Origin of the sequence: Mordavella massiliensis (genome assembly GCF_016902415.1) — a bacterium.
GTDB lineage: Bacteria > Bacillota > Clostridia > Lachnospirales > Lachnospiraceae > Merdimonas > Merdimonas faecigallinarum.
This window is the reverse complement of the sequence record NZ_JACJLV010000005.1, coordinates 1-57,219: the sequence shown is the minus strand read 5'-3', so window position 1 is coordinate 57,219 and position 57,219 is coordinate 1. Positions and strand designations below refer to the sequence as shown.

Sequence of the window (57,219 nt, the reverse complement as noted above, 5' to 3'; positions counted from 1 at the left end):
ATTTGGGGAGGAAAGAGAATATGAATACCAGAAGACTTCATCATCAGAGAAAAAGAATGAGACAGGTTTATTTAAAGAAAATGGCTTTCTGTTTTGCAACACTTGTATTTGTTTTGTGCTTCAGCATTCTGGCGGGAAGTCGTATGGCAGACGCACACGATGATTCTCAGAATACCTTAAATAAATACTATAAGAGCATTGAGGTGGAGTCTGGCGATACCTTATGGGACATTGCCTCTGAATATGCAGAAACAGATAACCAGGAGACTATCCGTAGTTATGTTGGAGAGATCATGAAAATCAATGGCATGGCTGCAGATTCCATACAGGCAGGAGAATACCTGACAGTTGTCTATTATGCAGATTAATGAAAGCAGATAGCATATCAATGTGGATGACATTTGATTTGATATTGGCTTGCTATTTGTTGCCGCCTGCATCAGTATTTTGAAAAACAGATGTTTATTCCGCATTTGATATATATATTATACTCACCCACGTAAGATCCGGAGCGAAGAGCTTCGGATCTTATATTATGAACGGTGAAAGATACAAGATACACTTGCTTTCCAGAATTTCATCCTGCCTCATGTATGCAAGCATACAGATGCTGTATGAAATTCTAAGCAGTGCGAACTGTATCAATCTATACGTCAAATCTCGATTTTTCCAAAAGATATGGACAGTTTTTCCTGCATGTGATATAATATACCAGATTTCAGGGGATTTTTCTATTTTTGTACAGGGGGTTTTATGTTATGGCTGAGACCAGAACTTATCATGAACAGGCCCGGATTGACCAGACGCTTCGGCTCAGGGAGGTTTTGAAGACGCTTCCGGACTTTGCTAAGGATTTTTTCCGTGCCATTGAACCGCGTTCTTCTGCCAAGACGCGCATGAATTATGCCTATGATATCCGTGTGTTTTTTCATTTTTTAATGGAAAATAATCCGGTTTATAAGAATTATACGATTGATCAGTTTACGGCGCAGGATCTGGAACGTCTGGAGCCTGTGGATATTGAGGAATATATGGAATATCTGAAGGTTTACAAACGTGATTCGGATCAGGAGCTGATGACGAACGGTGAAAAGGGTCTGGCGCGTAAAATGTCTGCCTTGAGAAGTTTTTACAACTATTACTATAAACATCAGATTATTACAAAGAATCCGGTGTTATTGGTGGATATGCCAAAACTTCACGAAAAGGCGATTATCAGACTGGATGCCGATGAAGTGGCTCTTTTGCTTGATTTTGTGGAATCTGCAGGATCTAAATTGACCGGTCAGGCGCTTGCTTATTATAAGAAAACCAGGGACCGGGACCTTGCAATCCTGACGCTTCTTCTGGGGACCGGGATCCGTGTTTCGGAATGTGTGGGCCTGGATCTTAGAGATGTGGATTTTAAGAATAACGGGATTACAGTTACACGGAAAGGCGGCAATCAGATGGTTGTATATTTTGGAGAGGAGGTCGCTTCAGCTCTGCAGAATTATATTAATGGAGACCGAAAAATGATCACTCCCCTCTCCGGCCATGAAAATGCGCTGTTTCTTTCTACACAGAAAAAGCGCATGGGCGTACAGGCAGTGGAGAATATGGTAAAAAAATACGCAAAACAGGTGACGCCATATAAAAAAATCACTCCGCACAAACTTCGTAGCACCTATGGAACTTCTTTATACAAGGAAACAGGTGATATATATCTGGTTGCTGATGTTCTCGGACACAAAGATGTAAATACCACCAAGAAACATTACGCTGCGATTGACGAAGACCGGAGGCGTCAGGCCGCATCAGCGGTTAAACTCCGGGAAAGCTAAAGAGGTGACAGGAAAGGATTCGCATATCATGAAATTACAACAATTATTAAGTTATACGAGAAAAGCTGTGGATGAATACCAGATGATTGAGGAAGGCGATCATATTGCTGTCGGGATATCCGGAGGAAAGGACAGTCTGACACTTCTGTATGCCCTGCACGGGTTGAAGCGTTTTTATCCCAATCATTTTGAACTGAGCGCTGTGACAGTTGATCTTGGCTATGAAGCCTGTGATTTTTCTCCGGTCGTTGAACTTTGTAAAGAACTGAACGTGCCTTATCATATTGTAAAAACAGACATTGCACATATTTTATTTGAAGACCGGAAGGAACCCAATCCCTGTTCTTTATGTGCGAAAATGCGAAAAGGCGCGCTGAATCAGGAAGTGAAAAAGATGGGGTGTAATAAGGTGGCGTATGCGCATCACAAGGATGATATTGTAGAAACCATGCTGCTCTCCCTCTTCTTCGAGGGACGCTTCTATTCTTTTTCGCCCCGTACTTATCTGGATCGTATGGATCTGACGGTCATTCGTCCCATCATGTTTGTAGATGAGGCGGATGTGATTGGATTTCAGCATAAATATGATCTTCCGGTTGTGAAAAGCCGCTGTCCGATTGACGGTCTGACGAAACGTCAGTATGCGAAGGATCTGATCCGTATGCTGAATCAGGAAAATCCGGGAGTGAAGCAACGAATGTTTACCGCTATCTTAAATGGAAATATTCAGGGATGGCCGGAACGTATCCCGCATACCAGGTAAATATAAAAAACTGTCTGGCTTAGTCTGACCAGACAGTTTTTTATTCATCAAATAGCTATATTGTTGTTTACAAGCGTTTAGGCTCATCTTTTTCTTTAATTTCTACAAGTTTAAGAATGGCTTCTGCCGTTCCGTCGATTCCGAGAACAGAGCTGTCAAGGCAGACATCGTAACTGTCGGCTGCGGACCATTTCTTATTGCTGTAATAATTGTAATAACTGGAACGCTGCTTATCGATCTTCTGGATCTTCTCCTTTGCCTTTGCATCCGTCAGGTCGTAGAGACGGGCAATCCGGCGGATTCTCGCATCCAGATTGGCATGAACAAAGATACTCAGCACGTTATCATAATTTTCCAGCGCATAATCTGCACACCGGCCTACAAGAATACAAGGTCCCTCTTCCGCAATTTTCTTGATCGCATCAAACTGCGCCAGGAACACCTTATGATTGATCGGCATATCGGTGTAGCTTCCGGAAGAATACCCGAAAGAATAGGTATCCATCACCAGAGAATAAAGGAAGCTGTTTGTGGGCTTTTCGTCATGAGTCTCAAACAATTCCTGGCAGATACCGCTTTCTTTTGCTGCGCGGTTGAGCATTTCTTTATCATATAATTTAATCCCCAGCTCATCTGCTACTTTGTAACCGATTTCACGTCCGGCACTGCCGTATTCTCTTCCAATTGTAATGATTGTAGATGTTTTTGCCATACTATTCACGCTCCTTTATCGTATATTAGGTATTATACATCAATTTGTCTAATAATTCCACAAAATATTGTGGCAAAGGAGCTTCTATTTCCAGATACTCGCCGGTAGAAGGATGAATAAACCCGATAATCCGGGCGTGAAGGGTCTGCCCCTGCAATTGTGGGAACGGACATTTTTTCGGCCCATAAACCGCATCTCCAAGAAGCGGATGCCCGATACTTGCCATATGGACACGGATCTGATGGGTCCGCCCGGTCTCAAGCCTGCAACGGATATACGTATAATTTCCAAAACGCTGAAGTACCTGATAATGGGTAATCGCAGGTTTTCCGTTCTTTGTGTGGACACTCATCTTCTTTCTGTCGGTTGGATGGCGTCCGATCGGCGCATTGACTGTACCGCTGTCTTCTTTGAGATTGCCATGAACGATTGCTTCGTAAATCCGGTGAATCGAATGTTCTTTCAGCTGGGCGGACAGACACTGGTGAGCGGCGTCTGTTTTGCAGACAACTAAAGATCCTGTGGTGTCCATATCGATCCTGTGAACGATCCCCGGACGCATGACGCCGTTAATGCCGGACAATTCAGATCCGCAATGATACATCAATGCATTGACCAGTGTTCCGGTATAATGCCCCGGAGCCGGGTGGACAACCATCTGTTTTGGCTTATTGACGACCAGCAGATCCTGATCTTCATATAAAATATCCAATGGAATCTTCTCAGGCGGAATGTCCGGTTCTTTGATTTCCGGAAGTGACAAAGAAATATTATCACCTGCTAAAAGCCTGTAATTGGCTTTTACAGGCTTTCCGTTTACTAAAACATGTTCTTCTTTGATTAGTTTCTGGATATAGGATCTGGACTGATCTTCCAGTTCTTCTGCCAGATATCGGTCAATCCGTTCCCCTTCCTGGCTTTCTATGGTGAAGTATTCTTTCAAAATCTTCCTCCTTGTAATAAAAGAATAACAAAAGAACAAGGGCAAATGCCGCAACCGTGACATAAATATCTGCAATGTTAAAGATGGGGAAATCTATGAGTACAAAATAAAAAAAGTCCACGACATACCCCAGACTTATCCTGTCGATACAATTTCCCCACGCGCCGGAGAAAATCAGGACAGCACAGATCTGCAGCGGAAGAAAACGGGGCTCCAGGGGAATTTTCCAAAAAAGCCATACAACGATTGCTGTAATGAATACGGCACTGATGATAAAGAAAAACTGCCAGCCCTGAAAAATTCCAAAAGCGGCCCCTCTGTTCTCCAGATACCGGAGTTCAAAAATACCATCCAGGAGTACAAAAGGACTCTGGTCCTTCAGATTTTCCACTACCATCAGTTTTGTGATCTGATCGAATAAAACAAGCCCGAATGCGGCGGCAAGCGCTTTCAAACAAACGACACATCTTTGTTTTGTGATCTGCATAAGTTCCTCCAGATTTATGATATAACTTGTTTATTATGAGCCATACTTCCTGACGGAGATCAGAAAGCGTCCTTTTTTCGTGCCGGAAATGATATCTTCATACATGATCCGCCCCATTTTCCGGACAGAAATATAATCTCCGCTGTTCAGGCGGTATCCGTTGCTGGTGATCAGTCTTCCATTCACAAACACTCTTCCGCCCTCAATAAAGTCCGTGATCTTGCTCCGGGACATGGGAAATGCAAGGGAAAGGACGGTATCCAGACGAATGGAAGGAACCGTTCCCCTGATGGTCTCATATTTGGGCTCATAGTCTTCCTGAAAAGAAGGAAGAACCGTTGTCTTTACAACCGTATGCCGGACTCTGGAAAGTTGTTCTGTAATGTAGGAAGCCAGTTCTTCTTTTACAAAAAGAACTGCTGCATCTTCATAAGTGAGAATATCCCCCAGTTTTGACCGTTCTATTCCCAGATTCATAACAGCGCCAAGATAGTCCCGGTGCGTCAGCGCTTCGGCAAATTTAGGCGCTGCAGGCCGGATCTCCAGAGCTGTGATCGGATATTGATACTCATAATAAAGAGCATCAGGTAGAAATGCAGCCATCTGACGCTCTGATAATCCATAGCCTCCGAATGTCTCATAACGGGAAGAAAACATTGCCTTCGGAGTCGTATGTAAAATATTTAATTCGTTCAGATTCAAGAAATCTGAAAACATTACAATACCGCGGTTGAATGCGGTCTTGGATAACTCCACGAATCGCTTCTGGAGAAGCAGTTCCTCTTTTGTCATTTCCTAAAACCTGGTGCGCATGGAAGATGCATCAAAGGAAGTATTCAGAAGATCCTGCAGATCTCCGGAAATATCAACATTCGTTGGTGTTACCAGGAAGATATAATTGGAAATCTTCTGAAGATTACCGCTGATCGCATAAGTAGCGCCTGAAGTAAAATCAATGATGCGCTGGGCAACTTCCAGATCCAGACCTTCCAGGTTCAGGATTACAGTACGTCCGCTTAACAGAGTCTCTGTAATCTCTCTGGCATCATCTACAGAAGTCGGTTTGATCACACAGACTTCCATGCTTACGTTATTTCTTCTTGCCGGCTGGCGCATCGGAGTTACTTTATTGCTGGAATGAGAAGAACTTCTGGAGGATCTTGGAGCCACTTCGTAGCTTTCCTCTTCATCCTCTTCTTCTTCATATTTTTTGGGGCGTCCGCCAAAGAGACTTTTTTTCGGTTTTTCCTCTTCGTAATCATCCTCATAATCATCATCGAAGAAATCGTCGTCGTAATCGTCTCCGTCGTTCAGTTTCATGATATCAAGAAACTTGTCTAATACTCCCATCACTAAATCTCCTATCTTACGTTTCCTTGTTGAGCATAATCACGTGCGCCAAAAATACCGGTTCCTACACGAACCATTGTGGCGCCTTCTTCAATGGCCACCTGATAATCATTGGTCATACCCATTGACAAAATGCTCATAGTAATATTATCAATGTTTTTTGCCGCTATGTCAACAGATAATTTACGTAAATGGGCGAAAATCGGGCGATTTTCTTCTGGATCAGCAACAAATGGAGCGATTGTCATGAGACCTTTTACACGGATGTGTGGAAAATCAGCGATTTTATCCACAAAAGCGTCTAATTCTTCCGGCATAAGGCCAAATTTGCTCTCTTCTTTTGCAACATTGACTTCAATCAGGATATCGACGGTCATCTGATGTTTTGCAGCTTCTTTTTCGATGGTCTCTGCAAGACGCAGGGAATCCACAGAATGAATAAGAGCGGCTTTATCGATGATGTATTTCACCTTGTTTCTCTGAAGATGACCGATCAGATGCCATTCAATATCATGAGGCAGAACCTCGTATTTATCAGTCAGTTCCTGCACCTTGTTTTCACCAAAGGTTCGGATCCCAAGATCATAAGCCTCCCGGAGCATGCTGACGGGCTTCGTTTTGCTGACCGCAATGAGCGTCACCTCGCTTCTGTCGCGGCCGGAACGCCTGCAGGCTTCCAGGATATTATTTTCTACGAGTTCCAGATTTTCACGCAGCATAGCAACATCTCTCCTTTTTATACTGGTACTAGAAAACCACGTCATTTTCATGGATACCCTCTCCGCTCAGGGCGATATGGTCATAGTTCGACAGACTGTAATCGCTTCCGCTTTCCACGATGTAATATTCATCGCTTTCACACAAGATCTGCACCTGCCGGAATTCTGCGTATCCTTTATTGATATTATAAACGCCGCGAAGAGTTTCTTTGACCTTCAGCGCATAAGTATCCTCTGAATCTTCTTTTCTTAGAACCGTTCCTTCTTTCAATGCATCTGCGTCCAGATAGATCATACCGTTTTCATTATCTCGGTAATACACCTCAGCCTCCTGGAAATTAGCGCTGTCAGATCCGTCGTCGATCAGAACACCGCTTCCGTTTTTGGAAAGATAATCTTCCGGTACAGTATAAAAATCCTTTTTAATCACGGAAGATTTCGGGATCTTCAATCCGGACTGGTCTTCCAGGATCAGTTCAATATCCACATAGCGGTCAGAGGCATAGCGTATCATAGAAGAATCCAGGGTCAGGAAAGCGTAATTTTGCTTGCCTTTTTTCTTGATCTCTAATTTTGCCACAGCCGTTTGATTGTCCTTGGAAAATTTGATCGACACACTGCTGTTCTCTTTCAATTCTTCTGCTGTTTCGTCATCCAGCAAAAGCACGATATGCCATAAATCGGAACGGACCAGCTTGTACACAGGATCGCCTGCATTGACGTATGTATTATTCTGCAGATAAGACGCCTTATAATCGGCCTTGCTGATCATGTCTTCTGTGACGGTATCCATGGTAACTGATTCACAGCCGTCTGTAGAAAACAGGATGATCCCGTCCGTGGCGGCATTATAGATCTGCAGCTGCTGGGAACCATCTATCACCATCTGGTCAAGCTGTGCCTGCCTGCTTTGAGTAGACTTACTTTCCAGAATCGTAGAAACCCTGTCCTTTAAAGCATAGACATCGCTGAATTTATCACTGTCAAAACTGTCGCTGAAACTTCGTGTCTGCTGCAGAACCGATGCCTGCTCTTCTGCCGAAAGTGCTTGTGTATCTTCCTCCGAACCGGATGATTTGAATTCCAGCTTATCCGGTGTCATACAGTAGACTTTTGTCTGTGCGCCTACTTTACTTCCCTCCAGCGGGAAATAATTGACGTAACCGGAGGTATCTGCTGTTACAACCGTTTCTTCCCGCAGGATCAGTCCTGTATATGCCGTATCCTTCTGGATCGAACCTTCCCGGACCTCATAGATGGATACGTGATTACCAGTAAGATACAAAAGCACTGTAGCGGCAAGATAGATAAATATTACCCCAAATATAAAGATACCAATATTAAAATGCCATTTTTTGCGATAAACTTCTATGTTTGTCATTTTATTACCGCTCAAAGTATATTTCCTCCCCTGTTATTCGGATCTGTGCGACGCGGATCCCGCTTCCCGGATCCCGGCAAGAGCAGCGCCGTTCAGGTAATGAAACCGTCTTCCCTGATGATAATGCCCTGCTTCCATGATCGAGAGAAGTTCTTCTCTTAATTTCCACCAGCTTGTCCCCCAGTTACAGAATACAGCATCCTTTTCGGGAATCCGGCTGAAAAGACGTTCCACTGCGGTTTCCGGAGACAGGTGCTCCAGAAATACGATCAGACGGCGGAAATACTCCTCTTTGGAGCATAAAGTTATTGTACCATTTTCGTACGCTTCGCACAACCTTGTGTTTTTTGCAATATACAGAGAATGTGCCTTAACAATATCGATTCGCAGAGCGGACAAGATCCTGGCTGTTTCTATGGCGTCATTTAAGTTGTCTCCCGGAAGATTTAAAATCACGTGAGCGCAGATATCAAATCCATAGGGACGGATCATAAGAACCGCGTCGATCAGCTCGGCCAGGGTATGGCCGCGGTTGATGGATAGCAGCGTATGATAATTTGCGGTCTGCAGGCCCAGTTCTATCGTTATCTGAACTCCGAACTCTTTCCGGATCCGGTCGAGAACCTCCAGATAAGGAGGCGCGATGCAGTCGGGACGGGTAGAGACAGCGATTTCAACGATGTCCGGAAAACCGGCGGCTTCCTGTAAATAGCAGGAAAACTCTCCAACCGGCAGATAGGTATTGGTATAGTTCTGAAAGTAGGCGATATACTTTTTTGCATGATATTTGCGGGAAATAATACCACGGGCATGCGCAAGCTGCTCTTTTACCGGCGTGCAGCTTTCACAGGATTCAAATCCGGTCCCTGACCGCGCACAAAAAGCGCATCCTCCGGAACCATTTTCCCGGTTTGGACAGGTAACCGGAAGATTTACCGGCAACTTATATACTTTTTCGCCATATTTCTTTTTCAGGTAACTGGAATATGGATAATAAAAGAAATCTTCCTGCATTTTCTAAACCTCATCTGACAATGAATAAATTTTACCAAAACCAGAATACTAACGATATACCAAAAAAGGAGGAATTCATATGAAATGGTTTGATTACACTGCTCTCACACTGGTGATCATCGGAGCAGTCAACTGGCTTCTGGTCGGTATCTTCCGTTTTGATCTGGTCGCCTTTTTGTTTGGCAACCTGTCCTGGCTGTCACGTATTATCTATACGCTGGTAGGACTATGCGGCTTATACCTGATCAGCCTGTATGGAAGAATCACATCTGCTTCCTAATCATACATTCTTCTGGAATAGAGGAAAGGGGTATCCCGCTTCGGAGATGCCCCTTTTTTGCATGTTATTGTGATGATTGCTGCCCGTCTGCCTGGTTGTCCGCAGGGAGCGTGTTCAGGATCGTCGTCATATCCTGATATAACAGTTCTTTGGAATCCGCCCCCATTACAACAGAAATATACGGCTGGTCGGAAGAATCTCTGCTCAGAAGGATCAGACAATTTCCGGCAAGCTTTGTTGTACCGGTCTTTCCGCCCACAAGAGTGACGGATTCCGGACGGGAGGCTTCGCCGGTGGCATAAAAATTCGTCGGCTCCCACTCTACGCTTCTGGGGTTGCCGTCAGCTCCGGTAATCTGGGGATCATAGGCTTGTGCGCTGATCACCTGGACAAACTCCTCGTGCTTGATACATTCGTTAAAAATCAGATACAGATCATAGGCAGTTGTGTAATGATTTTCATCATGGAGCCCGTGGGGATTTACAAAATGCGTAGAGGTTGCCATCAATTCTTCGGCTTTCTCATTCATCATGCCCACAAAGGTTTCCACATCACCGCCTACTGCTTCGGCAATTGCGACTGCGGCATCATTGCCGGAGCAAAGAAGCAGACCGTATAGCAGATCCTTAAGAGTAAGCTGGTCTCCAAGCTCCAGTTCACAGACAGATTCATCCGCCGCAAAACTGGAAGCAGCTGCAGCCTCAGATACGGTTACCGTCTGAGACAGATCTCCGGATTCAATCGCCACAAGGGCAGTCATGATCTTTGTTGTACTGGCCGGAAACAGCCGGTCATAGACCTGATAAGAAAAATCTGTCTGCGCCTGCTCCACGTCAAATAAAGCGGCTGCATGAAGACCTGAGGTATCAGGCGCTCCGGTCATTTCCACATTTCCATCCGGAACACAGAGATCTTCTGCGAACAGATGATCCCGATATATATTTTTATTATAAGTTTGTGTCTCGTATTCTGTCACAACCGGATCCGGTTCAAAAAGAGAACAGCCGGTAAGGCACAGTGCACCTGCCAGGATCCACGCAACAGAACCAAAACATTTACCGATACATTTCACGCCAGTCAAGATCTCCTCTGTCAATTGCTAAAATAATCAGCTCCGCTGTGGCAAGGTTGGTTGCCAGCGGAATATTGTACATATCGCACAGACGGATCACATCATTGAGATCCGGATCGTGAGGCCTTGGGTTGGAAGGCTCACGAAGGAAAATAAGAGCATCAATATCATTCTGAGCGATCTGGGCGCCAAGCTGCTGCTTGCCTCCTAACGGCCCGGCCAGATATTTGTGGATGTTCAGATTCGTCACTTCCTCGATCAGCCGTCCGGTCGTTCCGGTCGCATACAGATTGTGTTTGCTTAAGATTCCCCTGTAAGCAATACAGAAGTTCTGCATCAGTGTTTTTTTGGAATCGTGTGCTATCAGCCCAATATTCATGCTCTTCACTCCTTACTGATATTTTTTCGGCTGTAATCCAACATTTAGGACAAGACCGATACCAATATAGAGGCTGACCAGAGAGGTCAGTCCGTAACTTATAAATGGCAGCGGAACCCCCGTATTTGGAATCAGTTGTGTTGCAACTCCAATATTAATAAAACTTTGTATCCCTATCAGGCCGCCGACTCCGCAACAGATAATACGCCCTGACAGGTTCTGCGATCGTCTTCCAATCAATATACATTGTATCACAATCAACAATAATAAAGCAATAATAATACAACTTCCAATGAAACCTAATTCTTCCCCTACAATAGCGAAAATAAAGTCTGTACTGGGCTCCAGGATGAAGTCCCCGTTCTTGACAGATTCGGTCGTCGTATTATTAAGTCCTTTACCGGTCAGCTGTCCGGAGCCGATGGCCATGACGGAATTTCGCTGCTGATAGGCGCCGTCGCTTGCATACTTTTCCGGCTCCAGAAAGGCCAGGATACGTTCCTGCTGATAATCTTTCAGGAATGGCTGGTTTGGCTGTACCACAATACTTAAAAAGATCACCGCCACCGGGATCAGGATCATCAGAACCGTCCCGATAAATTTGTAACTCAGTCCGCCGATGTAGATCAGCAGACACAGAACCAGGGCTGTACAGATGGTTGTGGAAAGGTTTGGCTCTGCGATGATCAGAGCCAGCGGGATCCCGCAGAGCACTGCATATTTCAACAGGGTGCGCGGTTCACTGATCTCGTCCTCATGTTCAGTGATAAATTTGGCAAAAAACAGGATCAGCAGGATTTTTGCAAGCTCTGAAGGCTGGAACTGGGTAAAGCCAAGGTTGATCCAGCGGGTGGCGCCGTTTACTTCTGTTCCTATGACAAGCACTGCTCCCAGGATCAGAACGACAAAGCCGTAAATGAGCCAGTAAAAATCCATGAGCCAGACATAATCGATCAGCGAAACGATCACCATAACAAACAGGCCGAAGGCCAGTCCGATGATCTGCCTGGACTGATTGTCCGGTTCCGCGCTGCCGATCACGAATACGCCGATCACGGACAATGCAAGAACCAGAAGGACAAGATTCATTTTATAGTCTTTCAGGTGATACCGTTTTAAGAAATTTGGCAATCTCACGTTTCTTCTCCTAAAAATGTAATAATGACTTGATTACGATTGATCTCTACATCAAAGTTATCTTCTGTAAGTTCCATGTATTTTGACAGTGTTTCGAAAAGTTCCCGGCAGATATCTTCATATGCAGCCGGCGAACAATTGACCCTGTCGGAAGTAACAAGCGCCTTCAGACGATTCCGGGCGATTGATACAGAAGATCTTTTCTGCATGGCGCGCCCTCCTAATCCTTTTTAAACAGACTGGAAAGTCTGGAAAAGAATCCGTTCCCTGTATTCAGATCCAGGAACGGCACTTCTTCTCCCGTGATCCGCCTGCAGATATTCATGTATGCTGTCTGGGCCGGTCCGCCAAGTCCGATAACCGGTTCTCCCTGATTTGTGCCGATCACGACCTTTTCATCGTCCGGGATCGCACCGATCAGCGGGACGGACAGGATTTCTGTCACATCATCTACAGACATCATATCCCCGCGTCTTACCATATCCATCCGGATCCGGTTGATGATCAGATCTGTCTTGGGGATCTTCTGGCTTTCCAGAAGGCCGATGATCCGGTCCGCATCGCGGATGGCAGAAACTTCCGGAGTTGTTACTACAATGGCCCGGTCCGCGCCTGCGATCGCGTTCTGGAAGCCCTGCTCAATGCCTGCCGGGCAGTCCAGAAGAATATAGTCAAACTCTTCTTTTAATTCAGAAGTCAGTTTTTTCATCTGCCCCGGAGAAATGGCTGTTTTATCCCGGGTCTGCGCAGACGGTAAGAGATAAAGATTCTCATATCTCTTATCCCGGATCATTGCCTGCTTCAATCTGCAGGTACCCTCGATCACGTCTACCAGGTTGTAAACGATCAGATTTTCAAGCCCCATTACCACGTCCAGGTTCCGAAGACCGAGATCTGTATCGATCACAACCACTTTTTTCTCCAGTTTTGAAAGGCCTGCGCCGATATTTGCGGTAGTGGTTGTTTTACCCACTCCGCCTTTTCCTGATGTGATTACAATTACTTCGCCCATGAATACTTCCTCCTATAACTGGTTTTACGTCAATAAATTCTTTAATCTCCTGTCGTACTTACAGCAATTTCAGATGCCGTTCCAGTAATAAGTTCTTCTTCCGGCGTGATCTGATAATAATATTCCATCACATCATTGCCGACTTCCGCTGCGTATGTGGAACTGTAACCGTTTGCGATACGGATGGCGAATGCAACCTCCGGATCGCTGCTCTGTGCAAATCCCACAAAGAGTGCATGGTCCGGATGGGTTTTACTCTGCTGTGCGGTACCCGTCTTTCCGGAAACCTCCACGCCGCTGGCATTCAGTTTTGCAAAAACCTGTGCCTGCGCCACCTTAATTACGTTGCGCATACCGTTGTGTACTGCAGTCCAGCTGGAGGCGGAAACATCTGTGAGTGAATTTTTTACTTCCGGAGTAAAATCCTTCACCGTTTTTCCGTCTACAGAGACCACTTTATCCAGCAGGCTTAAATTGTATACCGTTCCTTCATTGGCAACGGCAGTGATATATCTGGCAAGCTGACTGGTCGTATAGTTGTTATTGCCCTGACCGATCGCTGACAGAACCGATGTTTCATCGGAAATCTGGGGATCTGATTCCGGGATCTCAAGCCCGGAGGTCTCTCCCAGTCCGAAAGCTTTCGCATATTTTGCCAGTGTGTCTGTACCGCGATCACTGGAAAAGGTAACATTATCTGCTTTGCCGTCGCCGTCTTCATCCGGGCCGCTTCTTTCAATACTCATCTGATAGCCGACTTCGTAAAAGAAGCAGTTACAGGAATTCTGGATCGCGCCTTCTACGGCAAGACTTCCGTGGGCGTTTGGATAGATCCAGCACCGCGGCGGCGGTTCTACTTTATCATATTCGCCGGTACAGTTGAAATAAGTGCCGGTATCGATCAGTCCTTCTGTCAGTCCTGCGATGGACACCAGGGGTTTATAAGTGGATCCGGGGGCGGTACGCTCCTGGGTTGCTGTATTATACATCGGACTTGCATTATCCTTGGCAAGTTTGCTGAAATAATTGGAGTCCATCGTGTTAGCCAGCCGGTTGTTATCGTATCCAGGATAAGATACACAGGCAAGCACTTCGCCGGAATCGGGATCTGTCATAACAAAGGATCCAGTACAAGGCTCCAGTCCAAGCTGTCCCGGCGTCAGTTCCAGTGCCTGGATCCGCGCGCGGACAAAGTCATAGGCTTCCATCTCACCGCTGTTTAAAGCGTTGTACAGCCCTTCATCCATAGAAAGAACACCCTGTTCATAAAGCGCCATGCAAAGCTGTCTGCCTGTTACAGATCCGGCTTTGATCATATACTGATAGACCAGTTTATCGAATTCGGTATCATTTCCGATCTGATCAAGCACGTAAGCAAGAATCGCCTGATATATTTCGCCGGAACTGGAATATTCTCCCTCTGAAGGCACATAGTCTTTTAAAAGAGACGTATTGATCCAGTTCTGGGAAATCGCGTAATTTAAATAAGTGTAAATATTGATGGTTTCCTTTTCTCTCCAGGCTTGATAAGTCTCGTCGCCTGTGTCAATGGCATCGCTCATTAAGATTCCGGAATTCTGGTTCAACACGGTATTGACAATATAACTTTGATACGCCTGCTGTTCTTTTCCGGCATCCTTATAGGCGCTGGCGTCTGGATCAGACAGAATATCGGTTAATTCTTTCAGAACCTGCTCTTTACGTTCTGCAAAAGCGGAGGCGATCTCCTTTTCGGCGGCGCCCGCGTCTTCTTCCTGGAAATGCGTCATATCCAGCATCTCATTATCAATGAAAGCATTGTATACATCGCCGATGGGGATGATCACATCACTTCCGTCATCAACTTTTGTACGGTCAAAATCCAGGGTATTCTGAATCTTTGATAACAGAATACCAGCCAGTTCCTGTTCGATGATATGGTAAGCGGCTTTCTGAAGATCTGCGTCAATGGTCAGATACAGATCATTTCCGGCTTTTTCTTCTTTTGTCTTTTCCCGGTCGATCACGCGCCCTACATTGTTGACATACAAGGTCTCACTGCCCTTTTTTCCCTTCAGATAGGAGTCCATTACCTGCTCCAGGCCCGACTTTCCTACTGTGTCGGTCAGAGAATAATTCTCCTGCTCCTTTTTGGACAGGGCGTCATATTCTTCCTGTGAGATCTGTCCGGTGTAACCGATCATGTTGGCAAAACAATAGCTGTCCGTATACCGTCGCATGGATATTTCTTCGATATTCACGCCAGGAAGCGTATCCGCATGCTCCATAATGTCGGCTACCGTCTCGTCGCTGACGTCTTCTGCCAGAGTAGTCGACAGCCACTGCTGGTAACTGTTCAGAGAAATGGCATAACGGATGTTGACCAGCTTTAAGACTTCGGCTCTGGACATTTTTTTCTGGTTGATCCCATAGCCGTAGGTCTCGTCTGTACAGAGATAATCGATCAGGCCTTCAGCAGAAATATTCCTCTGCTCTTCTGTCAGTTTATCAATCGTTCTGTATCCGAACACATCGGCAAGAAAACGGAGACGTTCTGTATCTGACTCGGCAATGTAGGTGTAATTGTCGTTATTATCCAGTACGATCCCGAAATCATTGATGACAGAATCCCCGTTTTTTTCTACCATCTGGATCACAGTGGAGACAATCTGGTTCAGTTCTTTATTTTTATAATCTCCGCTGTATTCAAAGGTAACAGAATACGCCAGTTCATTATACGCCAGAAGATTGCCGTTGCGGTCATAGATATTACCGCGGGTGCCTTCAATCTCCTTGCTTTTCTGAATCTGAAGTTCATAATCTTCCGCATAATCTTCACCGCGGACGATCTGCAGATAGAAAAGACGCTGTACCAGAATAGCTGCCATAACACTGAAAACGATGATGGCAACAGAGGTCCTGGAGCGTGCAACTTCGGAGATCCCGTATTTGATTTTTTCTAAAAAATTAGACAAATTTACTTGCACTCCTTTGTTCTTCTGCTTCCAGCTTCTTGTTGATGTGTAAGATCACCTGATAAAGCAGCAAAGTAATCAGTATCGTGTATACCAGTTCCGGCAGGATAATCTCTGACAGATAACCTGCAAAATGAAAATCGCCGTGAAGCATATGGAGACAGACGTAACTGCTCAGCCCATATACCAGTTCACTTCCTGCGATCAGTCCGATAGGAAGTTTTACGTCGTCATCATAGAACATCCGCTGAAACGTCCCGTTTCCATATCCGATCAGTGTATAGATCAGCATATATAAACCCAGGGTGCCACCCCAGAACAGATCTGCCAGCAGTCCGCATAGAAATCCCACAAACATTCCCGTTTTCCTTCCCCGCATAAACCCGAAAGAAGAAGTAACGATGATCAAAAGGTTCGGCTTGATCAATGCAAAAGACAGCTGGTCAAATAAAGTACATTCTAACAGAAAGCAGACAAGGATGATAATAAGCGTAATGATCTTTCTTTTCATAGCTATTCTCCTTCGCCTGTGGATTCCTTTTCACTGACCAGATCCTGCTTGGTGTCTGTGATCACAAGGACTTCCTGCAGATTGCTGAAATCAACAGCCGGTGTAATATATCCCGAACGGGTAAGATTGTTGGAATCCACTTCAATCTCACTGATGTAGCCGATAAACAATCCCTGTACAAAACGGCTGCTCACATGGGAAGTGACCACCTGCTCTCCCACTTCGATCTCGTTATCATTATTGGGAAGATTTTCAAACCGGATCCTTCCGTCAGCAGCAAGCTGCAGGTCTCCGCGGACCATGCAGATGTCTGAAGTGGACAGGATCATGGCGCTGATATTGCTGGAATCGTCAATGATCGAACGGACTCTTGCATAATCAGGCCCCACTTCCGTAACGATCCCCGCAAGACCGCTTCCGGCAAGCACATTACAGTCTACTTTGATCCCGTCGTTGCTTCCCTTGTCTATGGTAAAATCATTGAACCAGTTGCTGCCGTTGTTGGCGATCACATGTGCGGCGGTTTTCTTATAATCCGCATAGTTTTCATCCAGCTGATAAAGTTCCCGCAGTCTCTCCAGTTCATACTGTTCCTGCCGCAGCCTTGTGTTATCAATGGACAGCTGATCGACTTTAGACTGTAGTTCTTCATTTTCCGCCCGTACTTCTTCCAGCGTATCCAGATTATCGGAAAGATCGCTTAAATATCTGCCGGCATAACTGATCCCTTTCTGCATGGGGATGATCGTATAATTTGCCACAAACCGCAACGGGCCTCCGCTGTCAGATACGCCTTCAATTCCCAGAAGTATGACGCAGATCACGGCAAGTATGACCAGCCAGTATTTACTTGGCATAGAGGTTTGATTTTTTACTTTCATATTATCGCATCCACCTGTAATTTTCTTCTATCATTGAATATGCCAGTTTCCGTAGTTCCGGTGACTCTATAATCTTTTTCAGACCGGTCACAGAACAGATATCCGGTTCCAGAGCCGTACGGCACCGGATCCCGATCATTTCTTCTATATAGGTTTCCAGACCTGCGGTATGGGCAACCCCGCCGGTAAGGAAAATACCGTTGTCTGCGATCGCTTTTCTGACTTCCGGCGGCGTGCGGTCGAGAAGAGACTGGATCGCGCGGATACATTCCAGCAGCGGATCCTTCATGGCTGTACGAACAAGATTGATGGATATGGGTTTCTGCATCGGAACTCTGGTGATCAGGTCACGGCCCGCCGCAGGGATCACTTCATCCACCTCACTGGTAAAGATACCAAAACTTTTCCGGAGATTCTCCGCTGTATGACGTCCGATCAGAAAGTCATGGCTGTGCCGGATCAGGTTGATCACTGCCTCATCAAAAGTTCTGCCTCCGGTTTTCAGAAGCCGGTTCAGCACCATTCCGCCGCCGGCCAGTACGGACAGTTCCGTCGTCTCACCGCCAAAGTTGGCGATGAAAAGGCCTTTGGTATTCTGTACGTCCAGATTCAGCCCTACCGCGTCCGCGATCGCGCGTTCCACGATATTGACCTCTTTTGCTTTTGCATTGGAATGGATGACCAGGTCAAAGAAAGCCTTTTTTTCCACTTCCGTTACGTCTGTCGGAACGGCGATCACGTATTCGGATCCCCGTACAAACTGACGGTCTTTTTTCAGCAGGTTCTGCAGAAGAAACTGCATGTCTGTAAAACGGGAAATGACGCCTTGCTTCATCGGGAAAACTACATCGAGGAACGGCGGCGTCTTTTCGTACATTTCATATGCCTCATCACCCACCGCAAAAATTTCCTTTTTATCCGTAAGCGCAAGGGCGTCTTTTTCTTTCCATATGGTATCTTTCTTTTTATCATAGACCTTGATCTCATAGGAACCGAGATCAAGACCGTATATATTTCTTGCCATTTGTCAGAATCCTTTCTGTAATATGCCCTCCTCCCGGAAACTGATATAACAATTATTGCCAATAATGATATGATCTAACAATTCAATTCCGATCAGCGCGCCTGCGTCCTGAATCCGTTTGGTTGTCAGCATATCTTCCCGGCTGGGAGTCGGATCACCGCTTGGGTGATTATGCATAAGTACAATGGACACTGCGTCTTTTTGCAGCGCCTCAATAAAAAGTTCTCTTGGTGTGATCAGCGAAGAATTGACCGTGCCTTTTGAAACATTGGTCTCGCCGATCAGTTTTGCTTTTGAATTCAACATCAAAAGCTTCATGACCTCCTGCTTTTCATGGCGCAGGTCTTCCATGTAGTACCGGGCAATCGTATCCGGACGGGAAAAGCACAGCGTATTGCTGTAAGAAGCTTTTGCAAGTCTTTTTGCAAGTTCAGATATACAGGATATCTGGATCGCTTTCACTCTTCCGATCCCTTTGATCTTTTTCAATCGTTCCATACTGAACTGATGGATCCCGAGGATCCCGGTCTCTCCTGCATTATAAAGGATGCGTCTTGCAAGAGAAACGGCATTTTCTCCTCTGGTGCCTGTCCGGAGCAAAACGGCGAGAAGCTCTACGTCTGTCAGCCTGCCTGCGCCCAGCCTTTCACACTTTTCGTACGGACGCTCTGCTTCGGGTATTTCTTTCATGGTATTTGACTGATTCATTTTCTCTTTGGATTCGTGCGATATTCCAGACCATGCTGTATTATAAGAAACGGTAGATGAAAATGGAAAGAATCACGCCAATAATACTTGCAATGGTTATTTTTATCGTAAGACCAAAGGTAACGACCAGAACACCGAGGTTCAACACGATCGGCTCGTCCAGTCCAAAAGACTGGCCGTAGGCCAGCCAGTCAAGAGCCGGCACTCCTTCTGCCAGCATCCCGATAAATCCCCCAAGTACAATTCCCGCCAGTAACAGCAGAAATAAAGCCCAGGCGTTTTTACTTCCTGTTCCCTTCATATGTACTCCTCCTCATTTTAAGCAGTCTAACTCAAAACTCAATACATTCTATCACATTTCAGAAAATGTGTATAGGGCATTCCCATTAAAAAAATCTTAAACTTCGCAGGAGACTTCGCAGTCTTTGTCGAACGGACGGTAAGTCTGACTGATCATGCGGGCAACTTTCAGACCGTCCATAGCGGCGGATGTGATGCCGCCGGCATATCCTGCGCCCTCTCCGCAGGGATATACTCCTTTGACGTTTGCCTCCAGACAGTCTTTATCCCTGAGAATCCGCACGGGAGACGAAGTCCTGCTCTCTACTCCGGACATAACCGCATCTTTTCTTGCATATCCGGGAATCTTTCTGTCAAAGGCAAGGATGCCTTCTTTCAGAGATTCTGCGATCTCTTCCGGGAAGATATCCCGAAGATTGCTCCAGGTATAAGAGCCTTTGATCTGGGGTGCAAACGCGCCCGGACCTTCGGAACACCGGTTTTCACAGAAATCCTCAAAAAGCTGAACCGGTATCTTTCCTTTTCCTGCACGGTAAGCGGCTTTTTCCAGTTCCCGCTGAAATTCCACACCGGAAAGAGGCCCGCTTCCGGGGTAATCTTCCGGACGCACGGTGACAATGACAGCACTGTTGGCATTTTCGCCGTCCCGGCCGCTGTAGCTCATGCCGTTGACAGCCAGATATCCGGGTTCTGAAGATGCGTTTACCACGTACCCGCCCGGGCACATGCAGAAGGTATAGACGCCTCTTCCATTTGGAAGATTTGCCGTAAGCTTGTAGGCAGCGGATGGAAGGCCTCTGGAAGCTCTGCTTTCCGGAGTGCCGCCGTACTGTCTTTCATCGATCATCTGCTGGGGATGCTCCACCCGCACGCCGACTGCGAATGCTTTGGGCTCCATGGAAAACTGATTTTCTGCAAGCATGGCAAAGGTATCTCTTGCGCTGTGGCCAATGGCAAGGACCAGAAGATCGGCCGGGATCTTCTCTTCCGCCTGTGGATCCGCTGTGCTTTCTACCAAGACAGCTTTCAGACGCGGACTTCCGTCAGCCTGGTCAGCCAGATCGATCCCGGTCATCCTGGAATGAAAATGAAATTCTCCGCCCATCTCGATGATCGCATTTCGCATGGAGCGGACGATCTGGATCAGTTTGTCCGTACCTATATGTGGTTTGCTGTCATACAGGATCTCTTCCGGCGCGCCGTACTGGACGAAAAGACGAAAGACCTCGCGTCCTCTTCCATCCGGATCATGGACCAGTGTATTCAGTTTACCGTCGGAAAAAGTGCCGGCTCCGCCTTCTCCAAACTGTACGTTGGATTCCGGATCCAGGCGTCCTGTTTTCCAGAAAGTTTCTACATCCTTCCTGCGCTCCTCCACAGACGCGCCTCTTTCCAGAAGGATCGGGCGGTATCCCATTTTAGCCAGTGCATATCCGCAGAACAGGCCGGCAGGGCCGGTTCCTGCGATCACCGGGCGGTAAGAAAGGTTCCTGGTGCCGCTGACCTGATAGGAATAAGGGGGTACGGGCGGATGAAACTGTATGGAGCGGTTCTGCTTCCATCGCTTTTTCAGGGAACTTTCGTCCTTTACTTCGATCTCCAGAGTGTAAACATAAGAAAGATCCGGCTTTCGTCTCGCATCCAGAGATCTTCTGGATATCTGCATCGAAAGAAGCTGGTTTCTGGAAATGCGAAGGATCTTACAGACCTTTTTCTCAATCTCCGCTTTTGTGTGTGGAATTTTCAACTTAACCTGCTGTAATTGAATCATAGTTTTTTCCTTTATTTTCTACTGCCTGCGCTGGAGCGTCCGGCGATCCGGCCTGTCGCCACAGCACAGTGAATATTATAACCGCCGCAGATCCCGTCGATATCCAGAAGTTCCCCGGCCAGATAGAGGCCTTTTTGCAGACGGGACTCCATGGTATCCGGATCAATTTCGTCTAAAGAAACGCCTCCCGCACAAACCTGGGCGTTTTCAAAGCCATTTGTACCTTCAATGGAAAGCGTGATCTGTTTACAGGCCAAAGCCAGTCTGGCTGCAAAAGCGTAGTCCATATCAGGAACACGCATCTGCCCGGAAAGTTTTGCAATCTTCAGGACAGGAACGATCAGTTTATCCGGGAAAAAACCAAGAAGAAGATCTTCCAGGCATTGACAGGCAGCGTTCTTTTCCTGGATCCGCTTAAGAAAATACCGGGCCAGTTCCTGTTCCGTCATTTCCGGAACCAGGTCAAGTTCTGCGGTCACTTCTTTTTTCTCTGAAAGTCCCCGGGATGCATAACGGCTCACCTGAAAGACCGGAATGCCGGAGATCCCGTAAGCAGTGATCTGAAGCTCGCCGGTATCTTCCTGTTCCGGATGGCCGTTCAGGAGAATGGTAATCTTTGCGTCCGTCCGTACCCCTGCGGCTTTTGCCAGGGGGTGATTCCGTACCTTTAGCTGAACCAGGGCCGGGACAACCGGGATGATCCGGTGGCCAAAGGACCTTGCAAGAGCGTAACCGCTTCCGTCAGAACCCTGGACGGGCGCAGCTTTTCCCCCACAGGCAAGGATTACCCTATCTGCCTGGCCAGAAGAAGTCCTTCCCTCCTCCTGAAACCGGATGGTGAAACCGGATCCTTCCGGAAGGAGCTCTGTTACCCGTGCCGGAAACCTGCGCTGTATCCCCAGTTCTTTGATCCGGCGGACCAGTACCTTACGTACCGAAGAAGCCTGAAAAGACCGGGGATAAACGTATCCCTGCTTTTCTTTAAGAGGAAGTCCGAGTCCCTCAAAAAAAGATCCGGTATCGTTCCATACAGGAAGGGTAAACAGATGCGCTACAAAAGACGGCCTGTCACTTCTGTAACAGTCCTCTTTCATAAAACGGTTTGTCAGATTGCAATGTCCGTTCCCGGTAACCAGGATTTTCTTTCCCAGTTCTGGTTTTTGCTCGAAAATGGTAATATTTGCGGAAGGATTTTCTCCGGCTGCGGCAATGGCTGCCGACAGTCCGGAGACCCCGCCTCCGATGATTGCAATATGCATCGTGGTTTTCTCCTTTTTCACATCCTGTACTGTCTGTTACGATAAGGAAACGATCTCTTCCCGGACCAGATATTCCAGCGACATCAGGATCCCCAGTTTTGCATGGGGCCAGGTAAGTCCTCCCTGGAAATAAACGGCATAGGGAGGTTTGATGGGGCCGTCGGCGGACAGTTCGATCGAAGAGCCCTGGACAAAGGCTCCCGCCGCCATGATCACATCACTGTCGTATCCGGGCATCGCCCACGGTTCTGGCGTGACATAGGAATCTACCGGGGCAGCAGCCTGGATCCCCCGGCAGAAAGCGATCACGCCCTCCGGTTTCCCAAAGGTAACTGCCTGGATAATATCATGCCGGTCTTCTGTTCCGTCGGGGATCACAGGAAACGACAGGCGTTCATAAATATTCGCGGCAAAAATGGCTCCTTTCAGAGCGCTTGCGGTCACGGTTGGAGCCAGGAACAGTCCCTGGTAGAAAGACTGCATGATCCCCAGAGAAGCGCCGACTTCTTTTCCCAGTCCAGGAGAAGTCAGCCGGTAGCTGCAATTCTCGATCAGATCTTTGCGTCCGGCAATATATCCGCCGATCGGAGCAAGCCCGCCGCCTGGATTTTTGATCAGAGAACCCACTACCATGTCCGCTCCGACATCACTGGGTTCGATTGTCTCTACAAATTCTCCGTAGCAGTTATCCACCATAACGATCACTTCCGGTTTGATCTCTTTTACAAAAGCGATCAGCTCGCCGATCTGCTTTACGGAAAAGCTTGGACGGGTCTGGTAGCCTTTGGATCTCTGGATGGTCACCAGCCTGGTTTTTTCATTGATCGCACGCCGGATCGCTTCATAATCAAATGATCCGTTTTCCAGCAGATCCACCTGGGAATAAGTAATCCCATACTCCGCCAGCGATCCTTTGGACGGGCGGATCCCGATCACTTCCTCCAGGGTGTCATACGGCTTTCCTGCCGGGGATAACAATTCGTCCCCGGGACGTAAGTTTGCGGCAAGCGCAAGGCTTAAGGCATGAGTCCCGCAGGTGATCTGCGGACGAACCAGCGCGTCCTCGGTATGAAAGATATCTGCATAAACCTTTTCCAGCGTATCTCTTCCCAGGTCGTCATATCCGTACCCGCTGGCAAACTGAAAGCAGGCGTCGCTGACCCTGTTCTTCTGCATGGCGTGGATAACCTTCAACTGATTATATTCTGCAATGGCGTCAATGGCGTCAAAGCGTTCTTTCAATTCTTCGCAGACGGATTCCCCAAAAGTGACAACACTTCTGCGGATTCCCATCTGGCGGTATAATTCTTCTGTGATCAAAGACATAAATGGTTTCCTCTCTATCTTTTCTATCTGTTGTGCCTGGTTTACATCGCATTCATGATCTTGGTCCGAAGCGAAGCGCACCTTGCGTCAAATTCCGGATTTAAAGCCGGAATTTCTACGATCACATCCGCGGCTTCGCGGAATTTTTTCATATCGTATAAAAGAGATGCCCGGTTCAGTTCGTAAAGCGCTCTCTCCCCCTCTGTCCGGATCAGAGGCTTCAGGCGGAGAAGCTCCCGGTACGTTGCACTGGCATTGTGGCTGCAGGCATAGATTTCCAGCAGGGTATTCATTCTTTTTAAAAATCTGGATCCCCCGAATAATTTCTGAAACATGATACTCCCTCCAATTTCTCGATATGATCCAGCATAAAAGCCAGGATCTTCGTTTCATCATTCTGAAATGCTTCTTTTGTTACCCAGATCACATTTCTCTCCCTCTTAAACCATGTGATCTGTCTTTTTGCAAAATGTCTGGTGTCCCGTTTGATACGATAGACGGCTTCATTCAGACTGTATTCCCCGTTCAGATACGCCAGCACTTCCTTATATCCCAGTCCCTGCATGGATACCATATGGCTGTCGCACCCCATGTCTTTTAATTTCTGCACTTCGTTCACAAGGCCTTTTTCCATCATCAGATCCACCCGGCGGTCAATCTTTTCATAAAGCTTCCTGCGGTCTTCATTCAGGACAAAATAGGCGAAGGAATAAGGAGATGCTTTTTCCCGCTCCTTTTCATTGTGTAAAGACATCTGCTCCCCGGTCTGTTCATAATATTCCAGCGCGCGGACCACTCTTTTTACGTTATTGGGGTGGATCGCGCAGGCAGATTTGGGATCCACAGCTTCCAGCCTGCGGTGCAGGGCAAGGGGCCCGTGTTCTTTGACGTACTGCTCCAGCTCTTTCCGGCAGGATCCGCCTGTCTCTTCTTCTGTAAAATCAATATCATACAGCACGGCCTGGATATAGAATCCTGTTCCTCCGGTGAGGATAGGGATATGTCCTCTTTCGTAAATTCCTTCCATGGAAGCTTTTGCCATCTGCTGAAATTTCTGTACATGAAATTCTTCTCTGGGGTCCAGTACATCGATCAGATGATGGGGAACCCCTTCCATTTCTTCTTTACGGATCTTGGCCGATCCAATGTCCATATACCGGTAGACCTGCATGGAATCCGCGGAAATGATCTCTCCGCCGACTGCTTTCGCAAGGTTGATCGACAGTCTGGTCTTTCCCACTGCCGTAGGCCCGGTCAGAACCACTAATGGTTGTTTCATCATTATACAATCCTCTTGAATTTCTTTTCCAGTTCCCGTCTGCTCATGGCAATGATCGTAGGTCTTCCATGGGGACAGTGATAAGGATTGTCCAGTGTCAGAAGTTCTCCGATCAAAGCGTCCGCTTCTGCGGCTGAAAGTTTCATTTTCCCTTTGACCGCCGCTTTACAGGACATGGAAGCCACCTTTTCATCAATCAGTTCCGGAGAAAGCTTCCGGCTTACCTCATCGGACAGACTGTCGATCATCTGCAGGAGCAGGTCTTTTTTCGCCAGACTGAAAAGATTGTCCGGGACAGCGCGTACCGCAAAAGAATCCTGTCCGAATTCTTCGATCTCAAAGCCGATCCGCAGGAAACGGTCCATGTATTCTCTAAGAAGCGCCGCCTCCTGCATGCCAAGATCCAGGATCACCGGCGGACTGATCATCTGAGACGTATATTCTCTGGTTTTCATGCTTTTCAGCGTGCGTTCGTATAACACTCTTTCATGGGCCGCGTGCTGATCTATGATATATAGATTATCCTGAAATTCTACCAGCCAGTAGGTGTCAAACACCTGTCCGATCAAATGATATTCTGCGCGGATCTCCCGGTCCAGGAATTTTTCTTCAAAGAGATCCATCTGCCGGGGTGGTTCCTGTTCTCCTGTCTTATTTTCCATCTTTTTTTCCGCTTTTTCTCCAACTGAGGACAGGTTCGCGTAAACTGCAGCTTCCCGGATGCGGTCCGCCTGTTGTAAGGGACGGAAGATCTGATCTTTTGCCGCCACTTCGGCTGACGACTCCCGGTTGTGATAGGCGGCCACCCGTTCCTTCATTTTCTGCATGAAGTAGTCCAGGTTCCGCTCCTCTTTTGCAGGAGCCTGCGGTGGTTTTGTCTCTTTCTTTGGCATTGGCGCTGGCGCGGGAGATGGTACATCGGCTCTGGGGATTTCCTTTGGCTCCTCCAGTTTAACCTGGGGGATCAGTTCTTCCTTTCGAAGCCCGCGGTCCACAGCCTCATAAACAGCATTATAGACGGCCTGCTGGTTCTGGAAACGGATCTCCAGCTTCGCAGGATGCACATTGACGTCAACCTCCTCGCCCGGCATCGTGATCTGCAGCGCAACAAAAGGATATTTGTGCTGCATGGTAAAATCCTTATAAGCATCCTCAATGGCTTTGGATACGATCTGATTTTTTACATATCTGCCATTGATGAAATAATTTTCAAAATTACGGTTTCCTCTGGATATTACAGGTTTTCCAAGAAAACCAGATATCTTCACATCTCCTGCCTCTGTCTGGATCTCGATCAGGTTCATGGCGATCTCACGACCGTAAATGTGATAGATCACATCTTTTAAGCTGCCGTTCCCGGAGGTATGGATCCTGGACTGGCCGTTATTGATAAATTGAAACGATATTTCCGGATGCGACAGCGCCATACGGGTCATCAATTCGCTGACATGGCTGGCTTCTGTCATAGGCGTTTTTAAAAATTTACGCCGGGCCGGTGTGTTATAAAATAACTGCCGGATCACAAAGGTTGTTCCGTCTTTTGCGCCGGTTTCCTCCAGCCCTTCTTCTTTCCCGCCAGCGATGCGGTATCGTGTTCCAAAGGTCTCTTCTGCTGTTTTTGTGATCAGTTCTACCTGGGAGACCGCGGCGATACTGGAGAGAGCCTCTCCACGGAATCCAAGGGAATGGATATGTATCAGATCATCCACGGTACGGATCTTGCTGGTGGAATGACGGAGAAATGCGGACGGAACTTCTTCTCTTTCTATCCCGCATCCATTGTCCGCGATCCGGATATAAGAGATCCCGCCCTCTTCAATCTCCACGGTTATGGCGGTGGCGCCTGCGTCTATGGCGTTTTCCGCCAGTTCTTTTACAATAGAGGCCGGCCGCTCTACAACTTCACCGGCCGCGATCTTATCAATGGTGACAGGATCCAGTACTTGTATTTTACTCATAATTTACCACCTGTTTTTTAATTTGTTCTGCAGCTGATACAGTGTGTTTAACGCATCGATCGGCGTCAGGTTGGCAAGATCCAGATCCTCGATCTCCTGGATCACATCGTCATCCTTGACGGTATCAAAAAGAGACATCTGGGCAAGGTCTACTTCGTCGTAATGTTTTGCCTTGATCTTTGGCTTCTCGCCGCCCTGAACGGCAATATCCTTGATCCGTGTCGTGATATCCGCCTGCACCAGTTCTTCCACGATCTCTTTTGCGCGGCTGGTCACAGATTCCGGAACGCCGGCAAGTCTTGCCACCTGTATTCCATAACTTTTATCAGCTCCGCCTTTTACAATTTTCCGAAGGAAGATAATGTCGTCCCCTTTTTCTTTGACGGCAATGCAGTAATTATTTACATTGCTGATCTTGCCCTCCAGCTCTGTCAGTTCATGATAGTGGGTGGCAAACAGAGTCTTTGCTCCCAGAAGTTTACTGTTGCTGATATGTTCGATCACCGCCCAGGCGATACTTAATCCGTCAAAGGTACTGGTCCCCCGTCCGATCTCGTCCAGGATCAGAAGGCTCTTGCTGGTAGCATTGCGCAGGATATTTGCCACTTCTGTCATCTCTACCATAAATGTACTCTGGCCGCTTGCCAGATCATCAGAAGCCCCCACGCGGGTAAAGATCCGGTCCACCAGTCCGATGTTTGCGCTGGATGCCGGAACAAAAGAACCGATCTGGGCCATCAGGACGATCAGTGCGGTCTGCCGCATATATGTAGATTTTCCCGCCATGTTCGGGCCGGTGATCACGGAGATCCGGTTTTTCTTATCGTCCAGATAGGTGTCATTGGCAATAAACATTTCCGAGGGGATCATCTTTTCCACCACCGGATGCCTGCCGTCCCGGATGTCGATCGTACCCTTTTCGTTGATCTTTGGCCTTACGTACTGATTGCGTTCTGCCGTAAGCGCAAGAGAAGCAAAGGCATCGATCTGAGCGACGGCCTTGGCCGTTTTCTGGATCCTCAGAACTTCAGCGGCGATCGCATCCCGGACTTCGCTGTATAATTCGTATTCCAGGGCATAAAGCTTATCCTCCGCCCCAAGGATGGTGTCTTCCAGTTCCTTTAATTCCGGTATGATATAACGTTCCGCATTTGCAAGCGTCTGCTTGCGTGTATAGTAATCCGGCACCAGATTCTTAAAGGAATTGGTAACCTCCAGATAATATCCGAACACTTTGTTGTAACGGATCCTTAAGTTTTTGATCCCTGTTTTTTCCCGTTCCTGCTCTTCCAGCCTTGCCAGCCATTCTTTTCCTTTGGATTTGGCGGTCCGGAGACGGTCTACTTCCTCGTGATAACCATCCTTGATAATGCCGCCCTCTTTCATCGCGATCGGCGGATCGTCTACAATGGCCTTCTGGATCAGCGCGCACAGATCCTCCAGAGGATCCAGCTCCTGGTACAGCTCTTTTAACAGGGTGGAAGACATATCCTGAAGGATGCACCGGATGTGCGGCAGCATGGAAAGAGAACGCTCAAAAGCGATCAGGTCTCTGGGATTGGCAGACTGATACGTGATTTTGCACATCAGCCGTTCCAGATCATAGACCGAGGAAAGATATTCCCGGATCTCTTCTCTGGAAATGGCCTGATCCTTTAACTCAGCTACTGCATCCAGCCGTTCTTCAATATCTTTTTTCCGGATCAGCGGCTGTTCGATGTATTTCCTTAAGGTACGGGCTCCCATCGCGGTTTTCGTCTTGTCCAGGACCCAGAGAAGCGATCCCCTTTTCTGCTTTTCCCGGAGAGTCTCGCAAAGCTCCAGATTTCTGCGTGTGGAACTGTCCAGCAGCATATATTTTCCGCTGGCGTATACCGTAAGCCCGGTGATATGGGACAGATCCTGTTTCTGCGTCTCCAGAAGATATTTCAGAAGTGCTCCCGCCGCGATCACGCCGCAGTCATAATCTGCAAGCCCCAGGCCTTCCAGTGCTCCCACATGGAAATGATCTTTCAGCGTACGCGCGCAGATCTCATCATCAAAATACCAGGCGTCCAGCGTATAGATGGTGATCCCCAGCTTTTCTTTCAGAAGATCCAGATCCATCCCACTCATATAAAAAGCCTCATTGCATATCAGCTCTGAGGGCATGTACCGGTAAATTTCATCAAATAATTTTTCACTGTCATCGATCTCGCTGACAAAATAATCGCCTGTTGTTACATCCGCCACGGACAGGCCGTACCGGTCTGCAATGTAAACGATACACATAATATACTGATTCCTGGATTCATCCAGCGCCTGTGTGTCCAGGTTCGTTCCCGGTGTGACGATCCTGACCACGTCTCTTTTTACCAGTCCCTTCGCTGTGGCAGGATCCTCCATCTGCTCACAAATCGCCACCTTGTATCCTTTGGATACCAGCCGGTTCAGGTAACCGTCCACTGCATGATAGGGGACTCCGCACATGGGCGCTCTTTCTTCCAGACCGCAGTTTTTTCCAGTCAGCGTAATCTCCAGTTCTTTGGACGCAGTCAGCGCGTCGTCAAAAAACATTTCATAAAAATCGCCCAGTCTATAAAACAAGATGCAGTCAGGATACTCTTTTTTGGTTTCCATATACTGCCGCATCATCGGTGTAAGTTCAGCCACGTTTTTTCTCCTCTTCTGTCTGAATTTTTACATTTTATTATAGCATTTCTGTCAAGAATAAGAAAGAGATTTTGTCATAGAAAATGCAGGCGGGGACGGATATCCTGAAAAAGCCAGCAGGCCAGATATCCGCCGGCCAGGATCGCAAAAGCGCACAGCCCGGAAAAGATCACGGCAAACGGCAGGCAGATCTGTCCAAAAAGCTGCAGCGGCAGACCGGTGTAATCCCAGATGGCGAGTCCCATCCATTTATTCACAATGATCCCGGTTATGAATTCCAGTGATACGACAAATACCGTACACCTCAGGATCTGGATCCACAGCGGATCCTCCCACTTCAGGATCTGTCCCTGTATGGTACAGAACAAAAGGCTGATGCCTCCAAGCAGGAACATGGTCCAGTGGGAAAACCCACGGAATAGAAGTTCAAAACTGTAATAGAGACAGCCTCCCAGTCCCCATAAAAATGCATACTCGCTGATCTTTCTCATAAAAAACGCCCTCACTATCGTCATACAGTTCATAGTGTGAGCGTTTTTTACATAAAATATAAGTATTATCCGGCCAGTTCTCCCAGATAATAAAATCCTTTGCATTCTTTCAAATACACAGGAACCAGTTTCCCGATCAGCTCTTCCCCTCCCGGGAAATGTACCAGCAGATTGTTGCTCAGTCTTCCGGTGACCATGGAGGGATCATGCTCGCTGAGGGATTCTACCAGGGCCTCCTGAGTTGTCCCTTCGTGAACGGCACACACTTCCGAGGCAATGTCCTGCACTTCTTTTAACAGTCTCTGGAAGCGGTTCTTTACAACATCCTCCGGGACCTGATCTTCCATATTGGCAGCAGGGGTGCCGGTTCTGCGGGAATAGATAAACGTAAAGGCGCTGTCATACCTTACTTTTCTTACCAGATCCAGAGTTTCCTGGAAATCCTCCTCCGTCTCGCCGGGGAACCCTACGATGATGTCTGTGGTAAGAGAGATACCGGGAACCGCCTTCCGGATCTTCTCCGTCAGCTCAAGGTATTGTTCCTTTGTGTAGCGCCGGTTCATTTTCTGCAGGATCCGGCTGCTTCCGGACTGGACCGGCAGATGAAGATGCCGGCAGATCTTTGTGGACCGGCTCATGACTTCGATCAGTTCATCGGAAAGATCTTTGGGATGGGAAGTCATAAAGCGGATTCTTTTGATCTTGTCAATTTTTTCGATCTCCGTAAGAAGTTCGGCAAAGGTAACTGGATGGTCCAGTGTCTTGCCGTAAGAATTTACATTCTGTCCAAGCAGCATGATCTCTACAACACCATCGTCGGCAAGCCGCCGGATTTCTCTTAAGATCGCCTGTGGTTCTCTGCTCCGCTCCCGTCCGCGTACATATGGGACAATACAGTAGCTGCAGAAATTGTTGCATCCGAACATAATATTGATTCCGGATTTAAAAGAATATTTTCTTTGATTCGGCAGATCTTCCACGATCGCATCGGTGCCTTCCCAGATATCGATCACCGGTTTTCCAGAAGAAAATCTCTGGACGATCAGTTCTGCAAACTTAAAAATATTATGCGTGCCAAATATAATATCTACAAAAGAATAGCTTTTCTTTAATTTTTCAATGACTTCCGGTTCCTGCATCATACAGCCGCACAGACCGATCATCATATACGGATTCTGTTTTTTGCGGGGTTTCAGCTGTCCGAGCCGTCCATACACGCGGGTATTGGCGTTTTCCCGCACAGTACAGGTATTGTAGATCACAAAATCCGCTGTTTCCTCCTCTGCTTCCAGATAGCCGATCTCCTTCAGGATCCCTCTGAGTTTTTCAGAATCTCTTGCATTCATCTGGCAGCCGAAAGTGGTCACGCAAAAAGTCAGAGGACGTCCGATCCTCTGTGAAAGTTCCTGTACGTATAGTCTTGCCTTTTCTATGTAATAATACTGGCGTCCGGTCTCGTCTTCCGGGATGTTGTCTGAAAGATTGATGTCCAGATTTGTTGTATCCATACTTATTCCTCCCGGTTTCCAAACTTCTGTCCCAGATCCGTGATGCTTCCATCCACCTCCTGGATGGAGATCTGATTTAACTGGCTGCGGAGATTCCGCTTAAACGCATCGATATACTCCCTGCGGAGGATCTGCTGTTCTTTGCGCTCTGCCGCAGTCAGCCCTTCTGCTTTTGATTTGTGATATAATTCATTGATCCTTGCAATCTTTTGTTTGTCCATGTAATACTCCTCGTTTCTTTCGCTTTCCCTATCTTACACTATCTGGTGGAAGGTGTCCATATGTTCCTGATCAGCTGGAATAATTTTCCAGGAAACCATAGAGTTCTTCCGCATTTTTTATATACTTTCCATTTCTTACTTCTTCCCGCACAAGAGCCGGCAGTTCGTCATAAGGAATATCCGTATATTCATAAGGCGTCTTGCGGTCGCCCAGATAAACCACGAGATATCCGTTGACTTCCATCAGGTAAAATCCATCTTCTTTGGATGCCTCTCCTTCTGTGGCGATGGATTCTGTTTTTTCTTTTGCTTCTGCTTCCAGCGCCGCCCGTTCTTTGGCCTTATAATAACTGAACTGATATGCGCAGGTCAGCACCAGTAACAGAACGATCGCTGCCGTAAAAAAACCAATACCATACTTGTTTCTCATACAGATAACTCCTTTTTTAGTACAGTATTGGCTGAAAATCATATGTTTTATACAAGCTTTCGCAAGGTTTTCTCGATCAGCAGTCCTTCCCGTTCCGGATAATTGTATTTTTCGCTTTCCTGTATGCAGGCGCAGACAAATGCATGAGAGGCCTGTACACTTTCCAGAAGCGTGTAGCCCTGCAGAAGTTTTGCAAGAAACATTCCGTCAAAAGCATCGCCTGTGCCGTGGTATTCGCTTAAGACCTGTCCGTTTCCCAGATATAAAAACGCCTGGTTTTCATAGAGAACGATCCCTTTCTGACAGTCGTCCTTTGGAACGCTGGTGATCACCATATCTTTTGCGCCGTATGCTTCCAGTTCTTTGCAAAGAGTCAGCACATTGCGGTGATCGCCGGTAATCTGATACGGTCTTCCGGTCAGCAGAAAGCATTCTGTCAGATTGGGAAGTATGATATCCGCATAGGGCAACAGCCTGCGAAGAGCGGCTGCATAGGTTTCATCAAAATTCTGATAATAAGAGCCGTGATCGCCCATGATCGGATCCAGGATCACCCTGGTTTCCGGAAACTGTTCCACAAAGTAAATGACTGCGTCGATGGCCTCCATATGTCCCAGATATCCGATGAAAATCGCGTCAAACTCTACGCCCTGGTTTTTGAAATGATCCGCGCAGTTCCGGATATATTCTGCCGGGATCCTTGCAACAGCCGGTGTCCCGTATCCGCCGGTATGCGTAGATAACAGCATCGTAGGGATCGGGCAGGACTCGATCCCCATTACGCTTAGGATCGGCATCATATTGGTCAGTGCGGCCTTCCCCACTCCGCACAGATCGTGGAGCAGGGCTATTTTCTTCATTGGTCTCATGTTCTTTTAATATTCTCCTCTGAACAAATGTAATTTCCGGCAGATCGCAACCATTTTCGCACCCTTTGGCATATCCAGGATCTCTTCTTGTGAAACTCCGCCGAACAGAACGATCGCTGCCGCATAAACGGCCATTGCAACTGGAATGGCAATGATCGTTGCGACATGCTCTCCCACAAACAGTTCAAAAAGAAGATGTACGACCAGCGTGACGATACCCATTACCGCAGATGCCGCGGCCGGGATCACAAAGGTCTGCCTCTGTTCCTGTACATAGCTGATCCGTTCCCGTAAAGCATGGGCATTCAGGATGCACAGGGCTCCGGAAAATACGATCTTACTTAATACGACAGCATAAATATTCCATTCAAAGGCTACCATCATCAACAGCAGGGAAAGCACATGGATCACCAGTGCGATCGCTGAATTCTTTACCGGAGTAATCATATCGTCCAGTCCCTGGAGCACCGAAGTGGTCACTGTGGAAAGGCAGAAGAACACAACGGAAATGGCGCCAAGCTGGAGCATTCTTGCAGCCGTCTCATTATCCTGGGTAAAGAACAACAGATCCAGGATCGGTCTTGCCAGTACAAGAAATCCCATGGCGCAGGGGATGGCAATACACATATTAAACCGGATGACAGAAGTGATCTTCTGATGGATCTGTTTACGGCTTCCCGTCTGGACAGTCGCAACCAGACTGGGAATAAGGGAAGCTCCCAGGGCCGTTGCCACAGACAGAGGCACATTGATCATGGTTGTATACTGTCCGCCCAGGATTCCAAGAAGACTTGCATATTCCGTCTTTTCGTATCCCTGTGCGGCCATGATATTATTAAATAACGCATTGTCGACGAAATCACTGATGTTCGAGACTGTCGCGCTTAAGATTACCGGAGCAATGGTAATAAAAAGCACCCGGTAAACCTGCTGGTAGCTTTCTTTTCTGCGGCTTCTGTCTCTGCGCATCCGCTTTTTAAAAATCTTCATATAGGCCGATGCGAGAAGTGCGATAAAGACCAGCGCAAAGAAAGCGCCGGCAATGGTTCCGACCGTACCGCCGGCCGCCGCATAAGCAGGGCCAAAGGAATCATTTCCGCTGGTTTTTGCAAACCCGAGTCCCACCTGAAGCAAAAGGTAAGCCCCTGCGATAGAGGCAACCGCATTGACGATCTGTTCCAGGATCTGGGAAACCGCTGTCGGGACCATAGAACCATTTCCCTGGAAAAATCCGCGAAGCACGCCAAGAAGCGCGACTACCAGGATACAGGGCGCCAGGATCCGCAGAGCGTAAACACTCATATCCATTGACATGATATTGGAGGCGATAAATTCCGCGCCAAAGAAAATGATCAGCGCCACAAGGCCTCCGGATAAAAGGGCAAAGGTAAAAGCACCCTTAAAAACTTTATAGGCATTTCGATACTGTCCTACCGCAATACGCGCGGACACTAGTTTGGACACTGCCAGCGGCAGGCTGTAGGACGTAAGAGTAAGGGCCACTGTGTAGATGGAAAACGCAACATTATAGTATCCCATTCCTTCGTCGCCCACAATATTCATAAGAGGGATCCGGTAGACCGCGCCGATGATCTTTGTGATCACGCCTGCGATGGCCAGGATCGATCCCTGCACCATGAAGTTTTTTTCTTTTTGTTTTGCAGTCATATATTACTCCAAATTGTCTTTCGTCTTTGATACTGTCTGATCAGCGGAGGATATCTGCCTGCTCCATGATCTCTCTCTGGCGGGCCTCCATACAGGCGCGCTCCTCATCCTCCATATGATCATATCCTGTTAAGTGTAACACAGAATGAACGATTAAAAAAGCAAATTCTCTCAAAACGGAATGACCGTAAGCCTCTGCCTGCTCCAGAACCTTCTCTTTGGAGATCACGATATCTCCAAGAGTCAGTTCACCTGTCTCAGGATCAAAACAATCGTCCTTCTCTTCCAGGCCTTCAAAATTCCCCGGCACGGGAAAATCAATCATCGGGAAGGACAGTACATCTGTGGCACGGTCAATGTCCCGGAATTCCCGGTTCATTTCCCGGATCTGTTCACTGGTGGTCAAAAGAAGATTTATTTCCGTCTCATAGGGGCAGTCGAGCACATCAAGCGCAGTCTCTATGGCCAGACGGGCCGTTTCTTCACAGGGGATCGGAAGCCTGATCTCTCCTTCTTCTTCAAAATAAAGTGTCATGAATGTCTCCTCTTCTCCCGGACGGATTTCTTTCGTCCCCGGTTATCGTGTCTTTCATAATCTTCATAGGCCTTAACGATCTTCTGGACCAGCGGATGGCGGACAACGTCTTTGCTGGTCAGATTACAGATGCTGATATCTTCAATATTCTTCACAACGGAAACTGCCACGTCCAGTCCGGAGATCTGCCCCGAAGGCAGGTCTTTTTGTGTAGCGTCTCCGGTGATCACCACTTTGGAGCCGAAACCGATACGGGTCAGGAACATCTTCATCTGCGCCGGCGTCGTATTCTGCGCTTCATCCAGGATAATAAAGGCATTGTCCAGTGTGCGCCCGCGCATGTAGGCAAGAGGCGCCACCTCGATCAGACCTTTTTCGGAATTTTTCAGGAAGCTTTCCGCTCCCATGATCTGGTAAAGGGCATCATAAAGCGGCCTGAGATAGGGATCGATCTTACTTTGCAGATCCCCTGGCAGAAATCCCAGCTTCTCTCCTGCTTCTATGGCTGGTCTTGTAAGAATGATGCGTCCTACCTCGTTGTTCTTAAAAGCGGTGATCGCCATTGCCATTGCCAGATAGGTTTTTCCCGTACCGGCGGGGCCAAGGCCAAAGACAATCATCTGACGTCGGATCGCGTCCACATAATTCTTCTGGTTGAGAGTCTTGGGCTTGATCGGTTTCCCCTGCAGCGTATGGCAGATAATGTCTTTATCGATCTCCAGCACGCTCTCTTCATTATCTTCCATGGTAAGCGACATGGTATAATCCACGTTCTGCTCCTGGATCGTATTTCCCCGTTTTGACAGTTCCGTCAGCTGTGACAGCACCTTTCTTGCCTTCTCCACAGCTGCAGCCTCGCCCATGATCTTTACATGCTCTTCCCGGGCGATCAGCGTAACGCGGAAAGTCCGTTCTATTTTCTTTGCAAATGTATCAAACTGGCCGAACACATTGCGCTGATGTTCGGCGGGTATCTCCATTACTGATTCTGTAAATCCCATGTATCTTTCTCCTTTTCCTCCTCCGGTACGGGCAAAGGCTCTGATTCCTTCAGCACTCCGATCGGTGTGAGGATTTTCAGTCTTCCTGCGGCAACAGCCTCTTCAGACTCTGTGTATATTTTAACATCATTCTCGATAATTTCTACCCCTTTTTTCTCTAAATCGCTTTTATACCGCACAAAACGCTCAGTCAGACGCTGTCTGATCTCCCGGGTGGTATATCTTCTGGCGTCCGGATGATAGGGGCGGATCGTCAGGGATCCGTAGGTTACAGGAAGCATCAGACTTCCGATATGGATCTGCCGTTCTTCCCCTTCCATCGTCCAGTATGAGTAAGAATGACGGATACTCCCGAACAGAAACCGGACGGACCCGAGCTGCACAAACTGCATCTGTTTTTTTACCAGATCGTATTGCTTGTGCGTATAAAACAGATGGATCTGATCCCGGTAGTCCAGAGAAACCTGTGCAATGATCCGGGCATCGGCCTTATGTTCCTGGTATGCGATGATTTCTTTCTGGTCATTCAGGACAGGAACATAACCGGACACCAGGATATCTCCTTTTTTCACCTCTGTCCCTTCGGTGACCATGACAACGCCCTCCCTGGGAATAATATCCGTTATCACACCGTCCATATCCGCCGTCAGATCCATGGGCGCCGACGCTCCCTTTGTTTCTTCTTCCGTTTCTTCTGAAGACTCCAGATAACCGTCGTTTTCTTTGATCTGGATCTTCAGTCTGGATCCGTCCAGCGACGCCGATACCCAGACAATGTCCGGAAAGGTTTTGCGCATGTCTTCTGCAATGCCTGCGCAGTCAACGGCGGATCTTTTCATTCCACTGTGTACGTTCTCAGATTCCAGATATTTCAAAAGCAATGCGTCTGTATGGGTCAGGTTTCCGGAAAATTCGATCCCCCAGATATGTGAAGAGAGGAAATAAACTGCCAGGATACACAAAAAGAATCCGGGAAAGAAGAAATGGCGTTTCCTGTATTGATAGATCCAGAACGGAAAACCGATCCGTTTGATAATGACGAACCGGATCCCCGTTTTTTTGATGACCGGCTGCATTTTTCGAAAACCCGAAAGGAAAAGATTCATTTCGTAGCCTTCCGGAACAGGCTTAAGTTCCCAGAGCCGGACTTTGTGATGGCTGCAGCTGTTTAAAAACCGTTCCGCAAACCGGCCGGACACCCGGATCCTTACATATCCACGGACATACCGGATCATTTGGTCAAGCATCTTTTCTCTCCTTTTGTCCCATATATTCTATCATATCCACAGTGCCGCTGATGATCATCTCTTCCCCGGTATAGCTTCTGATCTGCAGATGACTGCCGGCTATACAGATCTGCCCGCCTCGTATTTTTATCCGGATCAGGGAGTCTGTATACTCAAGGATCCCTTTATAGTTTTCAAGGCAGAGATCCGTTCTGCCTGTTACAGTCAGGACAGGGACGCCTGGCTCTACGTCCTTTGGGACTCCGGCCCAGTCCATGATCTTATGTTCAAAATTGGATTTTTCCTTGCTCATGTCCCACGTCGTTTTACCAGAAATTACTATTAATTTATGTGATTTCTTTCAATAAATATGTATCTGCATCGTCTTTTTTGCATTTTAGCAGAAAATCTGCAAGATATTCTTGTGTTTATACTTCATACACAGTATACTGATAATGTCGTAAACTGTGGAAAATACAGTTCTATCCGCAGTCTGAGAGAGGAGAAAGTAATGGTCTTTTCCAGTTTGATTTTTTTATTTGTCTTTTTGGTGTTAAATCTCACCATTTATCTCTTTATTGATAATAAGTACAAAAATCAGGTGTTATTGATATTCTCGCTGATATTCTATGCATGGGGCGGGCCGAAATATCTGATCTTGCTGGCCGGAGAAACATTCGCCAGCTGGTTTTTTGCCCTGATGATCGAACAATCCAGAGACAAATGGCAGAGAAAAATGTTTATGCTCGGAGAATGTCTGGTTCTCCTGGGGCTTTTGGGATATTTTAAATACGCTGTATTTTTTGCGGAAAATTTCCATGCTCTTTTTGGCGTGCCCAAAGAGATACCCAATATTGTTCTTCCGATCGGAATTTCTTTCTATACGTTTCAGCTGCTTTCCTATGTGGTCGACGTATACCGGCGTGAGATCAAGGCACAGCCCAAATACTGGAAACTCCTTTTATATTCCAGTCTGTTCCATCAGTGTATTGCCGGACCGATCGTCCGCTATGAAACGGTTGCCGATGAAATTGACAACCGTAAAGTGACACAGACAGATATCTATCTGGGGATCCGCAGATTTTCTATCGGACTTGCCAAAAAGTCTATCCTGGCAAATTCCTGCGCAGAGATCGCCGACGCTCTTATCCTGCCCGGCAGTGAAGCTCTGGCCGCTCAGTCAACCCTGGGATTATGGCTGGGTGTATTTGCCTATATGCTGCAGATCTATCTGGATTTTTCCGCTTATTCTGATATGGCGATCGGTATGGGACGTATGGTTGGTTTCCATTATCTGGAAAACTTTAATTATCCTTATATCGCAAAATCTGTCCAGGATTTCTGGCGCAGATGGCATATTTCTCTGAGTACATTTTTCCGGGATTATGTCTATATCCCGCTGGGAGGCAGCCGCTGTTCTACGGCAAAATATGTCCGCAACATGGCAGTTGTCTGGTTTTTAACCGGCATGTGGCACGGCGCCAGCTGGAACTACATTTTCTGGGGTATTTACTATCTTGCTTTCCTTTTGCTGGAACGTTTTGTGATCAAAGACCGGATACCCGGACCGCTGAAACATATCTATGCGCTGATCGCAATCTTCTTTGGATGGGTAATCTTTAAGTTTGAAAATATCGGTGAACTTGGCAGCGTCTTAATCGGACTGTTCGGGATCGGTACTTCCGGATTCGTCGGGATGGATGTGACGACAATCTTCCTGAGCAACTTATTCCTGCTGATCTTCTGTGTTATTGCCTGTACGCCGCTTGGAAAGACTGTCCGGCATATTCTGATCCGCTATGGGACACAGAACCCGGTTTCATTTACGGTCTTTAATATTACAGAGCTGATTGTTCCACCGGTTCTTTTAATATTATCAGTGCTTGCGCTGATCGGAAACAGTTATAATCCATTTTTATATTTTCAGTTTTAAGAAGGATATTACTTATGAAAAAGCAAAGAGTTACAAAAAAGCAGAAAAGACAGGCTGCCAGATTCCGCGCCCTGAGTGTCCGGATCTTTGCGGCTCTTATGGTATTGGGCGGTCTGCTGGGCCTTATGTTCTTTGTCCGCCCTGATACGTCTGACGTAGAAAAGCGAAAATTGACAGAGTTTCCAAAGATTACACTTTCCGCTCTCTGGAACGGGGAATTTTTCTCAGATCTTTCCCTCTGGTATTCTGACACGTTTCCAATGCGGGATGCTTTGATCGCAGCCGACCATAAGATGGAAAGCATATATGGCGTCAAAACTTCTACCATGATGGTTGGAAATCAAAAGCAGAGCGATGATATTCCGGATAAAAAGAAAAAAGAAAGCGGCGGCGCAAAAAAAGCAGAGGAAGTAAAAGAAATCTCTGCTCCTGACAGCCGTGAGATGGAAGCCGAGATCCAGAATCAGATCCAGGACAGTCTCTATGTGAAAGATGGCGCCGCATATACCATCTACTACTATGACCAGGAATCTGCAGACATTTATACCGCAGCATTGTCAAATGCAGCCGCCAAGCTGAAAGGCGATACTGATATCTATTCGATCCTTGTACCCAACAGCACAGGAGTTGTACTTCCGGAGGAGGAACAGGCAAAACTGGCCGGTGCGGATGAAAAGCAGGCGATTGATTATTATTACAGTCTGATGGACGGAGTGAAAAAGATCGATACGATCGATACACTCCGCAAGCACAGGGATGAGTACCTGTATTTCCGCACAGACCATCACTGGACACAACTTGCCGCATATTATGTTTATTTGAATTTCTGTGAGGAGAAAGGCCTGGAGCCCAATGATCTCTCAGAATTTGATAAAATGACCTTCTCTCCTTTCCTGGGTACTTTTTATCAGGAACTTCAGAATGCGGATATGGCAGCAAATCCGGACTCAGTAGACGCCTATGTCCCCATGGCGACCAACGATATGACTTATACAGATACAGATGGATCAGAAGTAAAGTGGCACGTAATTGAAGATGTAAGTTCCTGGAATGAAAGTTCCGGTTATTATTGCTATATCGGCGGAGACAAGCCATTATCAGTCATTGAGAATCCAACGCTTGACGACGGCTCTTCCTGTCTGGTGGTAAAGGAGTCTTACGGAAATTGTTTTATTCCTTTTCTGGTAGACCATTATCAGACAGTTTATATCATTGATTTTCGTTATGCACAGAATAATGTCATGGATTTTGTAAAAGAACATCAGATCCAGGATCTGATCATAATGAACAATATTTCTATCATTGGAAGTAAAGACGTGGCAACAACAATAGCGGGACTCCTTCAATAGGAGCCCCGCCTTTTTATCTCTGACTGCTCTTTAGTTCAAAAATCTGCCCCGCATCCGGGTCCAGATGTGTCCCTGGACATATTCATAGGCCTTGTCATAAATCAGCAGACCGATCTGCCCGGCAAGAAAAGCGCCGATCAACAGAGGCGCCGACAGCTTCCTGGAAAAAAGAAGTTCCTGGAAAAACAGCAGCGCAGGCAGATAGATCAGATTAAAGATCAGATATTTCATGACCCAGAACACCTGCTTTTTCCGATATCTTGCAGGCAGGTTCCCCATCTTTCTCCAGATAAACTCAACCGCCACAATGTAGAATCCCATAGCCGCATAGGAAAGTACATAAAATTTGTTCGGTACAAGGATGAATCCCAGCAGCACACCGGCCAGATAAAAGGCCGCTCCCATCCGCAGTCCGGTTTCCCGTATCATGATCCCTGCAAAGTAGGACGCTGCGGCAAGAAGGAACAGGGTGTTGGTCTCTATGATTCCTCCGAGCATCATGAACAGCACCGTCAGCGCCAGTAAAAGGCCGCCGAATGCTATGATTTTTGCTTTTACATGCATGAACAAAGATCTCCTCCCATACATTCACACAACGTATCTGCACACCACAGGTCACAGCAGATATTTCCGGTTCCGCAAGAAGATCCTCCCATTCCATATCCTCCGCCGTAGGGGCTTCCCTGATATCTCTGGCTGTTCCAGCTCAGCTGATTTAAAAGCTGACAGTATCTGGGATTGTTCGGCTCCATATTCACGGCCTGGGCAGCGTGATCTCTGGCCACAATATTATTGCCAAGCCCTGCATTGGCTGCGCCGCTTAAATAATACCACTCTGCTGTACGGTTGGGCATACGGTTCAGAAGATTGACCGCCTCCTGGAACCTGCGGTTGTTGATAAAATTATAAACCGCCTGCATTTCCACATTCTGGGAATCTCCGGAACTTTGTCTCTGATAACCGCCAAACCCGCCGGAAGAACCATAACCATACTGATATCCTCCGCCGTTCTGGCGTTCTTTCATGATCGTGTCATAAGCTTCCTGAATTTCCTTAAACTTCTCTTCCGCCAGATCCGCCAACGGATTATTGGCATTTGCGTCCGGGTGATATTTTCTGGAAAGCTCCCGGTAGGCTTTTTTTATCTCGTCATCCGACGCATTAGGAGATACGCCTAAAACATCATATGGATTCCTGCTCATTCTGATTCATCCTCACTTTTCTGTCGTTCTCTTTCTATCTTTCGGAATTTATTCCAGACACCATCATATAATATATTCCGCAAAATGTCTATATCCTGAATGCAGGGAAGTTTCTCAAACTGCGCTGTACACTCGGCGATCATCATACACAGCATTTCCCTGCACCGTTCATGGAAATCCTGTTCCCCGCAGATGGACCTCAAAGGATTATAATTTCCTTCTTTCCGGTCTTTTTTCAGGTCGTCATAAGCATCCATGATATAAATAAATTTTCCAAGGAAAAATCCCAGCGCGCGTAACGTCTCTTCCCAGTGATCCTTTTTCCATACCATCAGTTCCGCCATCAGCCGGCCAAAACAGCCGGCCGGTTCATCCAGTTCCATAACATTCCGTTTTTCACAGTCTGCCAGATTTTTCAACTCTTTTTGAATCACACGGCACTGGCGCGGATACCTGCGGATGACTTTTCTTACCCGGCGTCTCAGCGCGCAGGTGCCAAGAAAACCGGATATTTTCTTTTCATCCACCCAGTCGTCCTTCAGGTGATAATAAGCCAGGATCAGATTCATGTCCGCTCCGTAACCGGTAAATACATCCTGCAGGATCTGCTGCTTTTTCACGGGATGTACTTTACAGCGGATCTCCTCCGCATGAATCTCCGGCTCATAGAGTGAGGTCAGAAGAAGAATGGCAAACGTCATATCATAAGTCAGCGTCAGCTGTCCCAGATGTCCGTACCGTTCTCTTAATTCCTGACAAAGCCCGCAGTAAAAAGATTTATAACGCCGGAAATCTTTTACCTTTAATTCCGGCTCCAGGATTGTCACATATCCAAACATGCCATCCCCCTATAAAAAGGTTTTATAGTCTTCATAATTCTTTTTCAGTAATTTCGGTGTGTTCAGCCCGTACGGACATTTGCTTTTGCAGTGCCCGCAGTTTTTACACTCTTCGATCTTCTTCATTTTTGCCTGCCATTCCTGTGAAAGCCATCCCTCCTGCGGCGCACGGCGAAGCATCAGGCTCATTCTAGCACAGTTGTTGATCTCAATTCCCGCAGGACAGGGCATACAGTATCCGCATCCTCTGCAGAAATCACCGGCAAGCTCTTTTTTATCCTTTTCAATCTCTGCCTTCAGTTCATCATTGAGACTTGGAGGACAGACCTGATAAGAAAGAAATTCATCCAGCTCCGATTCTCTTTGCACGCCCCAGATGGGTACAACATGGGAAAACTGCGGCTGATCCATAAATGCATAGGCACATGCAGAGTTGTGGATCAATCCTCCGGCCAGGGCCTTCATAGCAATAAATCCCATATTCACTTCTCTGCACATTTCTACGATTTCCAGATCAGCGTCCGCCGCCAGATAAGAGAACGGAAACTGCATCGTCTCATAGAGCCCGGAGGCGATTGCCTCTTTTGCCACGGCGATCCGGTGGTTGGTGATACCGATGTGCCGGATCTTTCCTTCTCTTTTTGCTTCTTCGGCCGCTTCATAAAGTCCGGTCCCGTCCCCCGGCTTCGGGCAGAATGCCGGATTATGGAACTGATAAATGTCAATATAATCGGTCTGAAGCATTCTTAAACTTTCTTCCAGATCTTTCTTCAACTCTTCGCCTGTCTGTGCGGCAGTCTTGGTGCTGATGATCAGCTTCCCGCGGATATAAGAAAATGCCGCGCCAAGCTTCTCTTCACTGTCAGAATAGGCTCTTGCCGTATCAAAATAATTGATCCCGTTGTAGAAAGCCTTCTGAAGCAGATATACCGCGTCTTTTTTGCTGATCCTCTGGATAGGCAATGCGCCGAAACTGTTTTTGGTGACCTGGATCCCTGTTTTCCCTAAAATGATTTTCTGCATGGTATTCTCTCCTCTCTGTTACAGAATCTTATACATATAGAGTTCATGAAGCGCCCTTGTGGCGCTGATATATCGAGCCCGGGGCAGGAACGGATTGCTGCTGTCCTCACTTACCATAAACACCTGGTCGAATTCCAGTCCTTTTGCCAGATAAAAGGTGGTTACGGACAGACCGGGATGAAAAGTGCTGCTGTCCCTGTCAATATAAGAAACCGGCTGTCCTTTGTTCTTCAGTAGCTGATAAAGATCATAAGCCTCTGCTTCAGTCATCGTCAGAAGAGCGGCTGTCTCAAAACTGTTCTCCCCCTGTATCCGAAGTTTTCCGCAGAGTGTATCCAGCATCTCGTCGATGGTCAGAAAGGTTTCTTCGTCCACCGGCTTCCCGTGCCGTTCCAGATATTCGGCTGCTTCTTTTTCCCCCGGGGACAAAAGTCCTGCCGCATAGGCTGCAATCTCCACTGTGTTACGGTAACTTTTATTCATGGATATCTTTTTCACATGACTTCCAAAGATCCGGGGCAAAAAAGCAGTCACGTCCCGCATCTCTTCATCCAGTGTCTGATATTTGTCTCCCAGGATCGTCATACTGCAGGAAAACAACTCTGCCAGGATCAGATACTGGATATAGGAGTAATCCTGCATCTCATCAATTACCAGATGCTTGATCCTTTTGTGGGAACCTTTTCCCAGAAGCCGGTATTTCAGATACAGCATGGGCGCCGCGTCCTCATACTCCACCAGCCTGCGTTCATAAGGGATGTCCGGCAGAGGCTGCCATCCGCAGCTTTCCAGAAACCGGCTGTATATCTGATAGATATCTTTTGTCACATACATGCTGTCAAATTTCTGCCGGAGATATTCGGACTCTTCTTCAGACAGTTCTCTTCCTTTCAGAGTCTCGTATTCATCTACCACATATTCCATTACAGCATTCATGCGCGCAAGCAGCGGCACATTCTGAAAACGAAAATAAAACAGATGGATCAGTTCCTGTTCGGTTTTATGAAGCCCGTTCCATGTCAGATCCCGGAAATCCATCAGGCTGTCCTCCAGTGTGGCAAGAAATCCTTCCATCTGTCCGGACATCCATTCTGACTGTTTATTCAGATATCTTTCATAAGCTTCCGGATCCGGGAACTTCATCAGACGCTCCAGCTGATGATACCGGTCTTCGCAGTCAGGAGCCACATCTTTAAGTTCTCGGTAGACAAAGAGGTCAAAACTCATCTCCTGCACGGTTTCTTCGCCAAGTTCCGGCAGGATATGAGAAATATAATCTGCAAACACACTGCCCGGGGACAGGATCAGAATATCCGACGATTTCAGATTCCCGCGGTCGTGATACAGAAGATACGCGATCCGGTGGAGGGCGACCGAAGTCTTGCCACTTCCGGCTGCGCCCTGGATCACAAGGATCTTATCCTTTGTATTGCGGATAATGGCATTCTGCTCCTTCTGGATGGTGCGTACGATATTCTTCAGCTTTACGTCACTGTTGCTTCCCAGTTCCTGTTTTAAGATCTCGTCATCAATTTTGGTATCACTTTCAAAAGCATAGACCAGTTTTCCTCTGCGGATCTTATACTGCCATTTGGACAGGATCTCTCCTTCCATGGTGCCGGCCGGAGCCTGATAAGAAGCCGGGCCGCTGTCGTAATCATAAAACAATTCGCAGACCGGCGCCCTCCAGTCATAGATGAGAGGCGTTCCGCCCGTTTTTTCTGCAAAATTGCCAACGCCGATGTAAAATTGTTCTGCTGAAGATTCATTTTTATAACAAAAATCGACCCGCCCGAAAAACGGAGATTCCAACATCTTTTGAAATCTCCATTTTCTGCGGATCAATTCCTGATTTGCGTTTGTCTGGTTCAATAACGCCTGCTGATTGTCATAATCCTCGTAACCATACTGGTCCATTTCTGTATAATTTTCCCAGTAATAATCGTGCATGCGTTCAATATCTTTCTGTCCAGCCAAAAGGGACTGATCAATTTCCTTTAGTTTGTTTTTTATTTTTTCAGTTACATCTTGAATAAATTCAAGGGTTTCTGTCCTTCCCTGTTCATTTTTCATATAATCGATCTCCGCATGTAAGAATCTCGGTTTCATCGCTTTTCATTGTACCACACTTACACACTGAGAAAAAGAATATTTTCTTTTTTCGATTATTCTTTCAAGTCTGCTATCTCTCCCATATCCGGAAGCCATACGGAAGATGCATCCACAAAACTATCTTGATCTTTCATTTGTCCGGAAATTGTGGATGGAATCGTCCCGTCAAGCTGTCCGCGCACACTTTGTGCGCGCAGTAGACAGAAATCGGTGATGGTCTCTGCTCCTGCCACATATTCTTCATAGGTGCAAAAGGCCGTCGGATCTTTTTTTACGTATGGTTCGATCATATTTCGTGTTTCAGATACAAATTTTTCAAAATGGCCGCTTTCAAAATACTCTGCGACCAGCTGATTAAAATAGATGTGATATTGAGCATAATATTCTCGGCTTTTCATCAGATTATGATAGAGGGGCCTGTTTTTCATAATCTCGCCTGATGCCGGTGTGTTAATAGGATAATTAACATACAGTCTGGAGTCATTAATAGGTTCAGGCATTCCCAGAGAATATGTGGCGAAAGCTAAATTATAATCCCAGGGTATTATTTGCAATATTCCATCTTCTTCATATAAAAAATAGTTATGACCGGTTTTACCAAGATAACTGTCCAGATTTACTACAAAAACCTGGACGGTAAAATAACGCAATACTTCGTCTACATGAACCGCCGTTTCTAAATTCTCTCCAGATGCCAGGATTTTCAATGCCTGAATGAGTCTTTTTTTATCTGCCGTATCAGGCTCGAATTTAGCATTACGGAAAATATTATCATAACTATCCTCATAATCATCGGTATACTGAAGATAGACATCATGATTGGGATCCTCCAGAGATTTATAGTCCGGTTTATAAAGCTGACCATGATCTTTTCCGAAATTACGACGGACAAATGCTTCCTCTGGTTCCTCCACAGCCAGGAAAAGCCCCCAGTCTTCTCCGCCGGCTCTGACCCACACATAACTGCACAAAGGAGTTGGAATCTTCATATGTTCCATCATATCATAGGTGATCCAGGTCTTCAGATAACTGTTATCCTGAAAGGACGCATCCAGACATAATTTATCTAATCCGTAATAACTGTTAGCTTTAAAATGGTCAAATTCCAGTTTCAGACTGTATCGTTCATGCCCATACTTCTCTGTCAGACGCAGAGAATTATTCCCCTTTGCCCGAATTCCCACATCATGAAAAATCTCACCATCAATCACTACTGTACAGGAGGTGTATTCTTCCTTGTGTGCATTTGCAAGAAAACCTTTCCAATCATCCATATGAATGTCAATCTGATGTACTTTTGTTTTATCGAACAGGCGCGACACATAGCCGGGTTTTGAGGAGGCTTTTTGCAGCCCCCATTGCTCGCCGTTTATAAATAAAATGGTTCCAAGAACAGCAAGTATTATTCCTGTGATGCAGATGGCATCAATATATTTATGTTTCAGCATATGTTCAATTCATATAATCGCCATTATACGAAACCATTACTGCTTGCATGATACCGGGAAACCCGGATAATTCGTTGATAAAATCAGTATTGGCATCTTTCAGGCGAATCTCATAGTTTAGTTCAATACAGCCCCGTGATAAGCTTTTGCTCTTTAATGATATTTTCTGTACATTCTTAGCCAAAAAGTCGCAGGCTTCTTTTTCAGTGTCCTGGTTTTCGCAGTGAAGGACCAGGATATACGGTCTGTCATATCCTTTATAGCCGGCAAAAATAATAAGAATTATACCGATGAAAACACTTCCAAACACTGCAAGCAAAAGAAAACCTGCCGCAAGAACGATCCCTGCTGCGATTGCCCAGAACAGGAAGGCAATGTCTGACGGGTCTTTAATTGCTGTGCGAAACCGGACAATTGAAAGTGCGCCTACCATACCAAGAGAAAGCACGATATTGGATGTCACTGCAAGAATCAGAAGCGCCGTAATCATACATAATGCGATCAGTGTTACCCCAAAACTTGCCGAGTACATAACGCCGGCATAACATTTTTTATAAATAAAAAAGATAAATAAGCCAAGTAAAAATGAAAGCGCCAGCGCCAATATCATATCCATCGGATGAATTGAGGCTGAATTTTCCAGAAAACTTGATTTAAAAATATCCTGAAATTGAAATGTCATAATTCTTCTCCTTGTTCCCGTACCGTTTGTCTAATCGTATCTTCGGCATACCATATATTTAGAGAAAGCCGTTGTCCGCCTGTTTTCACACTGAACTGCCATCCGGACAATATCCGGCAGGTACTCATCATACTTGATCTCCAGTACGGAAAAGGAGTCTGAAACAGGGATACGGTATGCATCCGGATTTAAAAAGTCGTGTTTTCCCATACTGCTTCTAAGATCTCTGTCTATGGTAATGCGGACATTTCCAGGTAAGTAAGAGAAGGCTTCTCTTTCATATACAACGATTGTCTTAGGGCAAAGCAACTGTCCTTTGATCTTGCTGTAGAATTCTATCTGAAGGGGATCGTTTGATACAAGTAAAAACCGGTAATTCCCTTCCAGAAGATCCTGCACCTGCGTGCTGGTTATACGGGCACTTGATTTACCACACAGACCATTGATCTTCCACTTTTTTTCCAACCGGATAAACGAAGTATCTGTTCCGTAATATCTGATGCGAAATTTTTCTCTTAAGTTTACTCCGTCCAGTTTTTGTCGCAATGCTTTATCATCCGGTGTGTCAAAGTAAAGGCTGCTCACACGGTATGTTCCGCGTGAGCAGGAATGTTTGTCATGTGGAAACAACTTCCTAAGCCTTGATGACAGTATTAAATCATCTTGTGGATTGATTAATTGCTTCAGTTCATGCCGGAGTTTTACCGGATTCTTAGTTATCATAGTCGGACTGTCCATCGTCATAGTTGGTCTGCCCGTCGTCGTAGTTAGACTGCCCGTCATCATAATTAGACTGTCCTTCATCATAGTTAGACTGTCCATCCCCGTAATCTGTAACTCCATCGTTTTCCGGACCATAATCCGTGTCCTGGTAATCGCTCATTCCATAGTCGCTCTCTCCACGAAGATCTACAGGACTCTGCCAGTTGTTGGCGCTTACACATTCATGAACATCAGATGCAACTTCATCTAAAAAAGTTTCATGAGGAAGACCTGAACCAGGCTCGATCTCAATGGTGATCTGACGGTTTTCGCCCTCAACCTCCTCGACAAAATAACCCGCTTCTCCGATTGCTGTTACCAGTTCCGTTACAACCTCGCGGGCTGCTTTGCCCTCATATCCGGAATAATTTGCAAGAATTGCATTTCCATCATCATTGCGTCCGGAAATTTCCGTTACATTTCCGTTTTCATCATAGTTAATCTCTATTTCCGGATTTACACTTAATACCAGTGTCCCGCCGGCAGGTTGGGGTTCTGCGGAAGTTTCCTCCACGGTCTCAGTTACAGTTGCTTCTGTACTGTTCTGTCCACATCCAAACAGAAGACCTGTGCTCATTGTCATTGCTAATACCAGTGCTAACATAGATTTCTTTTTCATAATTCATTCTCCTTTCAGACTGTGTATTTATCTGCAGATTATTTTTCAGGCGTTCCTTTTTTGCCTTTCATACATAGAATACGGAACTGACATTTCCAAAACGGGGTAAGGAAAAATATTTTTTAATCATATTCGCTGTTGCCGTATCCGGATTCACCATAGCCGCTGTCACCATCATCTCCGTAGCCACTGGCATCTGGATAAACGGGTATCGTTACTTTATTGTCTTTGTAACTATCGTTTGTTACTTCAATGGTAACCGACATTCGTTCCTCAAGGTGGTGATTCAGGTGATCTTTCAGGGATGCACTGTGTGATACTACCCATTCATCGTCGTCGGCATCCAGAGTCAGGGAAATACGTCCGCCTTCCTGTAGATATCCTTGATCTGCCGCTTTGTCGACTAATTCATCCATTACCTGATCTAGTTTCTTTTCAGTAAAATTGTAGTTATCTGCCAGTTTCTCCCCATCTTCATTTACACCATCCAATCCTACCACAAGATCATCTCTTGTCACATCAATCCTGACCTCCGGATTAATCCGCATATAGACAGACGCATAGGCTGTACCGTGTCCCATTCGGAATACAGAAGTTATGATCAATGCAAGGCAGGCTGCTGTGGCTGCAATAGTGTAAATCCATCTGCTCTTTTTCTTCTTTTCTGGAAGTGGATACTGCATTTCAATCACATCCGCAACAGTTTGCCCCACTTCATAATGCATATTTGCAACCTTCAGAAAATTTCCATCGTCAGACAGGACCACCGCATATCCCGGATGACATTCCATGACCATATATTTCATGCCGACATCCCCCCTTCCCTTTTCAGGATGCGCTTCAAATGTCCGCGTATGATTTCATATCCATTTGTGTAGATCAAGAGCATTGCCAATATGTATTTCCGGTGACGTTCCAGTGTTTTCCGCTCTGTTCCAGAGCCGGAAGCAAGTCTGGCAAGAGGAAGTTTTTTTGTTCTTAACAATTCATCCAGCAGTTCCTGTTTTTCTGCTGCAAAGGAAATGGCTGCAGAACAGGCTTTTATTGTCCGTTCCTGCCTTGGGCAATTGTCTGCTACATCAGAAAAAGAAATCCCAAATTCTGCCATAACAAGGGCCAGCTCTTCGATTTCCTGTTTTGTGGCGTCTCTGGAAGCCGTCTCCTCAAAATAATCATGTTCATCCGTGATTTCATCAATGATCAAACGACCTTCAGTTCCACTTTCTTCATAAATAGAAACATGGTTCTGATGCCGGGCTTCTTTTCTTTGAAAATCAACGATTCGGCTTCGAATCAATAAAGCCGCATAATTCAAAAATGCTCCTCTTTTTTTCTCATATCCCATAATGGCTTCATGGAAGGCCATCATGGCGATGCTGAATTCATCGTCTTGTTCTGTACATAGTCGGGAAATACATTTTGACACTTCAGATCGAATGAAGGGGATATAGGTACGGATCAGATTGTCTGCCTTTTGCAGATCTTCTTTTGCGTCATAGACCATTTTTACAATCTGATTCTCGCTTTGCATGACCTAAGTCCTCCTCATATATAGAATACGGATATCATTTCAGAAAAACAGGGTAAGAATCAAATTTATTTTACTTATAATTTACATCTAAAACCAGCAAAACTGTGTAAAGGTTATGTAAAATACAAGTAAAGGCGCTGTATCTGTTATAGATACAGCGCCTCACTTTTTGCACATCTTATAAACTTCTGACTTTGTAAATCCCACATACGTTTACTGCCGTTCAGCAGGTATCCGATTTTCGTTGATCAACATTCCCTGAAACCGTTCCGCCGCAAAGCGTCTCATAAACCAATCGCATTTGCATAAGAATAGATAATAGATATTAAGTCCGCAGCCGTGAAGCGTCTCAAAATTACCCTGTCCTTTTGCAATGATCAGATCGGCATTTTCCAGTTCTCCACGGGCGGCAGGACTGATATCAGAAAGCACCGTTCCCGCGATCTCGCTTCCGTTATCTATAACCGAAGCAGTTTTATCCAGACCCACATAATAAGCGGCGTCCAGATCTACATCATTGACAACAGGAGCCCCGCGTACAATGACAGTAATATTCAGATGTGGGAACTGTTCTTTGATGATCCTGATCGCGATTTTATCCAGGACAATCTCTCCACAATTGTCAGCAAGATAGACCAGTGTCGACGCATGTGTGAGTTCTTGTCTGAAATATGCGTACTCCGTCTGATCTAGCCCGTCCTTTTCCTGCTCTTCAAATAATTCCAGTAATTTCTCCCTGGACACATCCTTCACTGCAGAATAGTCAATATAATTCCCGGTTCTTGCAAAACAAAGCGCAGCCTCCACAGGATCGGTATGTGTCCGGATCTGCGCTTCCAGATCCTTTTCCATCGACAAAAGAAAATCGTTGAATTCTTTTTTGGCCTCTTCCATGCTGTCTTTCTTTCCCCAGTAGTTTTCATATATTCTGGAAATGGACTTCACCAGGGCCGGGGCCGAAGCGTCCGGATCGCTGGCAGACAGATATCCAAGGATTTCTTTCATATATCGGAGTTTCTTTTCTTCATCTTCAAAATTCCTGATCTGCAGTTCCTGACTCTGGATCAGACAGGTCAGGCAAAACGGATTCATTCTCATCTGATTGCCCTCTTACTCCACATAATCTTCTAAAAAATCTTCATATTGCTGCTGTTTTAAATCTTCCACCTGACGTGCTGCAGCTTTATTAGCAAAATACATCGGAATTCCGGTCGCTGCAAGGATCAGTAATCCGCCGGTCATCATGAGTATCAGCCATCGTATGCCGCTTTGCAGCATCGGCTTTTTCATAGCCTGGTTGATGTCATTGATATTTAAAACCCTGGCGTATCTGCGTTTTCCGCAAACCGGACAATAAAATTTCTTTGCATAGTATTTATAATGAGGCTGATTGATCAATGCCCCGTTTACAAACTTTGTTTTTGTTACACTTACAGATTTTGCCATGGCGGATTTCGTAAATTCCGCAGCATTCACCGTATATTCAGTACCGCATTTTTCACACTTTACATGTCCTGTAAAATCAGAACGGACGATCACGTCCTTACTGTGACGTATGAATTGAATCCCGCAGAATATAACCCAGCTAAGCAGTAACACGGCCATTATTATTGGAATCAGAATTCTTATATCCATGCTTCCCTCCATGTTTTTTATAGCGTGACCGCATATTTGATCACATGGTCTTCTTTCTTTTCAAATACCTCGTAAGCTTTCATAATATCTGCAAAGCTGCAGCGGTGAGTGATCAGGAAGCTGGCGTCCAGTTTCCCTTCCGCAGTCAGATCCATGATCTCCTGACAATAGCATCCGTCTACTCCCCCGGTTTTAAATACCAGATTTTTGCCGTACATTTCCGGGAGAGGCAGTATCTGTGATTCTTCATACATGGCTGCGACCACTACATTTGCATTGGGTCTGGCAATCTCCCATGCCAGCTGAAAGGTATCCTTTCCTCCGGCTGCTTCGATCACCACATCCGCTCCCCGGCCTTCTGTAAGTTCCCGGATCCCCTTTTCTACCAGATCTTTCCCCGGAACCAGCGTAATGTCTGCAAGACCCTTTTCTTTTGCCAGATTCAGCCGATAGGGATCTGTATCAATGGCAATGATGCAGGAAGGTGCATAAAGCCCTGCGCAAAGCATTGTACAGAGACCGGCAGGGCCCGCTCCGATAACAGCAACAGTATCACCGTTCCTGATCTCTCCCAGTTTTGCAGCCCAGTATCCGGTAGAAAGGAGATCTCCGTTAAACAGAGCCTGCTCATCTGTTACATGGTCAGGAATCCGTGTCAGTCCGTTATCTGCATAGGGAATCCGCACATATTCTGCCTGGCCGCCGTCGATCCTGCATCCAAGCGCCCAGCCGCCCAGGGGATCCGTACAATTATTGACAAACCCTCTCCTGCAGAAAAAGCAGTCTCCACAATAAGTCTCCACATTAACTGCCACCCGGTCGCCGGGTTTTATGTTTGTCACGGCGCTCCCGGTTTCCACGACTTTTCCGACAAATTCATGTCCCAGTATGACGCCCGTCACAGCTCTTGGAACTGCCCCGTGTCTGATATGGATATCGCTGGAACAGATGGTTGTCATCGTCACCTGAACAATCGCATCCTGCGCGCTTTTAAGAACCGGCATGGGGCGTTCTTCCAGTCTGATTTCTCCATTTCCTTTATATACAACTGCTTTCATTCCTTACACCCCCGCTTTTATAGATTTACTAATCATTCATTTCTTCAAATTTCAGCCCTGTCAATGAATGGAACTGCTCCATTGTAATATCCGGAGTCTGAGACAAAACCACCTGATTTCCATTCGAGAGATAATAAAATATATCAGAAAGTTTTTTCTTTTCTCCATAATCTGTCACTAAAAGAGGCTCTTTATAGGCATACGAGAAAGAACAGACTTCACCGTCTGTATTGGTAAATGAAAATTCCTCCGGGGTACCGGTAACCGGAATGCCCTCTCTTTTCAGCACTTCATAAAGACAGCCAAAGGACATCCCGCCAGTATCACACAGAACCAATTCTGGATAACAGATTTCCATCTCATCCGGCCTGATAACTGTAAAACGATAATTGGCGCGCCAATCCGCTGCGCGTTCCAGTTCCTCTTCCGTGAACTGTTCCATCTCGACCCGGTAAGTAATCGTATAGGCGGCAAAGTATTTTTCTGCCATCTTCCCAAGGCCCTCTTCCAGTTCCCCATCTTCTTCAGGATCACGCCTGCTGTCTCCGTCTTCATATACGTAAGTCTCATGGTCCATAACAGACGGATCTTCTTCCTTGCTGACAAAGGTCAGAGGCTCCGCATAAGCGACTCCGTACCGGATGGAACATGGATACTTCTGTTCCCTTACATAATCGTCAAAATCTCCCAGTTCTTTACAAAGATTTTCCATCTCCTGAACGGCATGATATATTCCGTTTATTGCAAGCTTCTCGTTATAAAGAGATTCTGTCTCTACATCCTGCAGTTTCTGATACTGTTCCAGATAATAGCTGGCCATTTCCAGTTCATAGGAAGTTTTCAAGTCGTACTGAGTAAAAAGTGAATAATATTTATGACTGATCAACTCAAATTCCACTTCCGGCAGTTCTTTTAAGTGCGCTTTCCAGACCTTGTCCGTGTAGCCGGAAGAGTTCTTCCTCTCCGTATAATCCCTGGATACCACTAATTTTTCATCTACATACGTTTCCTGAAACCACTTTATGGCATCCCTTCGACTGTAATGATGATGACTGCAACCGGAAAGAAGCAGAACACTGAGAACAGAAAGAATCAGCAGGAACTGGATTTTTAAATATTTATTCATAGTTTTTTCCAAATCATTCTATAATAGTTTTGTCTTGATTACGATACTGCCAAGAGCATCATACGGTATTACCTGGATCACAGTTGGAATATATTCTAACATTACAATGCCTCCTTATATTTAAACCAAAGGATTGATTCTGTTTAACGGTTTCCCATCCTTTGCAAGTTCCCAGTTCTGCATTAATTCATCCTGATGGATCACGCACCATGCCAGCACGAGCTTCAGTTGTCTTGATGGCAATGCTCCCTGCAAAACACAAGCATCATTTATATCAATCAAAGCCTTTCTCCCATTATACTCCACATGAAAGAGGGGTGGATTATGGTCATCATAATACATAGTAATTCCAATTTAGCTTATCTCATCTTCATCAAAGGCTTGTTCTATGTCTCCATCCTCATCAATAAACACAATATCTCCTACTTTAAACAATTCTGTTTCCATCGTTGATGAAGATATTGAAACCGTTTGTTCATTTCCTTGATTATCTACAAGTGTAATACCGTATTCATTGGATACCTCTTTTTTTTCTATTGCTTTTATTTTATATCCTTTTTCAGCAACTTGCTTATTAACAATTTCATCCTTCTTTGCGCCAATGACAAGACCAATCGACATTCCCAAACAAAGCCCTATTGGTATTCCTAAGCTCTCAATTGCAGAGCCGATAGCCAAACCAAAACACATTCCTAATGCTGCACCTGTTCCTGCATTCTTTGTTGTTTGTTTCATTTTTGTGCCTCCAAATTCTAATCTGTCGACCTAGTTCTACTTCATTATACCATTCGTTTATTTCCCTGTCATTGTCTTTCTTACCCATACGAAAAGAGAGCGGAACATCATCTGTCCACTCCCTTCTAAATATTCCATATGATTCATTACTTCATACCATATTACAACCAAATACAAAAACCGCCCTTACTTGTGATATGGTTCTCCTTAACGTATCCAAGTGCGGTTGCCTGCTCTTTAAAATCCTCCATTATTATAGGCTCTTGTTATTACATAATACGGAACAAACGTGTCACATATTTCATCATTGTATACTCAAATCATTTCATCAATATAATCTTCCTCCGGCTGTAATGTTGACAGAATCAGCCTTGTATATACTTTCCCATCTGTGTTTCTGATGGGCTCTCGTCTTTCAGTCCTAAATCGACATCCGTGATATCAAAATTCCCTGTTGCCAACTTATACTCTTCGATCCATTCAGCTTCAATTTTCAGGGGATTCTTACAGTGAAGTACATTAGCCAGGCTGATCAGACGCCCCATTCATCTTTCACTATAGACTTAACAACGTATTTGTTTTCTGAGGTAATTTCCTTGCTACACGTTCTATAATATAACATAAAAAATATTTTTGCTGTTTAGAATATCTTTAGTTCTCGAATTAATTCGAGCTTTAAAATATTACTTTTAGATCATAGTCTTTAAATTTAATGACAGCAAATCTGCTTGATACATCATTAACAAATATCTGTTTCCGGCTTCATTTAAACATCCCTTTTCAAATTGTTTTACTACTTTATAAATTTCATTATAAATCCACTCGCAGATTTCTTTTTTCTTATCAGATTTTTTAATCTGCTTTACAATACGTGGAGCTTGCTCATAGTAAAAATCAATTATTTTTCTCCCTTGTTCTGTCTTTTTTAACACTTCATCGCGATATTTCCGCATCATTGTCAGTTCATAACAATCATCGGGAAGTCCTTTTTCTTCACAACATACGGTTGTTAAAAAACATCCACCACTTCCACTACCGCGCTCTTTATAATATCTACATTCCTTTATTTCATCTGGATCTTCATAAGTTCTGCGATATGTACAATACCATTTATATCCATTCTTTTCTGTAGGATCAATATATTCACAGTCTTTACACTTGCAACAATAATCTACCGCCATTCTTTTATCCTCTTTTTATTTAACATATTTTAATTGCCCAAAAAGCCCTCGTTTATAATGCTTAAGTTCTTGTTGTGCTCCTGCACTTCCTAATTTTGCCGCTTGGGAAATATAATTATACGAACATTCTAAATCCCTTTTTATACCAAATGTTACGAGTTGATCACTTTGTAATAGTAATCCAATCGTATATAAACAATGCCTTTTTCTCTCTTCATCAAACCATTTGTTTAGCTCAATAGCTTGTCTACCATACTCAAATGATGTTTTGAAATTATTTTTACGTTCTTCTACTACTCCAATGCCCCATAAAGCATCTGAACAATTTAATATACTATAC

Annotated in this window: 61 protein-coding genes; 6 read left to right on the top strand and 55 right to left on the bottom strand. The window is 46.0% G+C overall.

What is annotated here, in order from left to right:
* Positions 1-20 precede the first annotated feature (20 nt).
* From H6A13_RS02580 to H6A13_RS02570, 3 genes are all read left to right on the top strand, one after another.
* The gene (locus H6A13_RS02580) at positions 21-368 is read left to right on the top strand and encodes a LysM peptidoglycan-binding domain-containing protein (protein ID WP_204908062.1); all 348 of its coding nucleotides are present in this window, start codon (positions 21-23) and stop codon (positions 366-368) included.
* 390 nt (positions 369-758) lie between these two features.
* Positions 759-1,823 carry a tyrosine-type recombinase/integrase gene (locus H6A13_RS02575; protein ID WP_204908061.1) on the top strand — a complete coding sequence of 355 codons (1,065 nt, stop codon included), beginning with the start codon at positions 759-761 and terminating at the stop codon, positions 1,821-1,823.
* Between the two features lie 28 nt (positions 1,824-1,851).
* Positions 1,852-2,586: a tRNA lysidine(34) synthetase gene (locus H6A13_RS02570; protein ID WP_204908060.1), complete on the top strand. Its 735-nt coding sequence runs from the start codon at positions 1,852-1,854 to the stop codon at positions 2,584-2,586.
* Between the two features lie 67 nt (positions 2,587-2,653).
* On the opposite strand, the gene H6A13_RS02565 is transcribed toward H6A13_RS02570, so the two are convergent.
* The 8 genes from H6A13_RS02565 to mnmL are packed head-to-tail and all read right to left on the bottom strand — an operon-like array spanning position 2,654 to position 9,192.
* Positions 2,654-3,298 (bottom strand): cytidylate kinase-like family protein, encoded by a 645-nt coding sequence (locus tag H6A13_RS02565; protein WP_204908059.1) that lies wholly within the window; start codon positions 3,296-3,298, stop codon positions 2,654-2,656.
* A 25-nt stretch (positions 3,299-3,323) separates the two neighbouring features.
* Entirely contained in the window at positions 3,324-4,244 is a 921-nt protein-coding gene (locus H6A13_RS02560; protein ID WP_420827214.1) for an RluA family pseudouridine synthase, read from the bottom strand.
* Entirely contained in the window at positions 4,195-4,728 is a 534-nt protein-coding gene (gene lspA, locus H6A13_RS02555) for a signal peptidase II (protein WP_204908057.1), read from the bottom strand. The genes H6A13_RS02560 and lspA overlap by 50 nt, the downstream gene beginning before the upstream one ends.
* 33 nt (positions 4,729-4,761) lie before the next feature.
* On the bottom strand, positions 4,762-5,520 hold the full coding sequence (locus H6A13_RS02550; protein ID WP_204908056.1) for a YlmH family RNA-binding protein: 759 nt from the start codon (positions 5,518-5,520) through the stop codon (positions 4,762-4,764).
* A gap of 3 nt (positions 5,521-5,523) precedes the next feature.
* The gene (locus H6A13_RS02545; protein WP_204908055.1) at positions 5,524-6,078 is read right to left on the bottom strand and encodes a cell division protein SepF; all 555 of its coding nucleotides are present in this window, start codon (positions 6,076-6,078) and stop codon (positions 5,524-5,526) included.
* 11 nt (positions 6,079-6,089) lie between these two features.
* Positions 6,090-6,797: a YggS family pyridoxal phosphate-dependent enzyme gene (locus H6A13_RS02540; protein ID WP_204908100.1), complete on the bottom strand. Its 708-nt coding sequence runs from the start codon at positions 6,795-6,797 to the stop codon at positions 6,090-6,092.
* A 28-nt stretch (positions 6,798-6,825) separates the two neighbouring features.
* Positions 6,826-8,193 (bottom strand): biotin/lipoyl attachment domain-containing protein, encoded by a 1,368-nt coding sequence (locus H6A13_RS02535; protein WP_204908054.1) that lies wholly within the window; start codon positions 8,191-8,193, stop codon positions 6,826-6,828.
* Positions 8,194-8,211: 18 nt separating this feature from the next.
* Positions 8,212-9,192, bottom strand: coding sequence for a tRNA modification radical SAM protein MnmL/YtqA (mnmL, locus tag H6A13_RS02530; RefSeq protein ID WP_204908053.1), 981 nt, complete (start codon positions 9,190-9,192; stop codon positions 8,212-8,214).
* Positions 9,193-9,271: 79 nt separating this feature from the next.
* On the opposite strand from mnmL, the gene H6A13_RS02525 reads away from it, so the two are divergent.
* Entirely contained in the window at positions 9,272-9,472 is a 201-nt protein-coding gene (locus tag H6A13_RS02525) for a DUF378 domain-containing protein (RefSeq protein WP_204908052.1), read from the top strand.
* Positions 9,473-9,536: 64 nt separating this feature from the next.
* On the opposite strand, the gene H6A13_RS02520 is transcribed toward H6A13_RS02525, so the two are convergent.
* The 28 genes from H6A13_RS02520 to H6A13_RS02385 all read right to left on the bottom strand — a co-directional run bounded on the left by H6A13_RS02520 (position 9,537) and on the right by H6A13_RS02385 (position 37,957).
* A complete protein-coding gene (locus H6A13_RS02520) occupies positions 9,537-10,544 on the bottom strand; it encodes a D-alanyl-D-alanine carboxypeptidase family protein (RefSeq protein WP_338042991.1) in 1,008 nt (335 codons plus the stop codon).
* Complete coding sequence (mgsA, locus tag H6A13_RS02515) at positions 10,528-10,923, bottom strand: methylglyoxal synthase (RefSeq protein ID WP_204908050.1); 396 nt, start codon at positions 10,921-10,923, stop codon at positions 10,528-10,530. Before mgsA ends, H6A13_RS02520 begins: the two co-directional genes overlap by 17 nt.
* 12 nt (positions 10,924-10,935) lie before the next feature.
* On the bottom strand, positions 10,936-12,060 hold the full coding sequence (locus tag H6A13_RS02510) for an FtsW/RodA/SpoVE family cell cycle protein (RefSeq protein WP_204908049.1): 1,125 nt from the start codon (positions 12,058-12,060) through the stop codon (positions 10,936-10,938).
* Entirely contained in the window at positions 12,057-12,269 is a 213-nt protein-coding gene (locus tag H6A13_RS02505; protein WP_204908048.1) for a cell division topological specificity factor MinE, read from the bottom strand. Before H6A13_RS02505 ends, H6A13_RS02510 begins: the two co-directional genes overlap by 4 nt.
* A gap of 11 nt (positions 12,270-12,280) precedes the next feature.
* Positions 12,281-13,072 (bottom strand): septum site-determining protein MinD, encoded by a 792-nt coding sequence (gene minD / locus H6A13_RS02500; RefSeq protein ID WP_204908047.1) that lies wholly within the window; start codon positions 13,070-13,072, stop codon positions 12,281-12,283.
* 41 nt (positions 13,073-13,113) lie between these two features.
* Positions 13,114-16,026 carry a penicillin-binding transpeptidase domain-containing protein gene (locus tag H6A13_RS02495; RefSeq protein ID WP_243424710.1) on the bottom strand — a complete coding sequence of 971 codons (2,913 nt, stop codon included), beginning with the start codon at positions 16,024-16,026 and terminating at the stop codon, positions 13,114-13,116.
* The gene (mreD, locus tag H6A13_RS02490; RefSeq protein ID WP_204908046.1) at positions 16,019-16,537 is read right to left on the bottom strand and encodes a rod shape-determining protein MreD; all 519 of its coding nucleotides are present in this window, start codon (positions 16,535-16,537) and stop codon (positions 16,019-16,021) included. The genes H6A13_RS02495 and mreD overlap by 8 nt, the downstream gene beginning before the upstream one ends.
* Before the next feature lie 2 nt (positions 16,538-16,539).
* Positions 16,540-17,418, bottom strand: a complete 879-nt coding sequence (mreC, locus tag H6A13_RS02485; protein WP_204908045.1) for a rod shape-determining protein MreC — start codon at positions 17,416-17,418, stop codon at positions 16,540-16,542.
* Between the two features lies 1 nt (position 17,419).
* Complete coding sequence (locus tag H6A13_RS02480) at positions 17,420-18,442, bottom strand: rod shape-determining protein (protein ID WP_204908044.1); 1,023 nt, start codon at positions 18,440-18,442, stop codon at positions 17,420-17,422.
* 3 nt (positions 18,443-18,445) lie between these two features.
* On the bottom strand, positions 18,446-19,150 hold the full coding sequence (gene radC / locus H6A13_RS02475) for a RadC family protein (protein ID WP_204908043.1): 705 nt from the start codon (positions 19,148-19,150) through the stop codon (positions 18,446-18,448).
* A 40-nt stretch (positions 19,151-19,190) separates the two neighbouring features.
* The gene (locus H6A13_RS02470; RefSeq protein WP_204908042.1) at positions 19,191-19,451 is read right to left on the bottom strand and encodes a DUF4321 domain-containing protein; all 261 of its coding nucleotides are present in this window, start codon (positions 19,449-19,451) and stop codon (positions 19,191-19,193) included.
* A gap of 96 nt (positions 19,452-19,547) precedes the next feature.
* Complete coding sequence (locus H6A13_RS02465; RefSeq protein WP_204908041.1) at positions 19,548-21,221, bottom strand: NAD(P)/FAD-dependent oxidoreductase; 1,674 nt, start codon at positions 21,219-21,221, stop codon at positions 19,548-19,550.
* A gap of 11 nt (positions 21,222-21,232) precedes the next feature.
* Entirely contained in the window at positions 21,233-22,480 is a 1,248-nt protein-coding gene (locus H6A13_RS02460; protein WP_204908040.1) for a BaiN/RdsA family NAD(P)/FAD-dependent oxidoreductase, read from the bottom strand.
* Between the two features lie 36 nt (positions 22,481-22,516).
* Complete coding sequence (locus H6A13_RS02455; RefSeq protein WP_204908039.1) at positions 22,517-23,806, bottom strand: methionine gamma-lyase family protein; 1,290 nt, start codon at positions 23,804-23,806, stop codon at positions 22,517-22,519.
* 41 nt (positions 23,807-23,847) lie between these two features.
* Positions 23,848-24,141: a hypothetical protein gene (locus H6A13_RS02450; RefSeq protein WP_204908038.1), complete on the bottom strand. Its 294-nt coding sequence runs from the start codon at positions 24,139-24,141 to the stop codon at positions 23,848-23,850.
* Positions 24,105-25,085: a tRNA (adenosine(37)-N6)-dimethylallyltransferase MiaA gene (gene miaA, locus H6A13_RS02445; protein WP_338042993.1), complete on the bottom strand. Its 981-nt coding sequence runs from the start codon at positions 25,083-25,085 to the stop codon at positions 24,105-24,107. Before miaA ends, H6A13_RS02450 begins: the two co-directional genes overlap by 37 nt.
* Positions 25,086-25,087: 2 nt before the next feature.
* Positions 25,088-27,043 carry a DNA mismatch repair endonuclease MutL gene (gene mutL, locus H6A13_RS02440; RefSeq protein ID WP_204908036.1) on the bottom strand — a complete coding sequence of 652 codons (1,956 nt, stop codon included), beginning with the start codon at positions 27,041-27,043 and terminating at the stop codon, positions 25,088-25,090.
* 3 nt (positions 27,044-27,046) lie between these two features.
* Positions 27,047-29,677: a DNA mismatch repair protein MutS gene (gene mutS, locus H6A13_RS02435; RefSeq protein ID WP_204908098.1), complete on the bottom strand. Its 2,631-nt coding sequence runs from the start codon at positions 29,675-29,677 to the stop codon at positions 27,047-27,049.
* Between the two features lie 92 nt (positions 29,678-29,769).
* On the bottom strand, positions 29,770-30,186 hold the full coding sequence (locus H6A13_RS02430) for a putative ABC transporter permease (RefSeq protein WP_204908035.1): 417 nt from the start codon (positions 30,184-30,186) through the stop codon (positions 29,770-29,772).
* A 65-nt stretch (positions 30,187-30,251) separates the two neighbouring features.
* Positions 30,252-31,694 (bottom strand): tRNA (N6-isopentenyl adenosine(37)-C2)-methylthiotransferase MiaB, encoded by a 1,443-nt coding sequence (gene miaB / locus H6A13_RS02425; RefSeq protein WP_204908034.1) that lies wholly within the window; start codon positions 31,692-31,694, stop codon positions 30,252-30,254.
* Positions 31,695-31,696: 2 nt separating this feature from the next.
* A complete protein-coding gene (locus tag H6A13_RS02420; RefSeq protein ID WP_204908033.1) occupies positions 31,697-31,915 on the bottom strand; it encodes a DUF896 domain-containing protein in 219 nt (72 codons plus the stop codon).
* Positions 31,916-31,985: 70 nt separating this feature from the next.
* Positions 31,986-32,345, bottom strand: coding sequence for a hypothetical protein (locus tag H6A13_RS02415; protein WP_204908032.1), 360 nt, complete (start codon positions 32,343-32,345; stop codon positions 31,986-31,988).
* Positions 32,346-32,392: 47 nt separating this feature from the next.
* The gene (locus tag H6A13_RS02410) at positions 32,393-33,214 is read right to left on the bottom strand and encodes a pyridoxamine kinase (protein WP_204908031.1); all 822 of its coding nucleotides are present in this window, start codon (positions 33,212-33,214) and stop codon (positions 32,393-32,395) included.
* A 6-nt stretch (positions 33,215-33,220) separates the two neighbouring features.
* Positions 33,221-34,882 carry a putative polysaccharide biosynthesis protein gene (locus H6A13_RS02405; protein WP_204908030.1) on the bottom strand — a complete coding sequence of 554 codons (1,662 nt, stop codon included), beginning with the start codon at positions 34,880-34,882 and terminating at the stop codon, positions 33,221-33,223.
* Between the two features lie 40 nt (positions 34,883-34,922).
* Positions 34,923-35,417, bottom strand: coding sequence for an rRNA maturation RNase YbeY (gene ybeY, locus H6A13_RS02400; RefSeq protein ID WP_204908029.1), 495 nt, complete (start codon positions 35,415-35,417; stop codon positions 34,923-34,925).
* Positions 35,414-36,418: a PhoH family protein gene (locus tag H6A13_RS02395; RefSeq protein WP_204908028.1), complete on the bottom strand. Its 1,005-nt coding sequence runs from the start codon at positions 36,416-36,418 to the stop codon at positions 35,414-35,416. The genes ybeY and H6A13_RS02395 overlap by 4 nt, the downstream gene beginning before the upstream one ends.
* On the bottom strand, positions 36,397-37,665 hold the full coding sequence (locus H6A13_RS02390) for a sporulation protein YqfD (RefSeq protein WP_204908027.1): 1,269 nt from the start codon (positions 37,663-37,665) through the stop codon (positions 36,397-36,399). Before H6A13_RS02390 ends, H6A13_RS02395 begins: the two co-directional genes overlap by 22 nt.
* Positions 37,658-37,957: a YabP/YqfC family sporulation protein gene (locus H6A13_RS02385; protein ID WP_204908026.1), complete on the bottom strand. Its 300-nt coding sequence runs from the start codon at positions 37,955-37,957 to the stop codon at positions 37,658-37,660. The genes H6A13_RS02390 and H6A13_RS02385 overlap by 8 nt, the downstream gene beginning before the upstream one ends.
* Before the next feature lie 198 nt (positions 37,958-38,155).
* Here H6A13_RS02385 and H6A13_RS02380 point away from each other — a divergent pair, with 198 nt between their 5' ends.
* Positions 38,156-39,577, top strand: a complete 1,422-nt coding sequence (locus H6A13_RS02380; protein WP_204908025.1) for an MBOAT family O-acyltransferase — start codon at positions 38,156-38,158, stop codon at positions 39,575-39,577.
* Between the two features lie 14 nt (positions 39,578-39,591).
* Complete coding sequence (locus H6A13_RS02375) at positions 39,592-40,926, top strand: DHHW family protein (protein ID WP_204908024.1); 1,335 nt, start codon at positions 39,592-39,594, stop codon at positions 40,924-40,926.
* A 30-nt stretch (positions 40,927-40,956) separates the two neighbouring features.
* Here the strand turns inward: H6A13_RS02375 and H6A13_RS02370 are convergent, their stop codons facing one another.
* The 19 genes from H6A13_RS02370 to H6A13_RS02280 form a co-directional block, all read right to left on the bottom strand.
* Positions 40,957-41,490 carry a hypothetical protein gene (locus H6A13_RS02370; RefSeq protein ID WP_204908023.1) on the bottom strand — a complete coding sequence of 178 codons (534 nt, stop codon included), beginning with the start codon at positions 41,488-41,490 and terminating at the stop codon, positions 40,957-40,959.
* On the bottom strand, positions 41,481-42,128 hold the full coding sequence (locus H6A13_RS02365; RefSeq protein WP_204908022.1) for a J domain-containing protein: 648 nt from the start codon (positions 42,126-42,128) through the stop codon (positions 41,481-41,483). Before H6A13_RS02365 ends, H6A13_RS02370 begins: the two co-directional genes overlap by 10 nt.
* Entirely contained in the window at positions 42,125-42,967 is an 843-nt protein-coding gene (locus H6A13_RS02360; RefSeq protein ID WP_204908021.1) for a DUF5685 family protein, read from the bottom strand. Before H6A13_RS02360 ends, H6A13_RS02365 begins: the two co-directional genes overlap by 4 nt.
* Before the next feature lie 9 nt (positions 42,968-42,976).
* Complete coding sequence (locus H6A13_RS02355) at positions 42,977-43,990, bottom strand: aldo/keto reductase (protein ID WP_204908020.1); 1,014 nt, start codon at positions 43,988-43,990, stop codon at positions 42,977-42,979.
* 18 nt (positions 43,991-44,008) lie between these two features.
* Entirely contained in the window at positions 44,009-45,967 is a 1,959-nt protein-coding gene (locus H6A13_RS02350) for a HelD family protein (protein ID WP_338042988.1), read from the bottom strand.
* A 188-nt stretch (positions 45,968-46,155) separates the two neighbouring features.
* Positions 46,156-47,550 carry a CotH kinase family protein gene (locus H6A13_RS02345; RefSeq protein WP_204908018.1) on the bottom strand — a complete coding sequence of 465 codons (1,395 nt, stop codon included), beginning with the start codon at positions 47,548-47,550 and terminating at the stop codon, positions 46,156-46,158.
* Between the two features lie 4 nt (positions 47,551-47,554).
* The gene (locus tag H6A13_RS02340; protein WP_204908017.1) at positions 47,555-48,232 is read right to left on the bottom strand and encodes a DUF4956 domain-containing protein; all 678 of its coding nucleotides are present in this window, start codon (positions 48,230-48,232) and stop codon (positions 47,555-47,557) included.
* A gap of 30 nt (positions 48,233-48,262) precedes the next feature.
* Positions 48,263-48,955, bottom strand: coding sequence for a polyphosphate polymerase domain-containing protein (locus tag H6A13_RS02335; RefSeq protein ID WP_204908097.1), 693 nt, complete (start codon positions 48,953-48,955; stop codon positions 48,263-48,265).
* Entirely contained in the window at positions 48,945-49,613 is a 669-nt protein-coding gene (locus H6A13_RS02330; RefSeq protein ID WP_204908016.1) for an anti-sigma-I factor RsgI family protein, read from the bottom strand. Before H6A13_RS02330 ends, H6A13_RS02335 begins: the two co-directional genes overlap by 11 nt.
* 122 nt (positions 49,614-49,735) lie before the next feature.
* Positions 49,736-50,419: an anti-sigma factor domain-containing protein gene (locus tag H6A13_RS02325; protein ID WP_204908015.1), complete on the bottom strand. Its 684-nt coding sequence runs from the start codon at positions 50,417-50,419 to the stop codon at positions 49,736-49,738.
* Positions 50,416-51,144, bottom strand: a complete 729-nt coding sequence (locus tag H6A13_RS02320; RefSeq protein ID WP_204908014.1) for a sigma factor — start codon at positions 51,142-51,144, stop codon at positions 50,416-50,418. Before H6A13_RS02320 ends, H6A13_RS02325 begins: the two co-directional genes overlap by 4 nt.
* A 213-nt stretch (positions 51,145-51,357) precedes the next feature.
* Positions 51,358-52,242, bottom strand: coding sequence for a damage-control phosphatase ARMT1 family protein (locus tag H6A13_RS02315; RefSeq protein WP_204908013.1), 885 nt, complete (start codon positions 52,240-52,242; stop codon positions 51,358-51,360).
* Positions 52,243-52,254: 12 nt separating this feature from the next.
* A complete protein-coding gene (locus tag H6A13_RS02310) occupies positions 52,255-52,779 on the bottom strand; it encodes a hypothetical protein (RefSeq protein ID WP_204908012.1) in 525 nt (174 codons plus the stop codon).
* Between the two features lie 17 nt (positions 52,780-52,796).
* A complete protein-coding gene (locus H6A13_RS02305; protein ID WP_204908011.1) occupies positions 52,797-53,837 on the bottom strand; it encodes an alcohol dehydrogenase in 1,041 nt (346 codons plus the stop codon).
* A gap of 28 nt (positions 53,838-53,865) precedes the next feature.
* On the bottom strand, positions 53,866-54,963 hold the full coding sequence (locus H6A13_RS02300) for a hypothetical protein (protein WP_204908010.1): 1,098 nt from the start codon (positions 54,961-54,963) through the stop codon (positions 53,866-53,868).
* Between the two features lie 120 nt (positions 54,964-55,083).
* On the bottom strand, positions 55,084-55,305 hold the full coding sequence (locus H6A13_RS02295; RefSeq protein ID WP_204908009.1) for a DUF4160 domain-containing protein: 222 nt from the start codon (positions 55,303-55,305) through the stop codon (positions 55,084-55,086).
* A gap of 12 nt (positions 55,306-55,317) precedes the next feature.
* Entirely contained in the window at positions 55,318-55,698 is a 381-nt protein-coding gene (locus H6A13_RS02290; protein WP_204908008.1) for a hypothetical protein, read from the bottom strand.
* A 689-nt stretch (positions 55,699-56,387) separates the two neighbouring features.
* Positions 56,388-56,879, bottom strand: coding sequence for a CFI-box-CTERM domain-containing protein (locus tag H6A13_RS02285; RefSeq protein WP_204908007.1), 492 nt, complete (start codon positions 56,877-56,879; stop codon positions 56,388-56,390).
* 15 nt (positions 56,880-56,894) lie between these two features.
* The coding region (locus H6A13_RS02280) for a hypothetical protein (protein WP_420827213.1) at positions 56,895-57,219 on the bottom strand (325 nt) is incomplete at its 5' end.

What these genes read in the sequence shown, in the direction of transcription:
- H6A13_RS02405 (WP_204908030.1), bottom strand. Translation starts at nt 34,882, where the DNA reads ATGACTGCAAAACAAAAAGAAAAAAACTTCATGGTGCAGGGATCGATC.
- H6A13_RS02420 (WP_204908033.1), bottom strand. Translation starts at nt 31,915, where the DNA reads ATGGACAAACAAAAGATTGCAAGGATCAATGAATTATATCACAAATCA.
- H6A13_RS02345 (WP_204908018.1), bottom strand. Translation starts at nt 47,550, where the DNA reads ATGCTGAAACATAAATATATTGATGCCATCTGCATCACAGGAATAATA.
- H6A13_RS02365 (WP_204908022.1), bottom strand. Translation starts at nt 42,128, where the DNA reads ATGAGCAGGAATCCATATGATGTTTTAGGCGTATCTCCTAATGCGTCG.
- H6A13_RS02570 (WP_204908060.1), top strand. Translation starts at nt 1,852, where the DNA reads ATGAAATTACAACAATTATTAAGTTATACGAGAAAAGCTGTGGATGAA.
- H6A13_RS02370 (WP_204908023.1), bottom strand. Translation starts at nt 41,490, where the DNA reads ATGCATGTAAAAGCAAAAATCATAGCATTCGGCGGCCTTTTACTGGCG.
- H6A13_RS02330 (WP_204908016.1), bottom strand. Translation starts at nt 49,613, where the DNA reads ATGAAAAAGAAATCTATGTTAGCACTGGTATTAGCAATGACAATGAGC.
- H6A13_RS02335 (WP_204908097.1), bottom strand. Translation starts at nt 48,955, where the DNA reads ATGATAACTAAGAATCCGGTAAAACTCCGGCATGAACTGAAGCAATTA.
- H6A13_RS02290 (WP_204908008.1), bottom strand. Translation starts at nt 55,698, where the DNA reads ATGAAACAAACAACAAAGAATGCAGGAACAGGTGCAGCATTAGGAATG.
- H6A13_RS02325 (WP_204908015.1), bottom strand. Translation starts at nt 50,419, where the DNA reads ATGAAATATATGGTCATGGAATGTCATCCGGGATATGCGGTGGTCCTG.
- ybeY (WP_204908029.1), bottom strand. Translation starts at nt 35,417, where the DNA reads ATGACACTTTATTTTGAAGAAGAAGGAGAGATCAGGCTTCCGATCCCC.
- H6A13_RS02480 (WP_204908044.1), bottom strand. Translation starts at nt 18,442, where the DNA reads ATGGCAAGAAATATATACGGTCTTGATCTCGGTTCCTATGAGATCAAG.
- H6A13_RS02545 (WP_204908055.1), bottom strand. Translation starts at nt 6,078, where the DNA reads ATGGGAGTATTAGACAAGTTTCTTGATATCATGAAACTGAACGACGGA.
- H6A13_RS02380 (WP_204908025.1), top strand. Translation starts at nt 38,156, where the DNA reads ATGGTCTTTTCCAGTTTGATTTTTTTATTTGTCTTTTTGGTGTTAAAT.
- H6A13_RS02320 (WP_204908014.1), bottom strand. Translation starts at nt 51,144, where the DNA reads ATGCAAAGCGAGAATCAGATTGTAAAAATGGTCTATGACGCAAAAGAA.
- lspA (WP_204908057.1), bottom strand. Translation starts at nt 4,728, where the DNA reads ATGCAGATCACAAAACAAAGATGTGTCGTTTGTTTGAAAGCGCTTGCC.
- H6A13_RS02315 (WP_204908013.1), bottom strand. Translation starts at nt 52,242, where the DNA reads ATGAGAATGAATCCGTTTTGCCTGACCTGTCTGATCCAGAGTCAGGAA.
- H6A13_RS02395 (WP_204908028.1), bottom strand. Translation starts at nt 36,418, where the DNA reads ATGGGATTTACAGAATCAGTAATGGAGATACCCGCCGAACATCAGCGC.
- H6A13_RS02565 (WP_204908059.1), bottom strand. Translation starts at nt 3,298, where the DNA reads ATGGCAAAAACATCTACAATCATTACAATTGGAAGAGAATACGGCAGT.
- H6A13_RS02385 (WP_204908026.1), bottom strand. Translation starts at nt 37,957, where the DNA reads ATGAGCAAGGAAAAATCCAATTTTGAACATAAGATCATGGACTGGGCC.
- H6A13_RS02550 (WP_204908056.1), bottom strand. Translation starts at nt 5,520, where the DNA reads ATGACAAAAGAGGAACTGCTTCTCCAGAAGCGATTCGTGGAGTTATCC.
- H6A13_RS02470 (WP_204908042.1), bottom strand. Translation starts at nt 19,451, where the DNA reads ATGAAGGGAACAGGAAGTAAAAACGCCTGGGCTTTATTTCTGCTGTTA.
- mnmL (WP_204908053.1), bottom strand. Translation starts at nt 9,192, where the DNA reads ATGCAGGAAGATTTCTTTTATTATCCATATTCCAGTTACCTGAAAAAG.
- mreD (WP_204908046.1), bottom strand. Translation starts at nt 16,537, where the DNA reads ATGAAAAGAAAGATCATTACGCTTATTATCATCCTTGTCTGCTTTCTG.
- H6A13_RS02505 (WP_204908048.1), bottom strand. Translation starts at nt 12,269, where the DNA reads ATGCAGAAAAGATCTTCTGTATCAATCGCCCGGAATCGTCTGAAGGCG.
- H6A13_RS02455 (WP_204908039.1), bottom strand. Translation starts at nt 23,806, where the DNA reads ATGTCTTTGATCACAGAAGAATTATACCGCCAGATGGGAATCCGCAGA.
- H6A13_RS02355 (WP_204908020.1), bottom strand. Translation starts at nt 43,990, where the DNA reads ATGCAGAAAATCATTTTAGGGAAAACAGGGATCCAGGTCACCAAAAAC.
- H6A13_RS02285 (WP_204908007.1), bottom strand. Translation starts at nt 56,879, where the DNA reads ATGGCGGTAGATTATTGTTGCAAGTGTAAAGACTGTGAATATATTGAT.
- H6A13_RS02390 (WP_204908027.1), bottom strand. Translation starts at nt 37,665, where the DNA reads ATGCTTGACCAAATGATCCGGTATGTCCGTGGATATGTAAGGATCCGG.
- H6A13_RS02460 (WP_204908040.1), bottom strand. Translation starts at nt 22,480, where the DNA reads ATGCATATTGCAATCATCGGAGGCGGGGTCTCCGGACTGTCGGCAGCC.
- H6A13_RS02540 (WP_204908100.1), bottom strand. Translation starts at nt 6,797, where the DNA reads ATGCTGCGTGAAAATCTGGAACTCGTAGAAAATAATATCCTGGAAGCC.
- H6A13_RS02305 (WP_204908011.1), bottom strand. Translation starts at nt 53,837, where the DNA reads ATGAAAGCAGTTGTATATAAAGGAAATGGAGAAATCAGACTGGAAGAA.
- H6A13_RS02450 (WP_204908038.1), bottom strand. Translation starts at nt 24,141, where the DNA reads ATGTTTCAGAAATTATTCGGGGGATCCAGATTTTTAAAAAGAATGAAT.
- H6A13_RS02465 (WP_204908041.1), bottom strand. Translation starts at nt 21,221, where the DNA reads ATGATTCAATTACAGCAGGTTAAGTTGAAAATTCCACACACAAAAGCG.
- H6A13_RS02375 (WP_204908024.1), top strand. Translation starts at nt 39,592, where the DNA reads ATGAAAAAGCAAAGAGTTACAAAAAAGCAGAAAAGACAGGCTGCCAGA.
- H6A13_RS02300 (WP_204908010.1), bottom strand. Translation starts at nt 54,963, where the DNA reads ATGAATAAATATTTAAAAATCCAGTTCCTGCTGATTCTTTCTGTTCTC.
- H6A13_RS02580 (WP_204908062.1), top strand. Translation starts at nt 21, where the DNA reads ATGAATACCAGAAGACTTCATCATCAGAGAAAAAGAATGAGACAGGTT.
- miaB (WP_204908034.1), bottom strand. Translation starts at nt 31,694, where the DNA reads ATGGATACAACAAATCTGGACATCAATCTTTCAGACAACATCCCGGAA.
- mutL (WP_204908036.1), bottom strand. Translation starts at nt 27,043, where the DNA reads ATGAGTAAAATACAAGTACTGGATCCTGTCACCATTGATAAGATCGCG.
- H6A13_RS02340 (WP_204908017.1), bottom strand. Translation starts at nt 48,232, where the DNA reads ATGACATTTCAATTTCAGGATATTTTTAAATCAAGTTTTCTGGAAAAT.
- H6A13_RS02295 (WP_204908009.1), bottom strand. Translation starts at nt 55,305, where the DNA reads ATGTATTATGATGACCATAATCCACCCCTCTTTCATGTGGAGTATAAT.
- H6A13_RS02310 (WP_204908012.1), bottom strand. Translation starts at nt 52,779, where the DNA reads ATGGATATAAGAATTCTGATTCCAATAATAATGGCCGTGTTACTGCTT.
- H6A13_RS02415 (WP_204908032.1), bottom strand. Translation starts at nt 32,345, where the DNA reads ATGAGAAACAAGTATGGTATTGGTTTTTTTACGGCAGCGATCGTTCTG.
- H6A13_RS02360 (WP_204908021.1), bottom strand. Translation starts at nt 42,967, where the DNA reads ATGTTTGGATATGTGACAATCCTGGAGCCGGAATTAAAGGTAAAAGAT.
- miaA (WP_338042993.1), bottom strand. Translation starts at nt 25,085, where the DNA reads ATGAAACAACCATTAGTGGTTCTGACCGGGCCTACGGCAGTGGGAAAG.
- radC (WP_204908043.1), bottom strand. Translation starts at nt 19,150, where the DNA reads ATGAATCAGTCAAATACCATGAAAGAAATACCCGAAGCAGAGCGTCCG.
- H6A13_RS02410 (WP_204908031.1), bottom strand. Translation starts at nt 33,214, where the DNA reads ATGAGACCAATGAAGAAAATAGCCCTGCTCCACGATCTGTGCGGAGTG.
- H6A13_RS02430 (WP_204908035.1), bottom strand. Translation starts at nt 30,186, where the DNA reads ATGAGAAAGATCAGCGAGTATGCATTTTTATGGGGACTGGGAGGCTGT.
- mutS (WP_204908098.1), bottom strand. Translation starts at nt 29,677, where the DNA reads ATGATGCGGCAGTATATGGAAACCAAAAAAGAGTATCCTGACTGCATC.
- H6A13_RS02575 (WP_204908061.1), top strand. Translation starts at nt 759, where the DNA reads ATGGCTGAGACCAGAACTTATCATGAACAGGCCCGGATTGACCAGACG.
- H6A13_RS02525 (WP_204908052.1), top strand. Translation starts at nt 9,272, where the DNA reads ATGAAATGGTTTGATTACACTGCTCTCACACTGGTGATCATCGGAGCA.
- mreC (WP_204908045.1), bottom strand. Translation starts at nt 17,418, where the DNA reads ATGAAAGTAAAAAATCAAACCTCTATGCCAAGTAAATACTGGCTGGTC.
- minD (WP_204908047.1), bottom strand. Translation starts at nt 13,072, where the DNA reads ATGGGCGAAGTAATTGTAATCACATCAGGAAAAGGCGGAGTGGGTAAA.
- mgsA (WP_204908050.1), bottom strand. Translation starts at nt 10,923, where the DNA reads ATGAATATTGGGCTGATAGCACACGATTCCAAAAAAACACTGATGCAG.